Genomic DNA, 57671 nt, shown 5'->3' with positions numbered 1-57671 from the left:
TACCTTCACATCATTATCTTGTGTTAAGACGGAATGATTATTACGTAAATGTAAATAAATCATATCGTCATATTCTTCCGTATCGGTCTTTAGAAACTCAAACGTCTCATTTTCTATAGCCTCGAGTTGATAATTAATCAGCTTTTCAATACCGATCTTACTCCTACCTTCCCAACGGAATAAGTGCTTTTCACGCAATTGGCGGCCGAGTAATAAATAGACAATGAAACCTAAAATCGGAACAAAGAACAGCACGAGGAGCCATGCCCAAGTACTTGTAGGATCCCGACGCTCTAAAAATATTAAAGCAATGGCGAGAAATATATTAACAATTAACGTGCTTGTGATAATCAAACTAATAACTTGCGTCATATGCTTCCTCCCATAGGGTATATACTATTCATTTAGTATAACGGAGTTGCGAATAAATAACCTATTTATAATGTAAGATGAAGCTTCTCACGCTTTATATTAAACAATTGGATCTGTTGTGTTTCGCAAAGAGCGTGTAGATTTCCGGAAAATAAATACGAGTCCTATGGATAGTAGAGCTATGATGGCAGAAACAAAGTACATATTTCCTGCCTGCATTGTGAATACCCACGTAAATAGCAAAGGTCCAATAATACGTCCCATATTATCCATCGAGTATGAGAGACCTGCCGCAGTACCGTACATACCACCTGATTCTTTCGTTGTAAGAGATACAAGTACTGTCCGAACTAATGCGTTACCAGCAGTGAATACGCTCATCGCAAAACCGGCCCAAAGCAGATTTGTGGAAAATGGAATAAGTATAAGTCCAATTGCCGTAACGACTTGCGCAACGATAATCCATGAAGTTTCCATTCCATTTTTGACACGTCGTACCACACCGCCTTGAATGGCTGCATCTACTAAGCCACTAGCCATAAACAAATACCCAAGTTGCAATGGCGTGATTTGAATTTTATCTATTTGAAAGAGTTGGAATGTAGCTTCCACACCAGCAAGTAAAAAAGTAATAATGAATGAAGTGATAAATAGATAACGAATACGATACGTCCACAGAGTAGAGGCTCCTTTAGGAATAATCGTCCGTTTATTTCCTTCACTATGACGTTTTGGCTCTTTCAGAACAATCATAGCGTACACTCCTAATAATAACGTTAAAGCACCAGAAGCGATGAATGGTAATTGCAAATGAACGTCACCAAGAATACCACCAATTGCTGGGCCGAAAATAAAGCCCAGACCGATTGACATACCGAGCAAACCCATATATTTATTACGATTCTCCTCAGTCGTGATATCAGCGACAAAACCCGTTACGGCCGTATACAGCGCGCCTGAGAAAATACCCCCTACTACACGTGAAACGTAGAGCAATACAATATGGTGCATGAATGCCGCGAATAAAAAGAAACTGGCGCTAAAGCCAAGTAATCCAATCATAATCAGTTTCTTTCTACCCATGCGGTCAGACAGCGCGCCCCATAACGGTGCAGTGAAAAATGAAGACAAGGCATAAATCGTTAGCAAGCCACCAACATGCACTTTCGAAAAGCCTTCAGCGAGTATAACCTCGGGTAGAATAGGGATAATGATGCCGAAGCCAAGATAAACGAAGAACTGGACGGACATTAATAATAAGATCGTTTTCTTCATGTGTAACCTGCTTTCTGAATGAATAGTTTCTTTCTCATCGTACGATGAATAAGGTGAGCATTCAAGTCACAGCTGGGTAGAAGAGAGTGAAGAGTGTCTTTGTATCTGCGAGAGGGTGTATGGCTTCAGCTGTCTTCTGCATCACTTCCAATTTTAAAGTGGAAGGATGCAAACTATTTACTGGTGAGAGTGTGTAATGATGGTTTTGTTTGTTTTAGTTCAAGTAGAATGCAGTTTAATTTCATAATCAAATCCAAAATTGATAGCTATCCTACCTTACAACAGTATGGCGTACTCATTTGCATGGCTAGGAATCGAAATTCCTCCTCAAATTGTGGCTTTCCTATGTATTTTATTGGGTACTAACTAAACAATAGAAAAAGACTGCCTTTGGAAGTCATTTACGATTCCTCAGACAGCTCTATACTTTTCTTAATGCAATTTCACGCGCTGCAAACGTAAAGCGTTCAATACAACAGATACTGAACTAAACGCCATTGCAGCCCCTGCTAACCAAGGAGCTAACAAACCGGCCGCAGCAATCGGTATACCGATTGAATTATACGCCAGCGCCCAGAACAAGTTCTGCTTAATATTCTTGACCGTCAACTCACTCATTTTCAGTGTATCCACTACACGCAATAAATCACCATGCATAAGTGTTATGTCAGCCGCCTCCATCGCGACCGCTGTGCCGGTACCCATTGCCATACCAATATCGGCTACCGCAAGAGCGGGGGCATCGTTTATACCGTCACCAACCATAGCTACGCGCTTACCTTCAGCTTGTAAGGCGCGGATGACCTCTGCTTTACGGTCTGGCAATACGCCTGCAATGACATGGTCAATGCCTGCAGTGTTTGCAATCGCTTCAGCTGTCATACGTTGATCACCAGTCAACATGATGACATCGAGATTCATCGCGCGAAGCTCAGTGATTGCTTGCTTCGATGTATCTTTAATTGTATCTGCGACGGCAATAATTGCTTCATGTATACCATCTACCGCCATGAACATGACGGTCTTGCCATCGCCTTCCATTTGTTCTACGGAAGCAATTGTAGAATCAAATTCTACGTGATGAAGAGAAAGTAGGTTTCTCGTTCCTAGTAAAATGTTTTGTCCGTCAATTATTGTTTGAATTCCGTAACCGGGAATTGCTTCAAATGACTCAACGGTAGGTAGCGAAGAAAGGTGCTGCAGCCCATGAGACGTAATGGCTTTTGCCACTGGATGCTCGGAGTCACTTTCAGCTGCAGCAGCAAGTGACAGTAATAACATACGCTGTTTTTCATTGCGAACGTGGAAATCTGTTAGTTCTGGAAGACCTTTTGTAATGGTTCCTGTTTTATCAAAAACAATTGTATCGAGTGACTGAGTTTGTTCCATTGCTATGGCAGTTTTAAACAACACGCCTTTTTCGGCCGCCCGCCCTGACCCTGCCATGATGGAAGTAGGGGTGGCAAGACCAAGCGCGCATGGACAGGCAATGACTAAAACAGCAATCATGCTTGTTAAGGAAGCTTCGAAATCACCAGGTGCAACTATGAAATACCATATGAGGAGCGTGATGAACGCAATCCCTACAACGATAGGTACAAACACGCTAGAGATTTGGTCAGCTAGTCTCTGGATCGGTGCTTTTGAACCTTGTGCTTCCTCTACTACGCGAATAATAGTGGAAATCATCGTGTCTTTACCGACATTCGATGCTTTTATCCGTAATGAACCATTGGCGTTCACGGTAGCAGCAAACACTTCATCGCCTTGTTGTTTATCGACAGGTAAACTTTCGCCCGTTAGCATTGATTCATCCACTGCAGAGGCTCCGGATACTACCAGTCCGTCAACGGGAATAGAAGCTCCTGGTCGAATGACGAGAATATCTCCGTGAGTTACTTCATGAATGGATATTTCCACGGCTTCTCCGTTGCGCTCCAGAATAGCTACTTGCGGTTGCAATTTCATAAGGTTTTTAATTGCATCTGAAGACCGGCCTTTTGCGCGTGCCTCGAATAATTTACCTAATAAAATCAATGTAATCAAAACTGCACTTGTTTCGAAATACAAGCCATGATCTAGTGCATAACCAGTTAACGTAAGGTAGACCGAATAGAAATATGCAGCGGATGTACCAAGAACAACCAATACGTCCATATTGGCGCTACCGTTACGTAATGCTGCGTATGCCCCTTTATAAAATATGGCCCCAATCCAAAACTGAACAGGTGTTGCTAGTATCCATTGGAAATATGGATCCATGAAAATTTCGGGCACATACATCCAAGAAGTAAAGGAAAAATGTGCAAACATGGTCCACAAAAGTGGTAATGATAGGATGGATGAAAAAATTACCTTGCGCATCTTTTCATCAATGTCTTTTCGTCGATAATCTGTTTGGTCATCCGATTCTTCTATACGGAGTGATGCTTCATAACCAATATTTTTGATCTTCTGCATGATATCTGCTAATTCTAAAGCGGCTGGATCATAGTTTATATGAGCGGTTTCAAGTGCTAAGTTGACGGTGGCGGATTGAATGCCTGGCATTCGCGACAATACTTTTTCAATTCGCGCTGAACAAGCGGCGCACGTCATACCGCGAATGTTAAGGTTTACTTCTTCTATCAGTACGTCATAACCTAGTTTTTGAATTCGCTCTTCCACTTCAGTTAATCTGATTTGGTTGGCATCAAATGTCACTACTGCTTTTTCCGTAGCGAAATTGACAGTAGCTGCCGATACACCTTCCATTTGCTGTAATCCTTTTTCAATGCGGTTAGCACAAGCGACACACGTCATCCCTGTAATAGCAATTTCTTTTTTTTGCTCATTCATGATGTTGGTCACCTTTCTTGTTACGCTTCGACATCATATCCTTGATCTTCAATGGCTACTGTCATTTTTTCAATGGTTACAACAGATTCGTCAAACTGCACGGCTACACTATTTGCTTTCAAATCAACCAAAGCACGTTCAACTCCTGGTAATTCCGTTAATGTACCTTCTACTGCTTGTACACAGTGATTGCATGTCATCCCTTTGACATTCAAAGTAGTTGTGGTCATCTATAATTCCTCCTATTTTCTAATTAATTTAGCTATAGTCTTAGCCAGTTCATCTAAGACCTCTTCATCGCCTTTAGCTAATCGATTTTTGACACAGCCTTTTAAGTGTCCGTCCAACAAAACATTTGCCACACTGTTTAAAGCAGATTGTGTAGCAGATAGTTGAGTAATAATATCATCACAATAAACATCGCGCTCTATCATACCTTTGATGCCTCGTATCTGACCTTCAATACGGTTTAGACGATGGCTCAAGTTCGTCTTAATTTCTTCCGGATGATGACTCTTGCGACAAGAAGTTTCTACTGTATCCAGAGAAGGATCTTCAGGTAGTAACGCCACTTGATATCCACCACCTTTCATATATATTCATTTTAATATACGTGTGGGGGGTATGTCAAAATATCCATTTTTACGTATTGGAGTTTTAAACTTACCAAAAAGGTGAAAATGTAACAAAAAAGAAAGATTTAAAAGGTGGTTAGCGTGGTATACTAAGGACCATAATACATTTTAAAAATATAGAACTTCATGAGCAATAAAACGTCTATATAACTGACTAGGAAGGTTGAGGTGGAAGAAGTGGCTAAAGAAATGGATTTCAAGAAAATTATTTCCAACTTGGCGAAGCTTGGTGTTTCCGCAAAACTCACAAAATCCAGAAGTGATATGTTGCAAGCATTGACGCCTGCCGTACAATCACCACCCGTTCAAGCTAATTAAATAAAAGACCATACGAAAAGCTCACCCCTGATTATATTCAGGAGTGAGCTTTTCGCGTCAGTGGATGTGTTAAATTTTCTTCACAAACTCCGACTTTAATTGCATGGCGCCAAATCCGTCGATCTTACAATCAATATTATGGTCACCATCGACTAAGCGAATACTTTTCACTTTCGTCCCCATTTTCAATGCATTGGAACTTCCTTTTACTTTTAAATCTTTAATGACCGTTACAGAATCTCCATCTTGTAACACGTTTCCATTTGCGTCCCTAATCTCTAGCATATCTGTTTGATCGTGTTCTTCCGTCGATCCAGGCATCCATTCATAGGCACACTCTGGACAAACAAGAAGGTTTCCATCTTCATATACGTATTCAGATTGACACTTCGGACAATTTGGTAAAGTCGACATAAAAAAACCTCCCTTTCCTATACATTCTACACAATTTGTGACTGCTCGGAAAGGGAGTCAGATTCGTTTGATGTTAGTCAGTGTCATCCGCGTCGAATAAATACGTTCGCTGATGGAACTTCATACTAAAGATCAAGCCGATTGCTAACAGATTACTGAATAAGGAACTTCCCCCATAACTGATAAATGGAAGAGGGATACCTGTGATAGGTAACAGCTGTATATTCATTCCGATATTTTCAAATACGTGGAACGCAATCATCGCAATGATACCCGTACAAACATACACACTGAACGGATCGTGCAAAGAAAGAGCAACTTTCGTTAAATGGTAAATTAAAATGAAATACAGTGTGATAACTACACAAGCACCGATAAAACCATATTCTTCTCCTATTACACTGAAGATAAAGTCCGTATGGTTCTCAGGGATGTATACAACCCGCTCCAGAAAACCTTTACCCGTCAGTTGTCCTGAGCCTATTGCGGTCATTGCCGTAATCAAGTTGTACCCTTCATCTGTTGGATAAGAGTAAGGGTCGAGCCAAGAATAGACACGTTTGAACTGATAAGGTGAAAACCCGAATTTATCGAGCAAGTCTTGTGCGAATAGTGACATCCACAGCACGCCTCCCGCGGCTGCGGCTCCTAATGCAAAGATAGGTACGAGTAATTTCCATGAGATACCGGACACGATGACGATAGCAGCGGTAATCGAAATGAAGACGAGTGAAGTTCCAAGGTCGGGCTGCTTCATGATGAGAAACAACGGAACGACAAGCATTAGCGCAATTTTACCAAGCAACAGTAGATCCGTCGTATACGTTCTATTTAACGAGCGTTCGTTATGTGTGCTGACCAACTTGGCAAGTCCGATAATAAAGAATGTCTTAATGAACTCGGCAGGCTGGATTGTCCCAATGACGGGTAAATGCAACCAACGTTTTGCGCTATAGCGCATTTCTGCAATTTGCCCTGGACCGCCGGGCGCCAACATGAGAAAAATCAACAAGAAAATACCGAAGCCATAGAAATACCAAGCGAACTTTTTATATTGATCGGGTTCAAAATACATGACCATTGCTACGATGAAAGAACCGAGTATATACCATCTCACTTGTTTTAAAACGAAGTTCTGTGTATATTGCTCAGAGGTTTGAGCGGATCCAATGACGAAAAAACTGACAATCGCGAAAAGTAAAATGATAAAGGCAAGTGTCCAGTCGAATCGTTCACCTAGCCTGTTTGATTGTTTCAATTATGAAATCACCTTTTCTTAAGCTAGTATTCTCTTATTATAATTACCTATTATATCGCAAAACTTTTTAAGAAGTACACCCATTAATAGACGAGTTGTGAAATGATTGGTTTCTACGAAAAGGAAAAAGAGTGGAGAACGTTGGTTTTTCATTCATGAATTGGCACTGTTCATGGTAAACTGTATGAATGAAAACTACGGAATGTGAGGAGATTACATGAAAAGACGGTTAGGTTTAGTATATGGCGGGAAATCCGCGGAGCATGAAGTGTCGCTTTCTACGGCGCGCGCAGTAACAGAGGCGGTTGATTTAAGTAAATATGAAGTATTACCAATCTATATTACGATGCAAGGGGAATGGCTAAAAGGGGAACCGTTGACTGGACCGGTTACGGAGATTGAGGCACTACGTCTGAAAAGTGAACAACCACAGCCCGATCATATTGAAAGTTTTTTGCATGGAGATATGCCTGATGTTGTTTTGCCGCTTCTTCACGGAACGAACGGAGAAGACGGAACAGTACAAGGATTATTTGAAGTCTTAAATATTCCATACGCAGGGAACGGAGTGCTCGCTTCTTCAGCAGGTATGGATAAAGTCATCATGAAACAATTATTCGCACAGGCTGGGTTGGCACAAGTTGCATATGTCCATTTCATTCGCAGTACGTGGAAAGAACATGCTGAGCAACTATTAGATCAAGCGGAACACGAACTTACATATCCAATGTTCGTCAAACCGGCCAACCTTGGATCGAGTGTAGGTATTAGTAAAGCGGATGATCGCGAGTCGCTCCAAAAAGCGATTGAGCTAGCATTGAAGTTTGACCGAAAAATTATTGTGGAGCAAGGAATTGTGGCACGTGAGATTGAAATGGCGGTTCTGGGTAACGACCATCCTGAAGTATCGGTAGCAGGAGAAATCCGTCCGGTTGCTGACTTTTACGACTATGAAGCGAAATATAAAGACCAAAGCACAGAGTTATCTATTCCAGCTGAAGTGCCAAATGCAGTTGCTGAACATATGAAAGATATGGCAATCCGTGCATTTAAAGTTCTCGACTGTTCAGGACTCGTACGAGCAGACTTTTTCGTCACGGCAGACAACGAAGTATTGATCAATGAAGTAAATACATTACCTGGCTTCACACCGACAAGTATGTTCCCATTACTGTGGCAAAAGTCTGGATTGACTTATCCAGAATTAATTGATCAGTTAATTGAGCTGGCAGTAGAACGTCATACAGAAAAACAACAATTACAATATACAATGGACTGAGTGGAGGAAGAAACGTGAAACGAAATCTATCAACGATCCAGCAATGGCTTCAGGCAGAAGGGCAGCATATCGCAGAGCAACAAGTGACAGGCGTCTGCATCGATTCACGGAATGTGAAAGCGGGGGACTTGTTCATCCCTTTTAGAGGTGAACAAGTAAATGGTCATCAATACGTCAAAGGGGCGATTGAGCAAGGTGCAATCGCGTCGCTTTGGCTAAAAGATGAACCTAATCCACCGGCAGGTCTACCTCTTCTATTCGTCGAGGATTCAGAGCTCGCATTACAGCAAATGGCCCGTAGCTACCGAAGTGAATTAAGGTGTACTGTCATCGGAGTCACAGGGTCGAATGGTAAAACGTCGACTAAGGATCTGATTGCAGGGGTATTGTCACCTTATCGCAAGGTCAAGAAAACGGAAGGCAACTTCAATAATGAGCTTGGCCTACCATTGACGTTATTATCTGTTGAAGATGACACAGAAGTCGCTATTCTTGAAATGGGGATGAGCGGCTTTGGAGAAATTTCATTTCTTTCAACGCTTGCTAAACCACAGTTTACAGTCATAACTAATATTGGTGAGGCACACATGCAAGACCTAGGTTCACGCGAAGGGATTGCAAAGGCAAAGTTTGAAATCATCGACGGTCTGGTGAGTGGTGGTATGTTGCTTTACGATGGTGATGAACCGTTACTAAAAGAGTTAGTACAACAACAGTCAAGTTTGCGAAGTGTGTCATTCGGTTATGAACAGGCTGATTTGACTGCGCAACAAATTATATCTACCGATAAAGGTAGTGCATTCACTGTAACAGGTAAGCTTGATGGGCAGTTTACCATTCCGGTTTACGGTTCTCATCAAGTGAAGAATGCACTAGCCGCGATTATAATCGCAAAAGAATTAGGTCTAACAGAAAAACAAATTGAAGAGTCATTGAGTGAAACTACATTAACGGATATGCGCATGCAACCTATAGCGGGGAAAAACGGTTCATTACTCATTAATGATGCATACAATGCTGCGCCCACTTCCATGCGTGCGGCGTTCCGTTTTATTGATGAAACGTCAGTCAAACAAAACAAGTGGCTTGTCCTTGGGGATATGCTAGAGCTTGGTACTGACGAACAGCGCTACCACGAAGAGCTCGCGGAGGAATTGAATACTATGAATGTAAGTGGGATTGCGCTATTTGGACCCCGTATGAAGTGGTTGTCAAACCAGTTGAAGGATTACCCTGGTGAAATTATGTGGACTGCGAATGACACGGTATTGCTTGCGGATGCGTTGCGCCCAAAACTAACGGATCAGACAGTGGTGTTGTTTAAAGGGTCTAGAGGAATGAAACTGGAACGGATTATAGAGATACTCGCAGAGGAAAAGTTGTGACAACAGGCGTTCTCATCATTCACGGATTCACGGGCGGTCCTTTTGAAATCGCACCGTTCAAAAGATTTCTAGAGAATCACACCAATTGGAAAATAGTAGTGCCTGTTTTACCGGGGCATGAAATGGATCTAGGCGTACAGAAAGGCTCCGCCAAGTCCTGGATGATGGGGGCAGAATTAGCATTACGAAAACTACAGAAAGAAGTAGATGACGTCATAGTCGTCGGCTTCTCGATGGGGGGCTTGATTGCTATGTATTTGGCACTGCGCTATCCGATAAAAAAGCTAATTCTACTAAGTGCTGCGGCGAAATATATTAGTCCGCGTATTTTATTGGGAGATGCGGGAATCATGATCAGGTCCTTTATACGTAGGAGTTATCCATCAGACTCGTTTTATCATCTGTATAATTATAAGCTCACAAATACACCTATTCGTGTAGCAATAGAGTTTTTACGCGTCGTTCGCTTAGTGCAGCGGTATTATCACCAAGTCAAAACGCCTGTTTTTATCGTGCAAGGGGAGCAAGATGGAATTGTTCCCGCATTTACAGCGAAGTTATTATACGAACAACTTGGATCAAAAGAAAAACACTTGATTTATTCGAAGAATGGCAAACATCATATTTGTTATAGCGAAGATCGCCATGTATGGTTCCCGAAAGTGCTGCAATTCATGCACGAAGACTGATTAATGGAACTTAAGCGGATTCGTTGCAGTCTTGTGTAAGCCATGGTAGAATGATCAAAGGAATTGGATACATTTACACAGCACTCTTCCGTTATATTATACGGAGAGTACTTTTTTTTGAATAAAACGGTGAATAATAGGCAGACTAGCAATGATTTGCTGTTTTCACCGCTCGGCAAGGACCGAGCTTTCCTTGTATGTCACGGGTTTTACATTGTGCTGTATAAAAATCTGGACGCAATTACGATAAGTGTAATTGATATGACCCCTCTCAACCACAAGAATCCTTCTAGAAGATTCTTTTAACAAACCAGAGATGGATATATCGGAAACGCTCCCAACTTTCAAAGTACATGGCTCGAATTTGCCGCGCTTTCATTTGCAGATGTAACCAATTGTCAAATGGAGAAATAAAGGAGAATGAATATTTTGACGAAGTTTTCAGAATTAAATATTAGCGAAACAACACAAAAAGCTTTGCTACGCATGGGGTTTGAAGAGGCAACACCAATCCAAGAAGGTACAATCACTTTTGGTATGGAAGGCCGCGATGTAATCGGGCAAGCACAAACAGGTACTGGTAAAACAGCAGCATTTGGTATTCCGATCATTGAAAAGTTGGATCCAAAGAGTACTGCGGTTCAAGCGCTGGTCATCGCACCAACTCGTGAATTGGCAATCCAAGTATCAGAAGAAATTTATAAAGTCGGCTACGGTAGCCGTGCGAAGGTTCTCTCTGTTTATGGCGGACAAGAAATCGGACGTCAAATCCGTGCGCTTCGTAATAATCCAAACATCGTAGTCGGTACACCGGGACGTATTTTGGATCATATCAACCGTAAAACATTGAAGCTTGATCACGTTCAAACACTCGTTTTGGACGAAGCAGATGAAATGTTGAACATGGGATTCATCGAAGATATCAATACAATTCTCGCAAGCGTACCGGCCGAGCGTCAAACGTTGCTATTCTCAGCGACTATGCCTGCTCCAATCCGAAAAATTGCAGAAACTTTCATGAAAAACCCAGAAGTGGTGAAAATCAAATCAAAAGAAATGACTGTTGAGAACATTGAACAGTTCTTCGTAAAGTCTCATGAACGTGAGAAATTTGATGTGCTATCAAGATTGTTGAACGTTCAACAGCCTGAACTAGCTATCGTATTCGGACGTACAAAACGCCGTGTAGACGAGTTGGCTCACGCATTAAGTATCCGTGGTTATATCGCTGAAGGTATTCACGGTGACTTGACACAAGCAAAACGTATGTCAGTTTTACGTCAGTTCAAAGACAATAAAATCGATGTACTTGTCGCGACAGATGTAGCGGCACGTGGATTGGATATCTCAGGCGTAACACACGTTTACAACTTTGACATTCCACAAGATCCAGAGAGCTATGTTCACCGTATCGGTCGTACAGGCCGTGCTGGTAAAAACGGAGTGGCTGTTACATTCGTAACACCACGTGAAATGGGTTACCTTCGTATCGTTGAGGAAACGACTAAGAAGCGTATGACTCCATTACGCCCACCAACTTCTGACGAGGCATTGCTTGAACAGAAGAAAAATGCAGTGGATTCCTTGGTGGAAGTAATTGAACAGAACAATTCAGAGGATTATGCTGGATTAGCAGCACAATTGCTTGAGAAACATGACGCGAAAGAAGTTGTGGCGGCAGCACTTAAGTCATTGACTAAGAGTGTTGACGAGACTCCTGTAACTATTTCAGAAGAGCGACCACTACCTTCACGCAGACCATCTTCATCACGTTCTGGTGGCGGCTATAAAGGCGGTAATCGTAGTGGTGGCGGACGTTCTCAAGGAGGACGCGGCAGAAGTTCATCAGCTGGCGGATCAACTAGACGTAGTAGCGGACCTCGCGATGGCGCAAGAAGAGATGGCGGATCAAGACGCAGCAGTAGCAATCGTTCAGAACGCTAAGAATAAAATGTATAAAATCCGGGCTTGCATTATAGCAGCCCGGATTTTTTTTGTCGTGAATATGATATGATCGATGAGAGTGAAACGTTTTTACAGTTGTTACGTATATAAAAGTAGAAATTCAAAAAGGGGTGGTCTTGTGAGACGACAACCTTCAAATCAACTGTCCAAAAAAGGATTAACAGTTTGGAGACTATATGGAACGATTCAAAGTATGATCATACTAGCGATCGCAGTTGGATTAGGTTTTTTATCATATTTTTTCGATTGGTCAAATTGGATTATGATCGCCGTTGCAGTGGTTGTATTAGTGCATGCGTATTTATCAATTTATTTATTCCCGAAAATTCGTTGGCAACGTTGGCGCTATGAAGTACGTGAAGCGGAAATCGAGCTTCAACATGGATTGTTTATCGTCAATCGTACACTCATTCCAATGGTGCGCGTTCAGCATGTGGATACGGCGGAAGGACCCATTTTACGAAAGTATGGCTTGGCCTCCATCACAATTTCTACCGCAGCGACCAATCATTCCATTCCAGCGCTTGTGACGGAAGAAGCAGATGAACTACGCAACCGTATTTCCACGTTTGCAAGGGTGGCGAAAGATGATGTCTGAACCACGTTATAAACTTCATTGGATATCAGCCGTTGTTGAGACGGCGAAAGCATTAAAAGAGTTGATTGGTCCGTTCGTCATCTTGGTTTTTGTGAATGGTTTCAAGGGAGAAAGTACAGCGCCATGGTATATCCAGTATTGGTCGTTGATTTTATTTGGCGTGCTTCTCGTATTTACATTAGTTTCGGGTATTGTTAAATGGCGCCGTTTTGATTACTGGTTTGAAGACCAGGAGTTGCGCATCGTATCGGGTTTGTTTGTACGCAAAAAACGTTACATTCCATTCGAACGTATTCAAAGTCTAGATTACACAGAAGGTATTTTTCATCGGCCATTTCAGTTGGTCAAGGTCAAAATTGAAACAGCAGGTTCGTCATCCGGTAAAGATGCAGAAGCTGAATTAACTGCAATCACGAAGGAAGCGGCGCAACAAATTGAAAAAGAAATTAAGCAGTCGAAAAAAATGAAAGTTCTAGGTCCGCAACCGGCATTATTTGATCAAATAGAGTGGCAGTTAATACGAGAGCCGGAAGAGGTGCAGATAGCGCAGCAACCAGCGCCCGTAATTTTCTCTATGACGACCCGTGACTTGCTTATGCTTGCGACAACTTCCGGTGGGATTGGAGTTATTTTATCCGGTGCGATCGTATTCCTGTCGCAAATTGAGGAACTCATTCCGTATGACTGGTTGTTTGGAGAACTGAAATCTTTCATCCGCATCGGTGTTTTCGTCGTAGCGATTTTAGTAGTACTTGGTTTCCTGATCGTTTGGTTGTTATCTGTTGCGATGACATTCTTAGCGAATTATGGTTTCAAAGTCATACGTGAGAAAGATAATTTAGTCATCACGCGGGGGTTGCTAGAGAAGAAGCGAGTAACAGTGCCATTGAAACGTGTACAAAACATCACTATCACGGAAAATCCTATCCGTCAGCTATTCGGCTATGGAGCGGTCATCATCAATAGTGCGGGGGGAGTCGGTGAAGGTTCGCGAATCAAACTTTTCCCGCTAGCGAAACGAAATAGCGTGATTGAACCATTACAGGAGCTATTTCCAAATATGGATTTCAGTGAACCAATAAATAAAATCGGCGGAAGAGGAAAACGTTTCTATTATCGTTTTAAGTTACTTGTAACACTTCTACCGATAGCGTTTGTTTCGTACAACTTTTTCCCATATGGATTGCTTATGTTGCTACTATTACCATTGGTAGGGTTACACGGTATATGGCAATACAAAACAGCGGCCTATACCATCTTGCCGAAACAATTGACGATGCGTTTTCGCACAATCAGCAGACAGACGGTGTTTACGGAGAAAAGTCGGATTCAGTCAATGGAACTAGATCAGAATTATTTCCATCGAAGAAAAAAGGTCGCGACCCTTACGGTAAACGTCAAATCTGGCATGACACTCGATGCCCCAGCCATTCGTCACATGCCGCAGGAGGACGCAGAAAAGTTCTTGTCTTGGTATGAGTTTCACCGAGAAAGCACAGAATCAGGAATAGAACCAGACAACTAAACTTGTCTGGTTTTTGGTTCTTCATGAAAGTAGAGAGGCTGGAAGGGGGGAGTGGAGGGATTTGCGCTTCTGAGGGGACACTTTCCTGAGGGTGCGCGGTGAGCCGCCTGCTAATGCAAAGATGTGCTCCTAACGCTTCGCTTTTAGTCGCAAAAGCCGTCCTTCGTTACGGCTCTCGCTCCAATCCCTGCAGTATAAGTGGGAGATACTTCACGTTGCGCATTAAAGTTATGTTTGTAATTGGTTTTGTCCTTAATCTTAACTACGTTCATAGACAACAACATTTTGCACGCTATTGCTAGTGAGTGAACTACGTCATTCCACTTTATGATTAGGATTGCAACGGAAGATGGGAGCGACTCCGGTAGGATCAGCGTGAGTTCGAGACCCTGGACTGAGCGTTAGCGAGGTCTCGGGCCACGCCCTCTGGAAGGCGTCCCCCAGCTGGAGTGGAAATCCCTTCGTGCTCACTAATTGACTCTCTATGCGATTCTTCATTCGAAAAGCCAGACAAAGACACGCCTTGTCTGGCCTTGCATTACACTATTTTTTTCGCCAACTGACAATGTTCTTCGGATTGAAGTAGCTTAGCCCGATCAGAAAGCCTGTGAGCAGGCCTGCAATGTGGGCTGTCACGTTGATATTCGTTCCAACAAACGTCATCACAACACTAATGACGATAATCGGTAAAATAACTTGTCTCAACTGTGGAAACGCATGCTTCGTGTAATAGACAAGCGCACCAAACGCGCCGAACACGCCGAAGATCGCACCGCTTGCACCGACGTGCGTATAGGCAGCGGGTTGCACGAAGTATGTTGCGATATCGCCGAACAAGCCCGCTAACATATATACTGTAATAAACCGTGCTTTCCCTGCAATTTTCTCAAGTTCTGGTCCGAAAACAAATAGCGAGAACATGTTAAATAGTAAATGCGTGAAACCGCCATGCAAAAACATAGGGGTTATTAAGCGCCAATACTCTCCGTTCGCAATGAGCAAGTTGTCTCCCAAGCCGAATAAAAAGAGCCGATCGCCAATGCCGGGAATCAATGTATAGATAAATATCCCGATATTTAAGGCGAGCAAAAATGTCACGACAGGATAGGCGCGAACATATTGTGAAAAGTTTTCCGTTCTTATAAACATGGTTTCACCTCAATCTTCTGTACTGATTATACATATTTTTTAACTTGAAGGGAAAGGAGTTGTTCATTTTGATTCAAGGAATTGGATTAGACATCGTGGAATTAGATCGAATAGCTCGTTTGGATAGCCGTGGCGCAAAATTCCGAGAGCGTATATTGTCTAAAAGAGAACTGCAAGTATATGAAACATTGAGTGGCCACCGTAAAAATGAATACTTGGCGGGGCGGTTCGCAGCTAAAGAGGCATTCTCAAAAGCGCGAGGGACTGGAATCGGAACAGGTTGCAGTTTTCTTGACATTGAAATCATTTCAGAAGCAAGTGGCCGTCCAGTATTATACTTCCATAGTCAACTGGTTCAAGGGTTCATTAGCATTACACATACCCAAAGTGTGGCGGCTGCACAAGTGGTTCTAATGGAATCCTGAAGGCGTCTAAATAGATTTTAAACAAGCTCGCATAATCGATTCATCCCTCTCATAAGATAAGCTACCCGAATTGATTGGAGAAAGGATGAAAAGAATGCGGAAAAAAATTATCTTGTTAACAGTCGTCGCCGTTATGTTAGTACTAGGAGGATGTGGTAAACCTTCTAAAGAAGATGTCATGAAGAAACTTAGCAATAAGTGGAATGAAACAAAAGGGTATGAGTTAAATGCTTCAATGGAAATCAAAACAGGTTCAGAGCCTCGGATGTACAATGTGGAAGTATGGCATACTAAGCCAGAGTTTTACAAAGTGAATGTGACACAATCGGGGAATGAAGAGTCGCAAATGATCGTTCGTAATGAAGAAGGCGTGTTCGTTATTACGCCGTCACTCGGTAAAACATATAAATTCCAAAGTGACTGGCCGGCTCAAAACAGTCAAGGGTATCTGATCGGAACGCTTGCTGAAGATATTAAGGCGGACAAAGCAGCAGTCATGGAAGAAAAGGAAAAAGAGTATATCTTTGAAACGGCGACACGCAATAATCATAAGTCACTTTTACCAACTCAGAAAATTCATATCGATAAAAAGACTTTGTTACCAAGCAAGGTGACGATCCATGATGAAGCGGGTGAAGAAAAGATTTCCATTAAATTCGATAAAATTTCCTTGGGCGTAGAGCATAAAGTTGCAGAGTACAAGGTAGAAATGGATAAACCGAAGGCAGACGGTGACCAAGCTGATTCTGATGGAGAAGCAAAAGAAGGCGATGGGGAAGATCAGGCTAAGGTAGATCAACAAACTTACTATCCGGTTGCTAATTTACAAGGTACGACACTGTCAGAGGAGAAGAGCGTGGAAATTGAGAACGGTCAGCGTGTGATCATGACATTCAGTGGAGATAAAGAATATGTTGTCATTCAGGAACCAGCTGAAAAGCCTTTGAATCAAATGCCTGTATCCATCGAGGGCGATCCAGTTGATCTAGGTTTCGCAGTAGCGGCATTAACGGATAAATCTATTCACTGGGAAGCGAATGGCATGGCGTTCTTTGTTGCATCCGACATGTTAAGTAAAGAAGAATTGATCACAGTAGCAAATTCGATGACAGCGACAGAATCCAAATAACAATGCCTGAATCAATTGACTAGACTATGCCTTAGGATAGATAATTATTTCATGCGACAGTCTATCCTGTAAAGAGGTGGAAGGAAATGTTCAACGAAACACAGTATCGCCCAACGCGAGCGGTTATTAATACATTAGCTATTGAGCGAAATGCAAAACACCTTATTTCTTATTTACCAAAAGAAACCAAGTTGATTGCGGTCGTCAAATCGGATGGATACGGTCATGGAGTAGCACAGGCTGCTTCCGCTGCATTGCGAGCGGGAGCAGACATGCTTGCTGTTGCCACTCCTGATGAAGCGATGACGATCAGGAAAACACAACCTACCACCGATATTCTTGTGCTGGGATTTTCACCGGTATCATTTGCCGCTGTAGCAGCAAAACATCGCATTATTTTGACGGTCACAAGTGAAGATTGGGTAAAACAAGTACATGCACAACAACCATTTGATAATAAATGCAGGATTCATGTAAAAATCGACAGTGGAATGGGTAGAATTGGAGTGCGGACTGAAGAGGAGTTAACGCGATTGGTGAAGTCTATTCAACAGTCCGATTTATCCATTGATGGTGTATTCACGCATTTTGCACGTGCGGATGAGGAAAATCGAGAACCAACACAGCGACAGTTTGAGCGATTCATGCGCTTAGTGAGTTGTTTGCCTGAAAAACCGCGTCTCATTCATGCGTCAAATAGCGCGGGGATTTTGTTGTTTCCTGAATATGCACTTGACGCTGTCCGTTTTGGCATAGGCTTGTACGGTATTCCGCCGTCTCATATCGTCGCAAAGCAGTTGCCGTTTAAGCTTGAACGAGCATTGACGATTGAAACCGAATTAACTTACGTGAAACAGATGGCGGCTGGCGAGGAGATTAGCTATGGTGGTACGTATAAAGCGGCTGAAGGTGAATGGATCGGTACATTACCAGTGGGCTATGCGGATGGACTAAGGCGTTCGCTTAAAGGTCAGGAAGTACTGATCGATGGCAAGAGGGTACCAATTGTTGGCACCATTTGTATGGACCAATGCATGATCCGATTACCACGTGCATATCCCGAAGGTGAAAAGGTAATATTGATAGGCAAACAGGGAGACGAAGAAATAATGATAGAAGAATGGTCTGAACGCCTAAATACGATACCCTATGAAGTGGCTGTAACAATTTCTACACGAATACCTAGAGTCTATACGTAAAAAACGTCGAAACTATCTGGCGAAATATATGGCGCGACGGCCCTTCAATTCGACATACTATTGACGAAACTAGTTTTTCTTGTCAAAACACTTCAAACCTTGTCTTTTCATATTCCAATATAAATGGTAAGATAGAAATGATATAGAAATAGAGGGATGGGTTTGTCGGAGGTGCTCGATTTGCGTACGGATAAAAACGATAAAAGAATACTTAGTATAGCCTCAACCAGATTGCAACAGCAAAATGAAGACGCGATCTTTCAATGGGAGCAAGTGCAAGAAGATTTCGTTTATACGACAGATGTGAAACATATCAAACATGGCGAAGCTTCCTTATTACGTGAAGCCATGATTAGAGGTTATGTGGAAATGTCGCAAATCAACCTCAATATAGCGGCAGAATGTTTATATGCGGAATTTGAAGCTCAGCATACCGTAGAACGTTGCGTCAGCGGAGGATGAAAAGTTGGCAATTAAACGCGGAGACGTCTTTTTTGCAGATTTGTCACCTGTAGTCGGTTCTGAACAGGGTGGGACCAGACCGGTACTGATCATCCAAAATGATATCGGTAACCGATTCAGTCCCACAGTGATTGTGGCAGCCATTACTGCACAAATACAAAAAGCAAAATTGCCGACACATGTCGAAATTACAGCGGCCCGGCATGGATTCGAGCGGGATTCAGTCATCCTGCTCGAGCAAGTCCGCACAATCGACAAGTCAAGGCTTACAGACAAAATAACACACTTAGACGATGCGTTAATGAAGCAAGTCGACGAAGCTTTACAAGTAAGCTTCGGACTTATTAAATTTTAGCATACATATACTACTACCTTTTATTGCAGATGGCGCCAGTAATTAATGGCCCCTAAAAACACTATAGCCAAACGGTTATAGTGTTTTTTTATAGTAATTTCAAATAAAATGAGTAAAAACATGTAGTTTGCAGTGGAATTCGATACAATAGAGATAACTGAAGATGTAGGGAGGAACAAATAACAATGAACGAAGTCATGAAAAAAGGTATAGCCGAGAATATAGATGTAATCACTACGCGCTGGGTAGAAGAAATGAAAGAGCATGCTGATGAGCGTTTTCTAGAATTAATGCCAGCAGCAGTAGTAGCTACAACCAGTAGAGAATTTGCAGAATTGATGACATCAAATCTTTCGTACCGCGAAGCAGTGGACAAGGCACGATTGGATGAGTTTACGGAGAAAATCATTCATTTTGGATGGTCAATTAAGTTTATCAATCGGGCAATTGATACATTTTCTACTGTCGTATATAATCTATTCTTTGAGACGGGGATTTTACAAGACTCGAACTTGCGCGAAGGGGTTAAAATCTTCTCGAAATGGATCAATCCGCTAAGAGAGAGCATCATTGAAGAATATGCTACGAAGTGGGAACGTACGGACAGCTTGCAGAAGATTGCATTGCAAGAACTATCGGCTTCTTTAATTCCGGTATTCGACAAGATATCTGTCATGCCGTTAGTTGGGACAATCGACACAGAACGTGCGAAATTGATCATGGAAAATCTATTGGAAGGCGTTGTCAAGCAACGCGCTGAAGTTGTGTTACTTGATATTACAGGTGTTCCGGTAGTAGATACAATGGTTGCGCACCATATCATCCAAGCGGCAGACGCGGTTCGTTTAGTAGGCGCGAAATGTATGCTAGTTGGAATTCGTCCGGAAATAGCACAGACTATTGTGACCCTTGGCATTAATCTTACAGACTTCTCAACGACAAGCACGTTACGTAGAGGGATGCAGAAAGCGCTTGAAATGACAGGACGGACAATTGTGGAGGAGGAAAAGTAGTATGAAGATGCGAATCCCAATTCTAAAGCTAAAAGACACGTTGATTGTATCTATTCAAGTAGAGCTTGATGATCAGACTGCTTTACAGTTCCAAGAGGATTTGTTGAATCAATTGCATAAAACGTCTGCACGAGGCGTTGTAATTGATTTGACACCCATTGACTTCATTGATTCATTCATTGCAAAAGTGCTAGGTGATGTTATTCATATGACAAGTTTGATGGGTGCGAAAGTAGTTATCACAGGTATTCAACCATCTGTAGCCATCACGTTAATTGAATTAGGTATCCGTTTAGAGAACGTAACAACTGCATTAGATCTAGAGAATGGGCTAGAGAAATTGACTAGAGAATTGGAGGCCTGACCATGGAACACAGGTCTTCTATAGAGATCAAGACAGAGTGGGATATTGTTGCTGCTAGACAATTAGGTCGTAATGAGGCGAAAAGTACGGGCTTTGGGACAGTCGACCAAGCGAGAATAACGACTGCCATTAGTGAATTAGCAAGGAATATATATCTTTACGCAGGAAAAGGCCGAATCGAAATTGTGCCTATCACAGTAGGCAAACGGGTCGGTTTACTTATTACTGCTTCCGGAGGATTGGGTGCAGGAATGCCAGGAGTTAAACGATTGATGGATGATTTCCGTATAGAAACAGAAGTAGGCGTAGGAACCACCATTACAGCGACAAAATGGTTGCACTAGGAGTTGAAGGGTATTGCCACAAGAGGCGGGTAAGCAGTATAAGCAAATGCTGGAGAATTATCTGCGCTCCAAAGGAGAGGAAGATCTCTATTTGGGTCAGCAATTCAGCCGCAGCTTCATAGAGAAAAGTATTGCGCCGGAAGACGTCATTAGTATTCATAAAAATTCTATTGAAGAACTAATTAAAGATTTGCCGGCCGATGTCAGCGTGTCGTTCGATTTTTTAATCGAAATGATGATTCATTATGGACTGGCGCTTAAAGAGCATCAGAGCTTAATCCGCAAACAAGAAGCCATTCAAACAGAGATGGATATTGCTGTTAGAGTACAAAACACTTTGTTGCAAACGGCAACTCCTGTGTTGGAGGGTCTCGATATAGGTTGGATTTCCAGACCATCGAAGCAAATGAATGGAGATTATGTGTATTTTCTAAAGGAAGCAGAACAAGAAGTTTGCTTGGCTGTAGCTGACATAATCGGAAAAGGCATGTCAGCAGCTATGCATATGTCTATGGTGAAGTTTGGTATGGATAGTCTGCGATATGAGAAAAGAAATCCTTTTGAAGTGTTGAGCTTTATCAATAAAATGGTGGAACAAAGCATTGCTGATTCTATGTTTATTTCCATGTTTTACGGAAAATACGATACCGAAAACTCGGTATTCCGCTATTCTTCGGCTGGACATGAGCCGGCCCTATTTTATCGTGCGGCAGAAGATTCATACAGTTTGCTTGAAAGTAAAGGCCTGTTACTTGGCGTTCACGAAGAAGCGGTATATGAAGAACGAACAGTGCGTCTCGAAGATAATGATTTCATTGCGATTATGACGGATGGTGTAACGGAAACCAGAACAGATATAGGTTTCATTGAAATGAATATAATAGAAAATTTATTGCGGGAAGTACGTTCGGAAAGTGCACAAGCGATGGTTGACTATTTATTTAACGAGCTTTCTAAGATGCAGGATTATGAATTGCATGATGATTTTACACTCGTAATTTTGAAGAAAACGAAATAAAGGTTTAAGAAATTAAAGAATGGGTATAAAACAATGAGTGTGAAGCAGGTATGATTAAGTTGTACCTTCATAGAAAATAGAGAATATGATCGGGGTGTCGAAATGAATTTACAAGTTGAGCAAGTTGATAAAGATCTCGTACATAACTTTAAAGTTATCGGAGAGATCGATATATATACAGCGCCAAAATTGAAAGAGCATTTGGCAACTTTAGAGTTAGTCGAAGGAATTGAAGTGGAATTAGACTTGTCCGAAGTGAATTATATGGACAGTACAGGCTTAGGCATATTTGTCGGATTCTATAAAGAAGTAAAAGCGTATAATGGAAAATTAGTGATTAAAGGACTAAACCAACGCCTTTACCGATTGTTTGAAATCACGGGCCTCAGTGAGATTATGGAGATAGAACAATCTAAAGGTGGCGAAGACAATGCAAGCGTTTGATTACATCGAAATAAAAGTCCCGGCAAAAGCCCAGTACGTAGGTGTAGCCCGTTTAGCTATTTCAGGTCTTGCGAGTCGCATAGGGTTTACATATGATGAAATTGAAGATTTGAAGATCGCTGCAAGTGAAGCGGTGACGAATGCTGTGCAACACGCGTACAATGATGAAAAAACGGGTGAAGTAATCTTAGGGTGTGCCCTTTATAAAGATCGCCTAGAAATTGTTGTGACAGATCATGGTCAAAGCTTTGATTTTGAAGAAACAAAGAAAAAAGTTGGTCCTTATCAAGACTGGAATGAAGAATCGCCTCTCAGAGAAGGTGGGTTGGGATTGTACTTGATGGAAACTTTAATGGATGAAGTCAAAGTCGACCATGGGGAGGGTGTCATTGTTTTCATGACCAAATATTTGGGCAGAGAGCGGGGAGAGGACCATGTCAAATCAACAGTCTTCTCGTGACAATGAGACAAAAGAGCAAGTCATTAAATGGATACATGAATACCAGGAGAATAATGACGACTATGCGCAAACACAACTAGTCCTACATTATGAGCGACTGGTACACTCAATTGCGCGCAAATATTCACGTGGACAATCACATCATGAAGACATCGTTCAGGCGGGAATGCTTGGACTATTAGGAGCAATACGAAGATATGATCCCGAACAGGGACGGAATTTTGAGGCGTTTGCTGTACCGACAATTATCGGGGAAATCAAACGTTTCCTTCGTGATAAAACGTGGGCTGTTCATGTGCCGCGACGGATCAAGGAGTTAGGGCCGAAAATCAAAGCGGCGGTTGAAACGTTAACGACTGAATTTCAGCGATCGCCAATGGTCTATGAAATAGCGGAATACCTAGGTACTGATGAGGAATTAGTGCTTGAGGCGATGGAGATGGGCAGGAGCTATCAAGCGCTATCAATTGACCATACATTAGACGCGGATTCGGAAGGTGGAACCATTACACTGCTTGATATTATTGGTGAGACGGATGACGGTTTTGAAAAAACAGATCAGCGAATGCTAGTTTTGAATGCACTGAACGTTTTAACTGAGCGTGAACGTCAGATTATCCAGTATACATATATCGATCAGATGAGCCAGAAAGAAGCCGGAGAATTACTTGATATTTCCCAAATGCACGTTTCGAGACTGCAACGGAAAGCAATCAAGAAGTTGCAAGAAGTAATCCTAACGAGTGGTGGTGCAAACTAGTGGAAACTTTTGAGAATGACTATGTAGAGGCATATATATTCCAACAGTCCAAAAAAGGTAATAAAGATTCTGGGGATGCATACTACATTCATTCAGAAGAAGATTATTTCATTTGTGCTATTGCAGACGGCTTGGGCAGTGGAACAGAAGCGAAAGAATCTGCTGAAATAATTCCACAAGTCTTAAAGTTGTATCATCATGAATCACCTGACGATTTGTTACTGCGTTGCAATAAACAAATGTTGCATAAACGCGGTGCGGCAGTAGGGATTGTAAAAGTGTATTTTGAACAACAAACCTTAGAATATAGTTGTGTCGGTAACATCAGAATCTATATCCTGCAATCGAATGGTCAAATGATTTATCCTTTACCAGTAATGGGTTATCTGTCCGGACGACCACAATCGCCCCGTACGCAAAGGTATCCTTATAACAAGAATGACCGGTTCTTCCTTCATTCTGATGGCGTGAACTTGCGAAGTCCTAAAAAGTATTTACAAGAGAACTCTACTTCGTATCAATTGTATAAAAAGGTTGAACGTACGATTGAAGATAATGATGATGCGACATTCATCGCAGCAAGCCTGCTTCATTAAATTGAAGCGGCTTTTTTGTGTCTGAAAATAAAATAGTTGCAGAAGGAAACTGCATTGGAAACATGCTATTATATGGAAAGAAGAAAGGGTGGTTGAATTGTCAAAAGATCTTATGGAAGCAACAGCAAGCCGCGCAGGAATCAGTAAACGCCAAACGGCAAGTGTCATCGCTCTGTTGGAAGAAGGCAACACTGTACCTTTTATTGCGCGTTATCGAAAAGAAGCAACAGGTTCACTCGATGAAGTGCAGATCAAGGAAATTGAAGACGCTTATCATTATATCAAGTCGCTTGAACAGCGAAAAGAAGAAGTTCTGCGTTTAATAGATGAACAAGGAAAGTTGGATGATACGTTAAAGGCAGATATTGAGCGTGCAACGGTATTGCAACGAATCGAAGACTTGTACCGCCCTTATAAACAAAAGCGACGTACGAAAGCGATGATTGCGATTGAAAACGGCTTGGAACCTCTTGCTGAGCAATTAATGCAGCAGTTATCTGTGAATATTGAGACTACAGCACAAGCCTATATCAATCTTGAAAAAGAAATTCTTACAATAGAAGATGCGTTAGAAGGCGCTAAGTTCATCATTGCAGAAAGAGTATCGGAAGACGCGACAATGCGTGAAAAGATACGTAAAATCACATGGGCATCTGGGAAACTGACTGCTACCTTGAAAAAGGATGCGGAAGATGAACGGAAAATTTTTGAAAACTACTATGAATATGAAGAACCACTCAGTAAAATCGTCCCTCACCGCGTTTTAGCTATTAATCGGGGAGAAAAAGAGAATGTGCTACGCGTGGGGGTTGGTTTCCCGGCTGATCGCATCATTGGGGATCTCGAGCGTACGTATCTAAAGCGACACCCTTCTTCATCTGCCGTATATATAAAAGAAGCGTTAGAGGACTCTTTCAAACGATTAATTGCCCCTTCAATAGAGAGAGAAGTACGAACGACGTTAACTGAAAAAGCGGAAACGCAGGCAATTCACGTGTTTTCGGAAAATCTTCGGAGCCTTCTATTACAGCCGCCGTTAAAAGGTAGAACGGTACTAGGCGTAGATCCGGCGTTCAGAACAGGATGTAAACTTGCGGTAGTAGACGACACGGGAAAGCTTCAGGATATCTCTGTCATATATCCTCACCCACCGAAGCCGCAAAAAGAAGCGTCAAAAAAAGCAATACTCGATTTATTGAAGACATATCCGATTTCTATTATTGCGATTGGTAACGGAACTGCATCACGCGAAACGGAAAAGTTCATCGCCGATCTAATTAAAGAAGTGGATGAGCCGGTTTCTTACGTAATTGTGAATGAAGCGGGAGCGAGTGTATATTCAGCATCTGCAAAAGCACGGGAAGAGTTTCCGGACCTGCAGGTAGAGCAAAGAAGTGCGGTATCCATTGCGCGGAGACTGCAAGACCCGTTGTCTGAACTAGTGAAAATCGATCCTGAATCTATTGGTGTAGGGCAATACCAGCATGATGTAGCGAAAAAGAATTTGACGGAATCACTTTCATTTGTTGTGGAAACAGCGGTGAATCGAGTTGGGGTGAATGTCAATACCGCTTCATCTTCGCTATTACAGTACGTTTCGGGTCTGTCAAAAGCTGTGGCGGAGAACATTGTCAAAGCTAGGGAAGATGCAGGTAAGTTCACCAAGCGTACAGAATTGAAAAAAGTACCGAGACTCGGTGCGAAAACGTATGAACAGGCAATTGGCTTCTTACGCATACCGGAATCAAAAGAGCGCTTTGACTCGACAGGAATTCATCCAGAGAGTTATAAAGTGGCAGAAGCAGTTTTGAAAGAGTTGCAACTCGACAAATCCCAGCTTGGTACAGAAGAAGCGACGACCGCTCTTGAACACGTAGATATCTCGACACTTGCTGCGCAGTTAGATGTGGGAGAGATCACATTGCAAGATATTATCCAAACATTGCAGCGGCCAAATCGTGACCCGCGTGACGATTATCCACAACCTTTATTGAAAGCGGATGTACTTGATATTAAAGATGTACATGAAGGAATGGAAATGCAGGGAACAGTGCGTAACGTAGTGGATTTCGGTGCATTTGTAGACATAGGCGTTTCGGAAGATGGATTAGTTCACATATCCAAAATGAAAAATGGCTATGTCAAGCATCCGTTAGATGTAGTGGCATCCGGTGATATTGTTACAGTATGGATTGATTCTGTTGATCGTCAGAAAGGGCGTATCGCATTATCCATGCTTCCCCTTAAGAAATAAAGGAGAGAATCAGCATGTCAGAAGAATATTTACAGCAGCTGGTTGAGCAGATCTCATTGGAAATCTTCCATAAGCCGTTTGTCCATCAAGCGATTTTTAATAGTAGACTGCGGACGACGGGTGGTCGCTACAAGTTAAGCAATCATTATATAGAGATTAACCCGTTAGTGATTAAGCTTCATGATGAGGAAGAATTAATCGGGATCATTAAACATGAACTTTGCCATTATCACCTTCATTTAGAAGGAAAGGGATATAAACACGGAGATCCGGATTTTAAAAAGCTGCTAAAAGAGACGAATTCACCTCGTCATTGCAAGCCGCTTACGGAACGCCGAGCGAAAAGTACAATAATCCATTTATATCGTTGTACAGCTTGTGGATTGGATTATCCTAGACGCAGAAGAATGAATTGTGCGAAGTATCGCTGTGGAAAATGTGCAGGAGAGATTTCAAAAGTGGAGTGAAGTGATGAAAGGCATTCGATCTTAGCGATTGGATGCCTTTTATATAATGGGGCAAACAGAAGTGAAAGAAGGCTTTGTGGCTTAAGATTTTTTAATTGAAAAGGTTGTCATATCAACGTTTCAATGCTTATTGAAAAGTTATTTAAAAAAGATTGCTTAAAAAGGTTGACGAACGGCAAGACCCTGTCTATAATAGTAAAAGTCGACTAAGACAAGCGCAACAAACGGTTTGCTTGCTGAAGCGTCAATATAGCTAAGGCCCCTTGGTCAAGCGGTTAAGACACCGCCCTTTCACGGCGGTATCACGGGTTCGAATCCCGTAGGGGTCACTTTTAATAAAACGAACAAATCCCTGAAGATTTGATAGTAGATTATCATTGATGGGGTATAGCCAAGCGGTAAGGCAACGGACTTTGACTCCGTCATTCGTTGGTTCGAATCCAGCTACCCCAGCCATTTTTACTGCGTATTACACGCGTTAAAGAGATCAAAGGTATTTGGAATGATTTGTTCCTTTCATTTTAATGTGAGCCGTTAGCTCAGTCGGTAGAGCATCTGACTTTTAATCAGAGGGTCACAGGTTCGAATCCTGTACGGCTCACCATTCAATTTTAAAAAGTTTTTAAGAAAGCTCTTGACTTATTAAACTGAAGGTGTATACTAGTAATTGTCGCTAAAACAAAGCGGTAGTGGCGGAACGGCAGACGCGCTAGGTTGAGGGCCTAGTGGGGGTTAACCCCGTGGAGGTTCAAATCCTCTTTACCGCACCAAACATTTACACCATTACAATTCAATTACAACTTATATGCGGGTATAGTTTAGTGGTAAAACCTCAGCCTTCCAAGCTGATGATGGGAGTTCGATTCTCCCTACCCGCTCCAATTAGGGGCCTATAGCTCAGCTGGTTAGAGCGCACGCCTGATAAGCGTGAGGTCGGTGGTTCGAGTCCACTTAGGCCCACCATTCCGCAGTAGCTCAGTGGTAGAGCAATCGGCTGTTAACCGATCGGTCGTAAGTTCGAGTCTTACCTGCGGAGCCATTTTTATGGGGAAGTACTCAAGTGGCTCAAGAGGCGCCCCTGCTAAGGGTGTAGATCGCGAAAGCGGTGCGAGGGTTCGAATCCCTCCTTCTCCGCCATAATTTTGGCCCCTTGGTCAAGCGGTTAAGACACCGCCCTTTCACGGCGGTATCACGGGTTCGAATCCCGTAGGGGTCATACATGAAAAAGGTATTGCACAACTGTGCAATACCTTTTTTTGTTTCACCACGTAAGTTATATAGAAAGCTGCTAAGAGTAATAGAGAGGGCAAACATATAGAGTTATTGCGTCAACCTATGCGTTGCTATTTATCTCGAACTGGTAGTTAATACTTTGTGAATTCTAGTGACTCCTGGAATCAAATCACGTGCAAAATGAGTAAGTCCTACAGGAAATGCTTGAGGGACTTACTCATTTTTACATTACTTATCTATCTCTGCATCAATGTAGCTGTCACGTTCTTTATAAGGAATGTCACCTAAAGGTGATTCAATCCCTTCTTCATCCAATTCCTCTTCATATTCTATTACTTCTTCATTGCGTACAAAGCCAGCAGGGTCGCCAGTAATATCGGATACTGCAAACTCTTCATATGCTTCTACGCTGTCTTCATTTTCTTCATCGTACAGATCCCCGTAGTCACGATTTTTATTACCTGCGAAGTCTGAAGGTGTTTCAGATGTTCCGGATTGCGCAATTTCTTGAAAGCTATCTTCGTAATCAATTGCGTCTCCTTCTCTTCGTGCCGCAAATGAATTAGGATCTGCCATGATTAATAGATCTTCCTCAACCGGACGATCGGTCGGAACATCTTTTCTCGCGTCGTCAATACATACAGTAGTATAAGGGATTGCTTCTAAGCGCTCCAATTGTATTTCCTTGCCACAGTCCTCACAAATGCCATACGTGCCCTCCTTGATAGCTTGTAGCGCGTTCTGAACTTTCTCTAGTTCGCCTTCTGCGTGTGTGTGGAGTGCCATGTCCTTTTCGCGCTCATATAATTCCGTTCCCATGTCAGCGGGGTGATTATCGTACATGGATAATTCGCCTACATCTTCTTGTGCATTTTGTACAATTTCTGTCTCATTTTCCGTTTCAGTCAAACGTTCTTCCATAGCTCGTAATTCTTTTTCAAGTTGTTGAATTTGTTTAGTTGTTAACAAGATAGTCACGACCCTTTCTATATAGCTTTCTGAGTTAAACAATAAAATCTGAGAAAGCTGTCTTATTTCAGTCTTTCCCTTTTTACAAGCTGAAGTAAACCTTTACAACAAAAAAACGTCCACCTTTTTCAGTGTGGACGTCTTGGATACGGTTTATTCAGATGAAGTGAGCGATGAGAATGCCAATACCGAGAAGTAAGCCGAACAGCGTATTGGTAACGCCTGTATCCTTCATAGCTGGCATGACTTGAATGGGTTGTTCATACTTGCGAAAGGTTTTCATAGCATGTAATGGCTTGGGAATACTCAGTAAGACGAGTAAGGCCCATGCAGACACATGGCCTGTCACGACGAGTGCAATAATCCAACCATATGACACGATGAAAAACATTGCCAATACCGTTATCGCATTATTTCGGCCTATAAGAATCGCCATGGTTTTTCTGCCGCCCTTAGTATCCTGTACAATATCTCGAATGTTATTGGCTAACATGATGGCACCGACTAAAAGCATGCTTGGTACAGATAGCAATATTGCATTGCCAGTGACAGTTCCAGTTTGAATATAGAATGCTATCAAAATTAATAACATGCCCATAATGAAACCAGAAACGAGCTCGCCGAATGGAGTATACGCAATAGGGTAAGGTCCGCCCGTATACAAATAGCCAATCAGCATAGCGACGGAACCGACGGCAGCTAGCCACCAGGAAGTTTCCATACAAATGTATATACCAAGAACAACCGATAAGCCATACAAAATAAGTGCTAAATTTAACACGACTTTAGGTTTTACGCCGTTCCGGACGATTGTCCCGCCAATACCGATCGAGTGTTCATCGTCGAGTCCTCTTTTAAAATCATAGTATTCATTAAACATATTGGTAGCCATCTGTAAAAATAAACTGGCTACAAGCATTGCTAAAAATAGTGGGAAATGAAGTGGACCGTATTGCAGCGCAATCATGGTCCCTAAAAAAACAGGTGCAAAAGCAGCAGTCAACGTGTGAGGGCGCGTCAGTTGCCACCAAACTCGCCAGCCAGTATCGGTTTCTATTGTGTGTTGCACGGGTAATCTCTCCTTATGTATGTAATCATCATCTGATAGTATACAACAAAAACAAGCAGTTAGGTAAGAAGTGACGACTACAAAAGATAATTGTCGAATGCTCTTCTATATGGCGACAGCGAGACATTATGTATTAAGTACAGCGTCCAATGTGCTAGAATAGAGGTACTTATCGTTCAGTGAAATGATATCTGAGCGTAAATTGTCGAAAAACATATTGCATGATAAGAAGGAGAGAGTGGGATGATTCGGAAATTGACCGATCGAGAGAAGACGGTTCCGGCAACAGGCGCTGATTCTCGTTTTTTTACGGAAACATTGGAAGTGGAAACGCTTAGTCCGCTTGCTTTTTTTGAGGCAGGTCTTTCACATTATGGTGAGCATCGTTTCTTCTGGCAAAATGCAGACAAGACAGTAAAACTTGTCGGTTTGGGTCAGGCTACAGTTCTAACAGCGGAGAAAGATCGTTTTCAGTCGATATCTGCACAATGGGCGACATTATGTGAAGGTTTGATTAAGGAAGAAAAAGATGTGGATCCGGTGTTGTTTGGTGGGTTTTCTTTTGATCCTCACACACGACAGGATGACGAGTGGAGCGCTTTTCCAGCCGCTTATTTTACTGTGCCTTTATTCCAGCTGAAAATTGAAAAAGGTAAAACATATGTATCGATTAATTACATTACAGATGAGCCACAAACAGCAGCAGACTTTGAAGCATTGCGTCAAGAACGTGATCGCTTGATCCATATTGCACAGGTTGACGAATTCACGTTCCAAGGACATCCGAGTGTGATCAAACAGACAGAATTGGCTACGGATCGCTATATAGATGCTGTTGAGCACGTGACATCGCATATTAAAGCGCAAGAGGCAGAGAAAGTAGTTATTGCACGTAAAATTAAATTAACGTTCGAAGAAGAATTCCAAAAGGCTGCTGCGCTGCATACGATTTCGAATGAACAGTCTGCTAGTTATCACTTTGGACTTCAAATTGGGAATGAGATGTTCTTCGGTGCAACGCCAGAGAGGTTGGTTGAAATATATAAGGGACATGTGTACTCAGCATGTGTAGCAGGTTCTATTGAGCGTGGAAAAACGTCTCAAGAAGATCAGCGACTTGGCGAGGTGCTATTACGTGACAAGAAGAATCGTGAAGAGCATCAGTACGTAGTCGATATGATTACACAAGTCTTTTCGGAATTTTGCACATCCTTGCAAGTAAATAAAACACCGAAGCTTTTGAAAGTGCGAGATATTCAGCATCTATTTACACCGGTTGAAGGAGAGCTTGCAGAGGACATGGATATTTTCCATCTAGTAGAAGCGCTTCATCCAACGCCCGCTTTAGGTGGAGTTCCACGTCAGAAAGCGCTCGAAATCATTCGTGAAGAAGAGCAAATGGACCGTGGTTACTATGCGGGTCCGATTGGCTGGGTGGATTCTGCGGGTAATGGAGAGTTTGCGGTGGCGATCCGTTCTGGACTGCTAACTGGCAATGATGCATATTTGTATGCTGGCGGGGGGATTGTAGCCGATTCTACGGCAACGGAAGAATACGCGGAAACATGGGTTAAATTCCGTCCTGTGCTACGCGCGCTCGGAGGCCGTTTACATGAATGATCACGAAATAGGATTAACGAGTTATGTGCTCCGCTTAACGGATGCTCTTATACGCCAAGGCGCGAAAAAGTCAGTAATTAGTCCAGGCTCCAGATCGACCCCACTTGCGTATGCGCTAACGAACTCTGAGGATATGCAGACCTATGTGCATACCGATGAGCGTTCGGCAGCTTTTTATGCGCTTGGATTAGTGAAGGCTACTGGGCAACCGGTTGTTTTACTATGTACATCAGGAACAGCCGCATCAAACTACCATCCTGCAGTTACAGAAGCTTTTTATGCAAGATTGCCGTTGATCGTCATCACAGCGGACCGTCCGCATGAATTACGTGAAGTCGGTGCTCCACAGGCAATTGATCAAATTCGGATGTTTGGAGAGCACGTCAAAGATAGCGTCGATTTCCCTGTACCAGAAAATCGAGAAGACATTTTACGATACATGGAACAACGTGTTGTTAGACTTCTTTCTGTTGCGAAAACTGCACCACAAGGACCTGTACACTTAAATGTACCGTTTCGGGAGCCATTACTGATTGATTTACAAGCAACTGCGCAAGTCAGTCGATTCCAGCAACAGTTGGTAGGGGAATTGACTGTAACGGGTGAAATGAAAACTGTACTTGAAGCGGCCATTACGCAATCGAAAAAAGGCATACTCGTTATAGGTGAGCAAACGACTACTCTAGATAAAGAACGTTTCTGGCAGTTTGCTAAAGCACTTCAGTGGCCCGTACTTTGCGATCCACTGTCTAATCTGCGCTCGCAAGTGCCTGCAGATTGTGACGATCTTTGTATTGATCAGTACGATGCCTTGCTGAAAAGTGAAGTGTTTACTGACAAGATGCGACCTGATTGCGTCATACGCTTTGGTCCGCAACCCATCTCTAAACCATTACTGTTATTTTTGAAGAAGACGTGTCCAGAAACCTATATAGTGATCGATGATTCACCGAATTATCGTGATCCGATTGGTTTAACTACGCATCATTTACAAGTGAGTGCAGAGAGTATTTGGCAGCAAGTACATGTACGAAACGAGCGAATAGAGTATACGAAACAATGGTCTGAAGCCAATCGAATTTCCTCAGATGTACTGAATGAAGATCAACATTTCAAGCAAGATGAAGGTCATTTCGTTCGTCAGTTCATTGCCAATTTACCAGATGGCTCAGATGTAGTCTGCAGTAGCAGTATGCCGATTCGTGACTTGGATACTCATTTCCAAAAGACGAAACGCGATATTTCGTTGTTTTGCAATAGAGGGACAAATGGGATCGACGGCGTAGTCTCGACTGCCCTTGGTATTCAGGAAGGTCGTCAACGAAAGACGTATTTATTGATTGGGGATTTAGCGTTTTTACATGATATCAACGGATTGATTATTTCCCGTTTACAGCAAACCGATTTGACAATTGTTGTAATTAATAACAACGGTGGCGGGATATTTTCCTATTTACCGCAAGCGTCTATTGAACACCATTATGAGCAATTATTCGGAACCCCAACAAATTTAACGTTCCATCACATAGCGGCGATGTACGAAGCGCAATATGATGCGGTAGATACGATACAAGCATTTGAACAGGCAATGCAAACAGATAAAATGACTAATCTTCGAATTATTGAAGTGGCAACAGTACGTGAAGACAATGTGGAAGCTCATCGCTCTGTGTGGCGGGAAATCGCGAAGAGGGTAGAACGGATTGAAGACTGAACTATTGACAATCAGAGGTATAGTTACGCATGTTGTACGATACGGTAATAAACAGTTGCCGACAATCGTCATGTTGCATGGTTTCACAGGCTCGACAGCCACTTGGCAGCAAACCATAGAAGTACTTGCAGCGAACTATCACGTCGTGGCAATCGATTTAATCGGTCACGGCAAAACAGAAGCGCCTGAAACGAGTACTCGCTACAAGATGGAAGAGCAGATAAAAGATTTATATGAAATCTTGCAGAAGCTTGAAATTAAGCAGCCCGTCTTGCTTGGCTATTCGATGGGTGGGCGTGTTGCGCTAGGCTATACTGCAACGTATCCAGAAAAAGTAGCGGGTCTTATACTTGAAAGCAGTTCGCCAGGTCTATATACAACAGAACAACAAATCGCCCGACGTACTGCTGATGCCAAGCTTGCAGATCAGATAGAACAACAAGGAATGGTAGAATTCGTCGACTTCTGGCAAGAGATTCCGTTGTTTCATTCGCAAAAGAAACTGTCTGAATCACAACAACAAGCAGTGCGTAGTGAACGCCTTAATCAACGGCCAACCGGTCTAGCAAACAGTTTACGTGGGATGGGCACGGGGAGTCAGCCATCATACTGGCAGACGCTTGAGCAACTTTCATTACCTGTATTATTGATTACCGGTAGTGAAGACGAGAAATTCGAAACGATTGCGCAAGAAATGTTGAAAAGGCTGCCAAATGCCCGGCATGAAACGATAAAAGATGCAGGGCATGCAATTCACGTGGAAAAACCCCAACAATTTGCTACAATGATAAAGAGCTTTCTGAAAACAATGTAAAACTCGAGGAGGAATTTATTATGACCCGTCAATGGGAAACGCTTCGTACATATGATGATATCAAGTACGAATTGTACAATGGTATCGCAAAAATCACGATCAATCGTCCGGAAGTGCGCAATGCATTCCGTCCAAAAACAGTAATGGAACTGATCGATGCATTTTCACGTGCAAGAGATGATCAACGAATTGGAGTGATCGTGTTAACTGGTGAGGGAGAGAAAGCTTTCTGTTCAGGAGGCGATCAATCGGTTCGTGGTCACGGTGGATATGTTGGAGACGACGAAATTCCACGTTTGAACGTTTTAGATCTTCAACGCTTGATTCGCGTTATTCCAAAGCCAGTTGTCGCAATGGTGGCGGGATATGCTATCGGTGGCGGTCATGTGTTACATGTAGTATGTGACTTGACGATTGCTGCAGACAATGCGCGTTTTGGACAAACAGGACCTACTGTCGGCTCGTTCGACGCAGGATACGGTTCAGGATATCTTGCACGCATTGTGGGCCATAAAAAAGCACGTGAAATCTGGTACCTATGCCGTCAATATGACGCGCAAGAAGCACTCGATATGGGCTTAGTCAACACAGTGGTTCCTTATGAACAACTAGAAGACGAAACCGTTCAATGGTGTGAAGAAATGCTAGGCAAGAGTCCAACTGCACTTCGCTTCTTGAAAGCGGCAATGAATGCAGATACAGACGGCTTGGCTGGACTTCAGCAATTGGCTGGAGACGCAACATTGCTTTATTACACAACGGATGAAGCGAAAGAAGGACGCGATGCGTTTAAAGAAAAACGCAAACCGGACTTCGATCAATTCCCACGTTTCCCTTAAATAAATGAAAGCTGCCTATAATGGGCAGCTTTTTCATTCTGTTTACTTTAATTGGAGGAGATAGCTATGATGATCCCAAATTGGCTTGCGCAACGGGCCAAATTGACACCTGAAGCGTCCGCTTTAGTTACCGAACGAGGACATTGGTCCTATCAGGAACTATATGAGCAATCCCTTGAAATCGCACAACAACTTCACCATCTCGGTGTTCAGTCAGAGAGTAGGGTGGCGCTGCTAAGCCACTCCAATGAACAAACGGTACTCTTCATCCATGCTTGCTGGTTATTAAGTGTGGAAGTGGTCTGTCTGAACAATCGGCTGACAAAACAAGAGTTACACTGGCAAGTCCGCGATTCCGAGGCAAAACTAGTGCTGATTGATGATCACATACAGATCCATCTGAATGTAGATGATATCGAGAGCTTATCTTATTCAGCAGTTCGAAGGTCCGAACGAAAAGAGTTTATCATGCTAGAACAGTGGACTGAAGATCAAACGCTATCAATTATGTATACTTCAGGCACTACAGGCGTACCTAAAGGAGTTCGACAGACAGCAGGCAATCATACGTCGAGCGCACTTGCTTCTGCGCTGAATCTTGGGTTGACCGACAACGATTCCTGGCTGTGCATGATGCCTTTATTCCACATCAGTGGACTTTCGATTGTTATTCGCGCAGTCATCTATGGAATGGAAATGCGCTTGTACGAAAAATTTGATGCAAAAGAAGCTGCTTCACAAATTGTTGCGGGAAATGTAACAGCTATTTCGGTCGTTGCCCTGACGTTGGATCAAATTGTCCGTGTGATGGAAGCGGATCATAACAAAGCGCATCCTCAATTCCGAACAATGCTCGTTGGTGGCGGACCGGTGCCACTCGATTATTTGGAGCGCGCGACGGCATGTGGACTACCGATCCTTCAGACGTATGGTATGACTGAAACCTGTTCGCAAACGACGACACTTGGAAAAGCAGATGCGGTACGAAAGGTAGGTTCAGCGGGTAAACCGTTATTTTTTAATCAAATTTCAATTAAAGATACCGTTCAACCAGGTGAAGTAGGAGAAGTGCTCATAAAAGGTCCTCACGTGACGCCAGGTTACATCGGAAGTCAAAGTACACGCAGTGTGTTGACTGAAGACGGTTGGCTTGCTACAGGGGATGCTGGCTATCTTGATGAAGAAGGCTATTTATTCATTGTAGATCGACGTGCTGATTTAATTATTTCAGGTGGGGAGAATGTGTATCCTGCCGAGATTGAAAATGTATTGCTAGCGCATCCCGCTATTAGGGAAGCTGGCGTATGTGGTAAAGAGGATCCGCAGTGGGGGCAAGTACCCGTCGCATTTCTCGTTGGCACAGCTAACACGGAAGAACTGGTAGATTTCTGTTCCCAACGCCTAGCACGTTATAAACTACCGAAAGAATTTCGCTTTGTGGAGAGACTGCCGCGTAATGCATCGAATAAACTCATGCGGTTCGAATTGAAAAAATGGTTATAAAAAAACAGTGGAGTATGCATCCACTGTTAGTTACCTAATGCTTTTTTTAGTACGTTCAGATTCTGTTCCATGAGAGTAAAGTACGTTTCTTCCTTCTGGATATCTTCTTCAGTAAGGACACTCAAATTATGCAAAGTAAGGGCTTCGGCATCCAGTTCTTTTTTGATGACTTCAGCTAATTTCGAGCTGACGTTTTGTTCAAATAAAATATACTGGATGTCTTGTTCTTTTGCCTCTTTTACAAGAGAGGCTAGTTCTTTTTGTGAAGGTTCATTCTGAGAATCAAGACCAGATACAGCAAGTTGCTGTAACCCATAAGCGTCTGCCAAGTAGCCGAATGCTGCATGAGATACGAAGAATGTTTTGTTTGGCGCTGCATCTGCCATCGTTTTAAATTCGCGATCCAATTCTTCTAGTTCATCATATAAAACGTCAAAATTTTTCTTGAATGATTCTGCATGTTCAGGCAATTCATCAGATAACTCTTGCGTAATTTTTTCCGCGAGCTTCGTGCTGAGATAAGGAGATATCCAAACGTGTGGATCCACCGTGTCTTCATGTCCATGTTCATCATGCGCTTCTCCGTGTTCATGGGAATGTCCCTCTTCCAACTCTTCGAAATCAATATAATCAGCGATTGGAACAAAGCGAACCTCTTCGTTCTGCAATGTTTTCTCTGTTTTTTGCACAAAACCCTCAAGTCCAAGCCCGACATAAAAGAATAAATCCCCTTTTGCTAAGGTCATCATATCTTTCTGCGTAGGTTCAAACACGTGCTCATCTGTTCCAGGCGGATAGATGGATCTCACGTCAACGTACTCTCCACCAATCCGTTCAGTGAAGTATTGTAATGGGTAAACAGTAGTGTAAACGAGTAATTGTTCGGATGACGTATCATCCGGTTCAGTAGTTGTACTATTGTTACAACCACTTAATACTAGCAGCAAAGCGGTTGCCAGCAGTAGTAAACGATTTTTCATTCAAAAAGCCTCCGTGATGTAATCGGAATGATTACTATTTAGATTGTTTTCTCATCATACAAGATATGATGTATGTTTGCAACCTAGTCCAGATTATTTAGTCTCTGATTTTTTTGGAGGGACCGGATCAAATCCGCCTTTATGAAATGGGTGACATTTTAAAATCCTCATTACCGCAAGCCAACTCCCTTTTAGCGCTCCGTGCGTCTCCATTGCTTCCACCGCGTAATGTGAACACGTTGGATGAAATCGGCAAGAGGGCGGTGATAAGGGGGAAATAAACTTCTGATAGAATCGGATTAGTTGTATACATGCTTTCTTCAGTATCTCCATCACCTTCTGACGTAATAAGGTTTAGTTTACCTATATATGTGGTAAATTAAAAGAGAGAAGCATAAAACGATTAGAGGAGTGTTTTTTTATGTCTAAGGAATTAATTCAAGAACTAAACAAACAAGTATCTACGTGGTCGGTGTTGTATGCAAAACTTCATAATTACCACTGGTATGTAAAAGGAAGTCATTTCTTCACATTGCATGCTAAATTTGAGGAATTATATAATGAAGCAACAGCGCATATGGACGAAATTGCGGAACGCGTACTGACGTTGGGCGGTGAACCAACTGCAACATTATCGCAGCATTTATCCGAATCTGTGATCGACGAAGCAAAAGGCACAGAAAAAGCAAATGACATGGTGCAAACGCTAGTAGATGATTTTGACAAAGTAATGAAATCATTGAAAAAGGGCATGGAACTTGCAGCGAAGGATTCAGATGATATGACGGAAGATATGTTAAATGCGGTTTATCAGAGCGTGGAGAAGCATCAGTGGATGTTAAATGCATTTCTCGGTGAAACAAACGAGTAAAACCTTCAATTATAAAAATAGTAGCCGATAGCAAGAAGTGAATACCGGGAAGGGGTTGAACGATATGGATATCAATTCGATTATGTCCGGCCAGTTGAGAAGCTTGCAATCAACCGTTCAAATGAGCATCATGAACAAGGCTCTTTCAATGGAGACTTCTGCTATGAATGATATGCTGAACGGCCTTGAAAACCAATCTGTAACGCATCCAACAAAGGGCGTTTCTATTGATATCAAGGCTTGAATGAAGAACACACATCTTGGATAAGTAGAGATGTGTGTTTTTTTATGGAAGTTGGCAGAAATGCTGTAGAATATAAATATAATAAAACATAGTAGGAGGTATAGTGAAGATGGCTCAAGGACAGTATTTACGTAATTTAATTATTGAAACCCCTTCTAAACCAGGGAATCTTGGTAAGGTAACTATGGCAATTGGTCAACTAAATGGAGACATAGGTGACATCCAAACGATTAAAGTAGGAACGCTTTCTACGATAAGAGAAATCGCGTTGCAATGTAATGATGAAGCGCATTTGGCTGAAATCGTTGTGGCGATTGAAAACTTGAAACAAGGTATTAAAGTTCAAGCGATTACAGATGATGTATTGCAAATGCATGAAGGTGGAAAAATTCATATGAAAGCCACTCATGAAATCCGTTCTCTGGCAGATTTACGGAGAGTGTATACACCAGGTGTGGCAAGTGTTTGCAAAACGATCCAAGAAGATCCGGAACAGGCAAATTATTTCACAGGTATTTCAAATACTGTGGCAATTGTGACAGATGGTACGGCTATTTTAGGGCTTGGAGATATTGGTCCTGTAGCGGGTATGCCGGTTATGGAAGGAAAAGCTGTCTTGTTTGATCAATTCGTCGGTATTAGTGGGATCCCCATTTTACTTGATACAAGCAATCCCGATGAAGTCGTAGAAACGATCAAACATATTCATCAAGGATTTGGTGCGATTTTACTGGAAGATATCGGTTCCCCGCATTGCTTTGAAATCGAAGATCGTTTAAAAAAAGAATTGCCTATTCCTGTTATGCATGATGATCAGCACGGTACAGCAGTCGTAGCATTGGCAGCAGCACTTACAGCATGCAAACATGTTGAAGTGGATCTGGCTAATGCTTCAGTTGGACAAATTGGTTTAGGCGCAGCTGGCTTAGCAATCAGTCGTATGTTTATGGCATATGGTGTAGAGGAAATGAAGGGGACAGATCCTAATCCCCATGCGAAAGAGATGTTAGCGAAACACGGTGGAACCGTCGTTGAAACAATGGAAGAAATCATGGAGACATGCGATGTAGTCATTGCGACAACCGGTGTTGCTAATCTCATCAAGCCAGAAATGGTTCGTAAAGGTCAAATCATTTTGGCTTTATCGAACCCCAACGCAGAAATCACTCCGGAAACCGCTTTAGAAGCAGGCGCAGCCTATGCAGCAGATGGTCGTCTAGTCAATAACGTCCTAGGCTTTCCGGGCATCTTTCGTGGCGCATTAAATGCAAATGCGAAAGCTATTACGTACCCCATGCTGATCGCTGCAGCTTTGGCCATTGTCGATAGCACAAAGCGCGACGATTTAGTACCACACCCATTAGATCCCAATGTACACATTAACGTAGCGTTGGCAGTTGAAAAAGTAGTGTATGAAGAACAGGATCAAGAGATTTAATTTGAAGGTGGCTGGGACAAAGCCTCAAAAGGTATGAAGGAGAAGACACCTTCATACCTTTTCTAATTCACTGACACTTATTTAGTAAGTTTAATTCGTTAGTAATCAAGAGTGTACGAAGCGGAAAAAGGCCAACTCAAGCGTGCCTTTTGTAGCGTAGGGGAACGGACTGTTTTTTTAGTTATATCTTAGCCTCAATTTTGCTGTAGAATAATTTTTTCTTTACGAGGCATCCTACGTAAAAAAGAAAGTAGGATGATTATGATAGAAGAAAAATATCCGATGTATATATCACTTAATAACAAATTAGTACTCACAGATCCTCATTCTTCGACATGGGAATACAAAGTAGAAGTAACAAGAGAAGTATATCCAATATTCGAAAAATTATTTTCCCAAATGGAACAACTGGAATTCCAAAACTTTCTCCGCTCACATGTACCGTATGCGCAATATCACTATGATCAAGACAATGACAAATTGGATGTACGATTGAAAAAGATCTTTGCTTTGATTCATGAATTTACTGACGATGAGTCTAAACGTTTTATCGAGAAACTGCCGCTATTTCGTTGATTCTCCGCTCACCTTTCCGCTACACTAAGGGAAAGGACGTGATCCATATTGCTGAAATTTGAAGATTTACAGGGAGCCCATGTTGAGCTGACTTTTGGACCTAACCCACATCATATTGAATCCCGCCATGTGCTCGTTATGATTAAGCACGGCGCTCGTTGGTTATTGACCAAACATAAAATACGTGGAATCGAGTTTCCCGGTGGAAAAGCAGAACCAGGAGAGACAATTGAACAAGCGGCTATTCGTGAAACGATGGAAGAAACAGGAGTCACTATAGAAAATATTCATTCATTTGCTGAATATGTCGTCTTTACTGAACCACCTTTTTGTAAGGCCGTTTTCACAGGAGATATAACACATGTAGAAAAAGACTTTACATTAATGGAAACAGAAGGTGCCTTATGGATGACAGACGCTGAACTAGATGCTTGTACAGAGCTCAGCTTTCACATGAAAGACCGCGGAATGGGTGAACTTAGGAAGTGGGTGGAAGCGAATGATAGAACAAACTGATGGCAAAATCATACGAAGGAAAGACTATCCCTCTCCAAACCCCCATGTGAGATTGGAAGAAATCACGTACAGTTCTGACGGCTTGCTTGTAAAAGGACTTCTGGCAACACCAAAAGCAAAAGGACGGTATGATGGATTGCTTTATTTACGTGGCGGCATCCAACATGTAGGGATGGTTAGACCAGCGCGTATTGCACAATTTGCATCGCATGGACTGGTAGTATTCGCTCCTTATTATCGTGGCAATCGTGGCGGTGAAGGAAAGGATGAATTTGCTGGAGAGGATCGCAATGACGCAGTGACGGGAGTGGAAGTACTTAAACAGCAAAGTGCAGTCAATTCAGATCGCATTCATCTATTCTCTTTTTCCAGAGGCGGTATCATGGCATTATGGACAGCTATAATGCGCGATGATTTAACTTCTATGGTGACTTGGGCGGGAGTTTCCGACGTGGTCTTCACATACAAAGAGCGACAAGATATGCGGCGTATGATGAAACGTGTCATCGGTGGCACACCGAATAATCAACCGGATGCGTATCGTGAAAGAACGGCACTATTCCAGATAGAAAATATCGATATTCCGACACTGATTATCCACGGGACTCTTGACACGAATGTGTCTTTCCAACAGGCATTATTGTTGGAGAACGCACTACGTGATGCGGATAAAGAGTTTGAAACTTGGTACTTGGAAGGCTATACGCATTATATTCCTCCTGAAATGAATCGACAGCTTGTGAAAGAAGCAGTGAATTGGATGAAGCGGCAAGAATGAACATTGGCTTGCTGTTAAGTGATAACCATATTGACGCAAAAAGAGGCTGACCAGATTGGTCAGCCTCTTTCGTATGACATTATTTAATGACAGGTGGTCCGCCTTTGACCGCGATGTCTTCAGAAACATGAGAAAACTTCTTGAAGTTCTCACGGAAAGCATCAGCCAAACGGTTTGCTTCTTTATCGTATTCTTGTGGATCTTCCCAAGCATCACGAGGGTGGAGAACATCGCTTGGCACACCTTCGATTTCAAGAGGCATATTTAATCCAAAGATTTCGTTCTTCTTTGTTTCGATATTATCCAACTTACCAGCGATTGCTGCGCGTACCATCGTACGTGTATAGCCTAAGTTCATACGTGAACCTACACCATAGATTCCGCCAGTCCATCCTGTATTCACGAGGAATACTTTTGAACCATGCTCATCTATTTTCTTTCCAAGCATCTCTGCATACGTTGCGGCAGGGAGTGGAAGGAACGGTGAACCGAAGCAAGTAGAGAATGTTGGTTCAGGAGCAGTGATTCCACGCTCAGTTCCAGCAAGTTTGGAAGTGAAACCGCTCAAGAAGTGGTACATTGCCTGTTCTTTTGTAAGAATAGAAATCGGAGGCAATACGCCAGAAGCATCAGCTGTAAGGAAGATGATGTTCTTCGGATGACCAGCAACAGATGGTGTCACGATATTATCAATGTTTTCGATTGGATATGCAGCACGTGTGTTTTCTGTTAATGATTTATCATCATAATCAGGAATGCGTGTTTCTTCATCTAGTACTACGTTTTCTAAAACAGCACCGAAACGAATTGCTCCGAAAATTTCAGGTTCTTTTTCAGCAGAAAGGTTAATACATTTTGCGTAACATCCACCTTCAATGTTAAACACGCCATTATCAGACCAGCCGTGCTCATCGTCACCAATAAGTTTACGGTCAGCATCTGCCGAAAGCGTAGTTTTACCTGTTCCAGAAAGACCAAAGAATAAAGCAACATCGCCTTCTTCTCCAACGTTTGCTGAACAGTGCATGGATAGGATATCTTGCTCAGGAAGTAAGTAGTTCATAACAGAGAAAATAGATTTCTTCATTTCCCCAGCATATTCTGTTCCACCAATTAAAACAATTCGCTTTTCAAGCGATAAAATGATGAACGTTTCAGAGTTTGTGCCATCCACTTTTGGATCTGCTTTAAATGAAGGGGCTGCCAAAATGGTGAATTGCGATTCATGTGCTTTCAATTCTTCTTCAGTTGGACGGATGAAAAGTTGGTGAACGAACTGATTTTGCCAAGCTAATTCATTAATAACCTGGATAGACAATTGAGAGTCTTTATCTGCTCCTGCAAATCCTTTAAAAACAAACAGTTCGTCTTTTTTCTTCAAATGTTCGATGACTTTCGTGTATAATGAATCAAAGATCTCTTCTGAAATCGGACTGTTCGTGCTACCCCAATCTACTTTATCCTTAGACACTGCATCTTCAACGATGAATTTGTCCTTAGGTGAGCGTCCTGTATATTTACCTGTACGTGCAGTGATCGCACCGTCAGCAGAAAGTTTAGCTTCGCCTCTTGCAACTGCTTTTTCCGTTAGTTCTGCCACAGACGCTTGGATCGTCACGTTGCTTCCACTAAGAAGACTTTTTAAACTATCATCAATTTTTGCAGATATCATGTTTACATACCGTCCTTTGCGTAGTCGATTTATTTTTATCTTACCTGGAATATCCTAATTCGTAAATAGTATAACACATTAAGAATATTAATCTATACTAATTAAAAACTCAAGTGATTTGAAAGAAATAATTTGACAAAATCCAAACTTTTTAATACGATGTGACATGAACGGATACTCTTATCCCGAGTTGGTGGAGGGTACAGGCCCTGTGAAACCCGGCAACCTGCAATAGATGTGAGTCTAACGCGAAGGTGCCAAACCTGAAGCAAGGTTTAATTCCTTGGACGATAAGAGTGAAAGGTGCTGCGCGTGAAATTTTGCCTTTTACTCATTTATTAAATATGAGTGGAGGGCTTTTTATATTGTCTAGCCCTGAATCCTTATGGTATATGCTTGACGTCTAGGCGTGGAACTTTACCAGGGACTTATGAGAGTACCGTATCATGATGCTTAATATAGGGGGAAACAACATGACAAACCGTCGACTGTTTACATCAGAATCAGTTACAGAAGGCCATCCTGACAAGATGTGCGACCAAATTTCAGACGCAATTTTAGATGCGATCTTAGTGGAAGATCCAAATGCGCGTGTGGCATGTGAAACGAGTATAACGACTGGACTCGTATTGGTAATGGGAGAAATCACTACGACAACGTATGTGGATATTCCAAAAGTCGTTCGCGACACTGTTAAGGAAATTGGGTATGTTCGTGCGAAATACGGCTTCGATTACGAAACGTCCGCTGTACTTACGTCCATTGATGAGCAATCTCCTGAAATCGCTGCAAGTGTCAATGTGGCACTCGAAGCACGCGAAGGCTCTATGTCTGATGAAGAATTAGACGCAATCGGTGCAGGTGACCAAGGCCTGATGTTTGGATATGCATGTAATGAAACGCCAGAATTAATGCCTTTGCCAATCAGCCTATCTCATAGATTGGCACAACGCCTGGCACAAGCTCGTAAAGAAGAACTTATATCCTATTTACGTCCTGACGGTAAAACACAAGTAACGGTAGAATATGATGAAGATAATAATCCCGTGCGAATTGACACAATCGTTATTTCCACACAACATCACCCTGAAGCAACACTCGAGCAAATCGAGCAGGATATAAAGAACGTGGTGATTGATGCAGTTGTTCCAAAAAACTTATTGGACGAGCACACTAAATACTTCATAAATCCTACTGGCAGCTTTGTTGTTGGTGGTCCTCAGGGGGACTCTGGATTGACTGGACGTAAAATCATCGTCGATACGTATGGGGGATATGCCCGTCATGGTGGCGGTGCATTCTCGGGGAAAGATGCTACGAAAGTGGATCGTTCGGCTTCTTATGCGGCACGTTATGTGGCAAAGAACATCGTTGCAGCTGGACTGGCTGAGCACTGTGAAGTTCAGTTGGCATATGCTATTGGAGTAGCGAGCCCAGTTTCTATCTCGATCAATACATTTGATACCGGTACACTATCGGAGACTCAATTAGTGGAGTTCGTACGTGAATTATTTGACCTTCGACCGGCAGGGATTATTAAAATGCTCGATCTGCGTCGTCCAATCTACAAACAAACGGCAGCATACGGTCACTTTGGACGCACTGATATTGAATTGCCATGGGAGCAGACAGATAAAGTGGAAGCGTTGAAAGATCTTGCAAGTACAGTACGTGTGAAGCAATAAAGTAATGAGTGCAGAAAGAGGAGTCATTTCCTATTTCTGCACTTTTTATTTATTTGCTAGCGAAATATGAAAAGGAATCAGTTTACTTCCTCTTCTTGTCAGGAGAAGAGCTATCATTTTGAATGATTTCTTCTTTAATTTCTTCTTTTACTTTTTCAATTTTATCCATTTCTTCTTGATACATTTCTTCCGCTTCTGTCGTGCCGAGAATAAAGGGTTCTTCATTAAAGTCAATTCGTTTGCCATATCGTAGAAGCTCATAAATAATCATCCCGTTATTCGGTTTTCCATTTACGGTTTTCATCGGAATGGAGTCAAATAAAACGAAATAGAAGGCGTAGAATATAAAACGGCTCCAAAATGTTTTGGACTCCTCAAAAAAATCATTTGCAATGAGTGCATTTATTGTGAGCGCCACGACGACGTTAATTAAAATTGGCCCAGCATATATGCATATATAAGCAAAATTACTTTGTCTCTTGACTGAATCAAATGTAAACCAGCTATTTATATGATAATATTTCCGTATATCAAATACACCGAATTTAAAGAGTCTGGGTCCAGACCCAATGGTCAATCTGGCATTATTTACACCAAAAAGACCACTAATTATAAAATAGCCAGCCTCCCTTATAAATGTAACGACAGGTAAAATGATGAAACATGAAATTATCAAGCTAAGGAGATCTGCTAAACCAAACATTAAAGTCGACTCCTTCTATAAATTCTTCTTTGTGTAATAATTCGATAGCTTTAATTGTAAAGTACCCACTTCACTCAAAACAAATCGTTTTACTATTATTATTTTCTAAACATATTACAAGAAGTCATGTTTAATTTAAGTAAGAATGGGAAGTTATGAAGTATTAACGGAATACATGTAGTATTTTGAGGAGGAATGGAATATGGCGAAAATAGCTGTAGAAGTACCATTTGACGACGTGAAAAAAGCACTAGAGGAAAAAGGACATGAAGTGACGATGTTCGCAAGTGATGAACAGCTGAGCGGTTATGACATGGGCGTAATCCGTGCCTTGAGCGACGTCAACATCGACCAATTCGATTTTCCTGTGGTGAGCATTGAAGGCAATTCGGTACAAGACATCGTAGACGATGTGGAAAAAAGATTACATCGCTAATAATTGCATACGTTTTATTGAGAACTGAAGAGCAAGCCTATAAAGGAGGCTCTTCAGTTTTTCTGTTGACCAGGCAAATGAAATGAATAAATCATAGGTGCATACCTACTAATGACCATGTGATCGCTAAACGTAAATGAAAAGAAGACATGCCATATTTAGCATGTCTTCTTTCTCATTACATTTGAATGTCAGTTTGACCGAACGCTTCATATTCCTGCATTAATAATTGAAGCGGTAATTCGTACAGTTGCTTCCCATCAATTTTAAATACCCCATTTGAAACGAGCTCTTCAATCATTTTGTCTCGCTTTGATTCACTTACTTTTTTGTTTGTTTTCATCGTGCATTTCCTCCTTGATTCCCCCTCTAAATATAGCCGTTATGGTCTCGAATTAAACCGTATAAACCATAGTTGGAACTTTCGGACTGCTCTACTAAATGTATTTATTATTTTGGCAATGTAATAGGGACTTATGCTTTATAGTACACTTTTAATAACTTGATAGTGGAATGGCAAAAATGAAAAGTGAATAGTCCTATTCATAACGACTTTTTTATAACCAATGATGCTTAGGGGTACCATTATGAGGTAAGAATAGATATAATCTAGTTCGTGCATTAAATTGTTATTTACCAGAGGAGGTCGCTATGTTTTTCATTGAAGCAAAACGAGTGACGGTAGTTATTTTTGGATCGCTACTTATGGCTCTATCATTAAATTTCTTTCTCATCAATGCAAACGTCTATGCGAGTGGATTTGCGGGTGCAGCACAGTTAGTATCAAGTGTTCTAAAAGACCACTTAGGCATGACAATTAGTACAGGTGTTTTATTATTACTGTTCAACATACCGGTCTTTATTCTGGGTTGGTTTAAAGTAGGAAAAGGTTTCACTATTTATAGTATATTATCCGTTGCGTTCACTACACTATTCCTTGGATTATTGCCACTGCGTTCTATGTCAGAAGACATTATGCTAAATGCGGTATTTGGTGGGGTACTGGCAGGTGTTGGTGTAGGAATATCCTTGAAGCTAGGTGCATCTACTGGCGGAATGGACATCGTTGCGATGATTCTTTCTCGCATGCAAGATAAACCAATCGGTGTATACTTTCTAGTGTTAAACGGTATTCTTATCGTATTCGCTGGTATCCTATATGAACCGGAAAACGCACTTTACACAATGGTTGCGTTATACGTTACTACGTCAGTGATTGACATGATTCATACACGACATGAAAAAGTAACTGCGATGATTATCACGCACAAAGCAGACGATCTTCAACAAGCAATCCATCGTCAAATGGTGCGTGGAATTACTATACTGCCCGCTAAAGGTGCTTACTCTAAAGAAGATAAGAACATGCTGTATGTCGTAATCACAAGATATGAACTATATGACTTGGAACGGATTATCAATGAGACGGATCCGCAAGCATTTACCAATATCGTACAAACAGTAGGTATTTTCGGTTTCTTTAGAAAGGAAAATGAGAAACTGGCTTAGAATAGAAAATCGATCGTGTATTTTCACATGAAGACAAACTCCGTTAAAAGAGTTTGTCTTCATTTTTATATACGAAGTCTCACTGTAAACAAATTCATTGTGTAATTCCACTCGATCATCATGTAGTTTTTTGGAGAACGTCAACAGTAACGATTTGTTGAATTCTTATGAAAACATTGGAATGTACAGAGAGTTTGTATATACTTGAGTGTGACTTATACTATTTAAGTCACCATGAACGTACACCATAACCGCCATCGTGCGTAGTAAAGTTGGTATTATAGTATATGAAAACATCTATATGGCTAAGAGAGATTCGTCGTCGGGCAAATAGTTGGTTCATCATTACAATGCTTGGTGCACTCGTCATAATTATGCCGGTCGCCTACGTTGTACTGAGTTTCTTCCAGCCGACAGGCGAAAACTGGGAACATATTAAAGAATTTTTGCTTGCTGACTATGTAAAAGGGTCAGTGATTTTAGTTGGGTCTGTCGGGTTCCTTTCAACGACCATCGGATTAGTACTGGCCTGGATTGTCGCGGCCTATGAATTTCCATTACGGAAACAGTTTAAATGGCTGTTGATTATACCTTTGGCTATACCGCCTTATATAGCGGCTTATACATACAGTACAATGACAAGCTATACCGGCGTCATTCAATCGTTGTTCCGTAATTATTTTGATTATCAATTCACACCGGGCACGATCGAGATCATGTCATTGCGTGGAGCGGTTTTTGTGCTCACATTATTCCTTTATCCGTATGTGTATATGATTGCGCTCAATTATTTTGAAAAACAAAGCGCATCGTATATTGAGAGTGCTAAAACTCTTGGATTGAATGGTTTCCAAATGTTCTTCCGTTTAGGATTACCTATTGCACGACCTGCCATCATCGCAGGATCGATGCTCGTCATCTTTGAAGTGTTAAGTGATTATGGCGTAGCCAGTTTCTTTGGCGTACGTACGATTTCCACGGCGATTTTCCAAACGTGGTTCGGGATGTATGATATCAATGCGGCTATGCGTTTAGCTGCTTGGTTGCTCGTCATTATATTAGGGATTTTCATGCTCGAACGCTTTTTACGAAAAGGTAGGAAGTACGATACGAACGTGACACAAAGCAGACCACTCGCACGTAAAAAATTACGTGGATGGACTGCTTGGCTAGCATTCCTTTCTTGTTCTATTGTATTTTTCAGTGCCTTTTTAATTCCTTTTGTTCAACTGATCTATTGGTCACTAAAAACATATGAAAAAGTATGGCGCGCAGACTTCATCACCTTAATAACCAATAGTTTAGTGGCCGCTCTCATCGGTGCATTGATTATAAGCTTCTTTGCGATTTTGGCTGCCCGTACGATTAACTTGTATCCATCCGCTTCGTCAAATTTACTTGCGCGTATTATGACGTCCGGTTATGCGGTACCAGGAGCAGTCGTTGCAATTGGGGTACTTGCTTTATTTATTACGCTAGATGAGAAACTGGCATTTATTTATCCGAAACTGTTAGGTGTAGAATCGGGCTCACTCGTATTAAGTATGTCGATCGCTATGCTGATCACAGGATACGTTATTCGGTTTATGGCGCAAGGATTCAACTCGGTTGAGTCAGGTTATACAAAAGTACCACCATCTTATCGTGAAGCTTCTTTCTTACTAGGACGAAGTATGACATACACATTTTGGAAAGTAGAGTTTCCATTATTACGCGGTTCGATCTTAATTGGATTTGCGTTGGCATTCCTCGAAATTATGAAGGAACTACCGCTGACCTTACTGTTGAGACCATTTAACTTTGATACGCTCGCGACTCGGACATATCAATATGCAATTGATGAAAGAATATATGAAGCTGCACCATCCTCTCTGTTATTAATTTGTCTAAGCATCTTGTCGGTGATTATAATTTTAAGATTTGAGGAGAAGTGAGAACAATGTTCGTAGACATTCAAAACTTATCATTTCAATATTCAAAAAAACAGCAGCCTGTCATTGATCGCTTTTCTTTTACGATTAAAAAAGGGGAAATCGTAGGGATTGTAGGTGCGAGTGGTAGTGGAAAAAGTACTTTGCTACGATTGCTTGCAGGTTTGGAAGATCCTACGGCAGGCAGTATCGAACTTGACGGCAGATTGATTGTAGGAGATAACACGTATATCGAGGCAGAGAAGCGCGGTGTGGGTATGGTGTTTCAAAACTATGCACTATTTCCGCATTTGACAGTCAGCGAAAACATTTGCTTTGGCTTGCACAAGATGAAGCGTCCTGAGAAAAAGAAGCGTTTGAATGAAATGTTGGAACTTGTTCAATTGCAAGAGTTTGCCAAACGTTATCCACATGAACTTAGCGGGGGACAACAGCAACGTGTGGCATTGGCAAGGGCTTTGGCGCCTTCACCTTCCATCCTGTTGATGGATGAGCCGTTTAGTAATCTAGATACGAATTTGAAGTCATTGATTCGAATGGAAGTTCGAGATATCTTACAAAAGGCAAATAGTACATGTCTGTTTGTATCACATGATCAAGCTGATGTGGACGCGATTTGTGATCGAATCATTTATATTGATTGTGCAACGTATATTGGTTCAGACAAAGAATCAATACCTGTTTAACGTTGTCCTAGAGAGTATCGGATATATTTCCGACACTCTCTTTTTATTTATAGAAATAAAAGAAAATGAATACTAGACTTCTACTTGATATTGTATTACAATTTCTTTAGTACTGAAAATGATTCTCATTACCGTTTGGAGATATGCAACGTATATGAGAAAACAAGGAGAGAAATCAATGTGAAGAAGTTTTTATGGGTATTCGCCCTATTGATGCTGGCGGCAGTTTTAAGCGCTTGTAACTCAAGTTCCGATAAAGAGGAACAAAAGGACGAATCAGTAAAAGAAGAAACTCCCGCTGAAGATACAACTGATGCAACAGAAGATGAGAAGACTGGTGGAGAAGTAAACGTCTATACGGCTAGACACTATGACGTGGATACAGTTCTTTATGAAGACTTCACGGAGAAGACTGGCATTAAAGTAAATGTGATTGAAGCGAAAGCACCAGAATTAATAGAGCGTCTTAAACGTGAAGGACAAAATTCACCTGCTGATTTATTTATTACGGTGGATGGCGGGATCTTGAACACAGCGAAAGAAGAAGGTCTTTTGCAGTCAATTGAATCTGAAGAAATTGATAAGGCAGTGCCAGCAGAGCTTCGGGACACAGACAACGAATGGATCGGATTATCTACTCGTGCGCGTGTGATTGTCTATTCAAAAGATCGCGTGAAGCCGGAAGAATTATCAACTTATGAAGACCTTGCAACAGACAAATGGAAAGATAAATTACTTGTTCGTTCATCTGATAGCTTGTATAACCAATCATTGATGGCATCATTGATTGCAATTGACGGTGAAGACAAAGCGAAAGAATGGGCTCAAGGTATCGTGAATAACTTGGCGCGCGAACCTGAAGGTGGAGACCGCGACCAAGCCCGTGCAATCGTCGCAGGTGTTGGTGATGTTGCGATTATGAATAGTTACTATGTAGGTCACATGTCTGTTTCTGACGAAGCAGAAGATGTGAAAGTGTTCGACCAGATTGGTGTGTTTTTCCCGAACCAGGAAACTACAGGAACACATATTAATATCAGTGGTGCTGGCTTGATTAAACATAGTAAAAACAAAGAAAATGCAGTGAAATTGATTGAGTACTTAACGACTGTGGAAGCTCAAGAACAATTCACGGCAGAAAACTTTGAGTTCCCAGTTAATAAAGAAGCGAAATTACCAGATGTGATGGCTGAATGGGGTACATTCAAACCACAGGAAGTGGACTTCGCAGATTACGGTAAGTATAATCCGAAAGCTGTAGAATTAATGAATGAAGTAGGCTGGAAATAAGTTCAACAAAGAGCAGCTCTCGGGCTGCTTTTTTGTTTCTGTAAAAACCCTAACTACTAATTTTATAAATGGATGAAACATTTTGGGTCTATCATAAGTCATAGGAAGAGTGAAAACTTTTAACTGACCAGAACAGTTCAAGCACAACTCTTCTCCTTTATAAGAACGGTCCAAATGAAATGACATCCATATGTATAGTAGTGAGTATGATATATAAGCAATAATACTCGAAATATGTGCCGACATTCAGCCGGTACTAAAAGAAGCACCCGCTAGTAACGGGTGCTCCAATTAATTCTCCTCTTGCAATGCTTTATATAATTGACCTTTACGTGCATAATCATTGACAATTCTTGTCATATCTGCGCGATCTTCATCATTCAACTCACGAACGACACGAGCTGGAGAACCGATGGCTAATGTGTTAGGCGGAATTTTCTTGCCTGGAGTTACCAAGCTGCCAGCACCGATGAATGCCCCTTCACCAACCTCAGCCCCATCGAGAACAGTAGCGCCCATTCCGACAAGTGCACCGGTTTTAATTGTGCAACTATGGAGCATGACTTTGTGACCGATCGTCACGTTATCTTCAAGAATTAATGGGTACTTTGGGCTTTGATGTAGACAGCAGAAATCCTGTATATTTACTTTTCGTCCTATAATAGTAGGAGATACATCGCCGCGTATAACGGTATTGAACCATATAGACGATTCAGGACCTATAGTTACATCTCCTGAAATCGTTACATAGTCCGCAATATAGACGGAAGGGTCAATCTCAGGCAATTTACCTTCGTATGGATAAATCAATCAAATCTCCTCATTTCTAAATAATCATGTATAATTTATCGTAACAAACATTTAGTATTTGTGAAACATAAGAATGAAACGGATAGAATAAGCTAGTCAAATAAGGAGTGGTAACTTTGTGGAAGTGGGAAGCAGAAGGTAAGGCAAAAGGCGTTATCGTTCTTGTACATAACGCATATGAACATCATAGAAGATATGTATGGCTCATACAAAAATTTCGAAGCGACGGCTTTCATGTCGTAGCAGGAGATTTACCTGGTCACGGCAAAGAAAATATTGAAGTGCATGCAGAGGCATTTAGAGATTACCGGAGATTTATCAAAAAAATGATTCGTAGCGGCTTAGATGATAATTTGCCTGTGTTTTTATTTGGACATGGATTGGGTGCTACGTTCTTACTTCGTTTATTACAGATGGAACGAATTGATTGTGCAGGAGTCATTTGCACATCGCCTTGGCTACATCTGGAACATCATCCGCCAATCCGAGCGAAAATGTTTACAAAATGGTCTCAAACAATGACATTGGATCATGAAATCACGCCTGAACTGCTATCGCGCAATCCTGAATTCTTGGAGCAATATGCGGAAGATCCAATGTATGTATCCATTGTGACGGGCGGCTGGTACCGCGAGTTACAGACGCTTATGAAATCAGTTATGCAACCTGATCTAATTATCCAGGACGTACCATTATTGCTGCATACGGGGGAAGCGGATCAAATCACCAATACCGATTACACACGCAAGTGGGCATTCGCACAAAATCTATCTGAACTGCAATTGAAACGATGGAAAGATGTTGAGCACGATGTCATCCAAGCACCTGAGCAAGAAGGGATCTACTTATATACATTATCCTTCATCCATAATGTACTGCACTCGCTGGGATATATTATCGAATGAAATAAGGTCGTGAACATATGAGAGAACGTCTGTACATAGGTGTGGCTGGGGCTTTTGGAGCGAGCACAAGGTTGCTGATCGGTCACCTGTTGATCGTCAGTGCTTCTTTTCCTGTCGCTACATTCTTAGTGAATATGATGGGTACGTTTATACTTTGCTACATAGTGGAACGTGCCCGTCTATTGGGAAATCTTAGCTCTCTTGCAGTGACAGTTATCACTTCAGGATTCCTTGGTGCATTTACGACGTTTTCAGCGGTAAGTGTAGAAACAGTCGAATTGCTAAGTGATGGATTTTTTGGACTTGCTGTTGCCTACGTCTTTAGTAGTTTAGTAGGTGGACTAGCTATGGCGGCCTTTGGCTTTTCTTTGGCTAGGAGGTTAACGGTATGATCTGGCATTTCATAGCAGTTGGCTGTGGCGGATTTATAGGGGCGTTATTGCGTTTTGAGCTAACTTCCAAGCTCAATCAAAAACGTATGCCATTTGGAACGCTACTTGTTAATTCAATTGGAAGCTTCTTCATTGGCTGGATTATTGGTTCAAATCTTTCACTCAGTTGGACGTTGTTCTTTGCAACGGGTGTGGCTGGCGCTTTAACGACCTATTCTACGTTAATGAAAGAGATTTGGACGTTCTGGGCTGGAGGTCAAATGCTCAAAGCTATTTATTATACACTTGTAACGTTCATAGTGGGGATAGGCTTGGCCTATTTAGGTTTTAGCTTATAGAAAAGAGGTTCTGATGAGTAAGAAAACGACATCCAAAGAGAAACAAAATAAACGCAAGAAAATGATTACATCATTCTTGATTGCTTTAGGGGTTGCGATAGTGGCAATATATTTCCCGGAACTATTTGGGGATGAGGAAAAAGAAACGAGTCGTCAAGGTCTTATCCCTGTTGAATTAGTCAAAACAATTGACGGCGATACGATCAAGATTATGTTTGAAGGTAAAGAAGAGAATGTGCGGTATTTATTAATTGATACACCTGAAACGAACCATCCCCGTCTTGGCAAGCAACCTTACGGACAGCAAGCTAAAGTGCGTAACCAAGAGCTGCTGCAAAAAGGACATCTTGAAATCGAATTTGATGTAGGCGGAAAATACGATAAATACGGCAGATTATTAGCGTATATTTACATAGACGGCAAGAGTGTGCAAGAGCAGTTATTGAAAGAGGGCTTAGCGAGAGTCGCTTATGTGTATCCGCCTAACACACGGCATCTGGATGCATTTGAAAAAGCGGAGCAACAAGCTAAGAAATCAGGCATAGGGATTTGGACGTTGGAAGATTATACTACAGACCGAGGTTTTGATAGCGAGAAATATCCCGCTGATTCTGTGAAAATACCTGTCTATGGTGAAACACAGGATTTCAAGAATTGTACAGAACTGCGTAAAGTATATCCGAAGGGCGTTAAGAAAGGACACCCCGCGTATCAAGAACATCTAGATGGCAATAGTGACGGACAAGCTTGTTAAGAATAGGAAAACGAAGTACGTAGTATGTGCACATTAGAAAACATTTTCCATTTATGGGTAACGGGCGTAGCATTTTAGTATGTACATACTAAATAAAAAATGAAGGCAAATCCTGTCTATTTAGGAATTGCCTTCATTTTTTTTTATCAAAACACCTCATTATAATTCGTAAACTCCCGCAATGCACGTTCTTCAGCTGGGATGCGAACGGACAGCATCCAGATGTTTAGTACGAAAAACAGTCCCACCGTGAAGTATGCACTGAATAGTAAAGGTAAGATGATTAGTTCAGTTGTGACAATGACATAGTTCGGGTGGCGGATCCAGCGGTAAGGTCCTTTTTTCTGAACGTTCGCTCCAGGTAGTATGAGAATTTTAGTGTTCCAGAACTTTCCTAACGAAGACAGACACCAGACGCGCAGAACTTGCATCAATAGGAAAACTATAAACAAGACGTACCAGAATGGGGATAGGGGACGGTCGAATACAAGAACTTCAATTAGCAAGGAAATGAAAAATGCCGTATGCATCAAAACCATCCATTTATAATGGGATGCGCCGATTTCTATAGCGCCTTTACTGCGGATCCACTTCTCGTTACGACTAGCGACGACTAATTCTACTAATCGTTGCATAACGACGATGATAAAAACAAACAGGAAGAGCCTACCCATTTCACTGCCACTCCAATAACAGTAGTTCTCCACAGAAGCCTGGACCCAGTGCCGCCATTAACCCGTATTCCCCCTTAGCAGGCTGCTGCTCGATGAAATCTTTGAGTACATAGAGCACAGTAGGAGACGACATATTTCCATGGTATTGCAATATTTTTTTTGACGTAGCGGTTTGCTCTGGATCTATATTTAGTGCTTTTTGATAGGCATCCAATACTTTTTTACCGCCTGGATGGGCAACGAAATGCTGTACGTCTTCCATTGACAGTTCATGATCTTCTACGAATTGATGTACAAAGGGCCCTAACCAACTCTTGATAACGTTTGGAATACTCTTTGAAAAGACCACATGCAAGCCATCATTTTTAATATCCCAACCCATCACGTCCTCTGAATTGGGCATGAAACGTGAAGATGTTGCACGGATATGCGGCATCGGACGAGTGCTTTTAACAGTAGACTGCTCTCCAGTAACAAGTGCACAAGCAACACCATCGGAAAATAAAGAAACACCGACCAAGTTACTTTTCGACACATCATCCCGTTGAAACGTTAAGCTGCATAGCTCTATAGCGAGAACGAGAACATTTGATTCAGGATAAGCTTTACAGTAATCAAAAGCGCGACTCATACCAGAAGCCCCACCTGCGCAACCCAGACCCCAAATAGGGATACGTTTAATATCATGTCGAAATGGTAATTCATTAATAAGACGGGCATCGATACTTGGTGTGGCAATACCACTACTTGAAACAAAGAATATCGCGTCTATTTCAGCAACATTCACCGGACGTTCAAGCGAAGTCGAATTGGTGAGACATTGTTCGACTGCTTGCTTGCCAAGTGTCACGGCGTGCTGAATATATAAGTTATTTTTTGTTTCAAAATCATGTGGCTCTGCGTACCATTCCAACGGCATACATACTTGTCGTGAATCAATTTCACCGTTTTGAAACACTTGTAATAAGCGGTCGATATCTTTAAATGAATCCGAAAATAAAGAACGAGCAAATATCATAGCCTCTTCCTGTGGCAAATTAACAGGGGGGCTAACTGTACTAACAGATTGGATGATTGGCATAGGGTAACCTCCGTTTAAATTAATGACGAGCTTGAGCAGTGAATTATGCCGTGGTTTCTTGTAAACTATATGCAATAGAAGAGGAGGACTTGTCTTGAAGATACAATTAAGTATATTGGATCAATCTCCCATTACATTCGGCAGTGATGCCCATGAAGCTTTTCAGCAAACTACTTGTTTAGCGAAGAAAGCCGAAGAATTAGGCTATAGCCGCTTTTGGGTGTCTGAACATCACGATGCTCCAACTCTAGCAGGTTCATCCCCTGAAATTCTGATGGCGCATTTGGCTACAGTCACTTCGACTATCCGAATCGGGTCAGGCGGTGTCATGCTACCTCACTATTCCCCCTATAAGGTGGCAGAAAACTTTAAAGTGTTGGAAGCCTTGTTTCCTGGGAGAATTGATGCGGGTATAGGGCGAGCGCCAGCGGGAATGCCCCGAGCTACTTATGCTCTCAATAACGGTGAATATCTGAATCGCGATCAATATCCTCAACAAATTGATGACTTGCACATGTATCTTCATGACGCGTTGCCTAAGGATCATCCATATGAAGGATTGAAAGCAACCCCACTCACAAATAATGCACCACCTGTATGGATGTTAGGTACGAGCAGAGAGTCAGCGAGTTTAGCGGCTCAAAAAGGTTT

General features: G+C 41.9%; 62 protein-coding genes, 9 tRNA genes and 1 riboswitch (2 of these 72 cut by a window edge). Of the genes, 53 read left to right on the top strand and 18 right to left on the bottom strand.

The window, feature by feature from the left end; translation table 11 throughout:
- From cls to CSV63_RS04375, 5 genes are all read right to left on the bottom strand, one after another.
- Positions 1 to 372: the 5' portion of a cardiolipin synthase gene (gene cls, locus CSV63_RS04395; protein WP_099694748.1), read on the bottom strand. 1080 nt of this gene lie to the left of the window's left edge; only the first 372 of its 1452 coding nucleotides appear in the window; the start codon lies at positions 370 to 372; its stop codon lies beyond the left edge, outside the window.
- 99 nt (positions 373 to 471) lie between these two features.
- Positions 472 to 1647 carry an MFS transporter gene (locus CSV63_RS04390; protein WP_099694747.1) on the bottom strand — a complete coding sequence of 392 codons (1176 nt, stop codon included), beginning with the start codon at positions 1645 to 1647 and terminating at the stop codon, positions 472 to 474.
- Between the two features lie 432 nt (positions 1648 to 2079).
- Positions 2080 to 4485: a heavy metal translocating P-type ATPase gene (locus tag CSV63_RS04385; protein ID WP_099694746.1), complete on the bottom strand. Its 2406-nt coding sequence runs from the start codon at positions 4483 to 4485 to the stop codon at positions 2080 to 2082.
- 20 nt (positions 4486 to 4505) lie between these two features.
- Entirely contained in the window at positions 4506 to 4715 is a 210-nt protein-coding gene (gene copZ / locus CSV63_RS04380; protein WP_099694745.1) for a copper chaperone CopZ, read from the bottom strand.
- A gap of 12 nt (positions 4716 to 4727) precedes the next feature.
- Entirely contained in the window at positions 4728 to 5057 is a 330-nt protein-coding gene (locus CSV63_RS04375; protein ID WP_233191945.1) for a metal-sensitive transcriptional regulator, read from the bottom strand.
- 231 nt (positions 5058 to 5288) lie between these two features.
- Between CSV63_RS04375 and CSV63_RS16440 the strand changes: the two genes are divergently transcribed.
- On the top strand, positions 5289 to 5438 hold the full coding sequence (locus tag CSV63_RS16440; RefSeq protein WP_158233911.1) for an Lmo0850 family protein: 150 nt from the start codon (positions 5289 to 5291) through the stop codon (positions 5436 to 5438).
- 69 nt (positions 5439 to 5507) lie between these two features.
- On the opposite strand, the gene CSV63_RS04370 is transcribed toward CSV63_RS16440, so the two are convergent.
- Together CSV63_RS04370 and CSV63_RS04365 are read right to left on the bottom strand one after the other, a co-directional pair.
- Positions 5508 to 5852 (bottom strand): zinc ribbon domain-containing protein YjdM, encoded by a 345-nt coding sequence (locus CSV63_RS04370; RefSeq protein ID WP_099694743.1) that lies wholly within the window; start codon positions 5850 to 5852, stop codon positions 5508 to 5510.
- A 73-nt stretch (positions 5853 to 5925) separates the two neighbouring features.
- Entirely contained in the window at positions 5926 to 7110 is a 1185-nt protein-coding gene (locus tag CSV63_RS04365; protein WP_099694742.1) for an FtsW/RodA/SpoVE family cell cycle protein, read from the bottom strand.
- A 217-nt stretch (positions 7111 to 7327) separates the two neighbouring features.
- On the opposite strand from CSV63_RS04365, the gene CSV63_RS04360 reads away from it, so the two are divergent.
- From CSV63_RS04360 to CSV63_RS04335, 6 genes are all read left to right on the top strand, one after another.
- On the top strand, positions 7328 to 8389 hold the full coding sequence (locus tag CSV63_RS04360) for a D-alanine--D-alanine ligase (protein ID WP_099694741.1): 1062 nt from the start codon (positions 7328 to 7330) through the stop codon (positions 8387 to 8389).
- Between the two features lie 14 nt (positions 8390 to 8403).
- Positions 8404 to 9774, top strand: a complete 1371-nt coding sequence (locus CSV63_RS04355) for a UDP-N-acetylmuramoyl-tripeptide--D-alanyl-D-alanine ligase (protein ID WP_099694740.1) — start codon at positions 8404 to 8406, stop codon at positions 9772 to 9774.
- Positions 9771 to 10463: an alpha/beta hydrolase gene (locus CSV63_RS04350; protein ID WP_099694739.1), complete on the top strand. Its 693-nt coding sequence runs from the start codon at positions 9771 to 9773 to the stop codon at positions 10461 to 10463. The genes CSV63_RS04355 and CSV63_RS04350 overlap by 4 nt, the downstream gene beginning before the upstream one ends.
- A gap of 429 nt (positions 10464 to 10892) precedes the next feature.
- Positions 10893 to 12407, top strand: coding sequence for a degradosome RNA helicase CshA (gene cshA, locus CSV63_RS04345; RefSeq protein WP_099694738.1), 1515 nt, complete (start codon positions 10893 to 10895; stop codon positions 12405 to 12407).
- Between the two features lie 139 nt (positions 12408 to 12546).
- On the top strand, positions 12547 to 13026 hold the full coding sequence (locus CSV63_RS04340; protein WP_099694737.1) for a PH domain-containing protein: 480 nt from the start codon (positions 12547 to 12549) through the stop codon (positions 13024 to 13026).
- Positions 13016 to 14551, top strand: a complete 1536-nt coding sequence (locus CSV63_RS04335; protein ID WP_158233910.1) for a PH domain-containing protein — start codon at positions 13016 to 13018, stop codon at positions 14549 to 14551. Before CSV63_RS04340 ends, CSV63_RS04335 begins: the two co-directional genes overlap by 11 nt.
- A gap of 543 nt (positions 14552 to 15094) precedes the next feature.
- Here CSV63_RS04335 and CSV63_RS04330 read toward each other — a convergent pair.
- Entirely contained in the window at positions 15095 to 15700 is a 606-nt protein-coding gene (locus CSV63_RS04330; protein WP_099694735.1) for a rhomboid family intramembrane serine protease, read from the bottom strand.
- Between the two features lie 68 nt (positions 15701 to 15768).
- Here CSV63_RS04330 and acpS point away from each other — a divergent pair, with 68 nt between their 5' ends.
- The 24 genes from acpS (at position 15769) to CSV63_RS04210 (ending at position 28206) form a co-directional block, all read left to right on the top strand.
- Entirely contained in the window at positions 15769 to 16125 is a 357-nt protein-coding gene (acpS, locus tag CSV63_RS04325; protein ID WP_099694734.1) for a holo-ACP synthase, read from the top strand.
- Positions 16126 to 16219: 94 nt separating this feature from the next.
- Entirely contained in the window at positions 16220 to 17254 is a 1035-nt protein-coding gene (locus tag CSV63_RS04320) for a LolA family protein (RefSeq protein ID WP_099694733.1), read from the top strand.
- 86 nt (positions 17255 to 17340) lie between these two features.
- A complete protein-coding gene (gene alr, locus CSV63_RS04315) occupies positions 17341 to 18453 on the top strand; it encodes an alanine racemase (protein ID WP_099694732.1) in 1113 nt (370 codons plus the stop codon).
- A gap of 156 nt (positions 18454 to 18609) precedes the next feature.
- Complete coding sequence (locus CSV63_RS16970; RefSeq protein ID WP_099628036.1) at positions 18610 to 18915, top strand: transcriptional regulator; 306 nt, start codon at positions 18610 to 18612, stop codon at positions 18913 to 18915.
- Between the two features lie 4 nt (positions 18916 to 18919).
- Positions 18920 to 19270, top strand: coding sequence for a type II toxin-antitoxin system PemK/MazF family toxin (locus tag CSV63_RS04305; protein ID WP_029054722.1), 351 nt, complete (start codon positions 18920 to 18922; stop codon positions 19268 to 19270).
- 185 nt (positions 19271 to 19455) lie between these two features.
- Entirely contained in the window at positions 19456 to 20283 is an 828-nt protein-coding gene (locus tag CSV63_RS04300; RefSeq protein ID WP_099694731.1) for an RsbT co-antagonist protein RsbRA, read from the top strand.
- 1 nt (position 20284) lies between these two features.
- On the top strand, positions 20285 to 20647 hold the full coding sequence (locus CSV63_RS04295; protein ID WP_083034138.1) for an STAS domain-containing protein: 363 nt from the start codon (positions 20285 to 20287) through the stop codon (positions 20645 to 20647).
- A 2-nt stretch (positions 20648 to 20649) separates the two neighbouring features.
- Entirely contained in the window at positions 20650 to 20991 is a 342-nt protein-coding gene (locus CSV63_RS04290) for an ATP-binding protein (protein WP_099694730.1), read from the top strand.
- Between the two features lie 13 nt (positions 20992 to 21004).
- Positions 21005 to 22009 carry a PP2C family protein-serine/threonine phosphatase gene (locus CSV63_RS04285; RefSeq protein ID WP_199203601.1) on the top strand — a complete coding sequence of 335 codons (1005 nt, stop codon included), beginning with the start codon at positions 21005 to 21007 and terminating at the stop codon, positions 22007 to 22009.
- Between the two features lie 102 nt (positions 22010 to 22111).
- Positions 22112 to 22453 (top strand): STAS domain-containing protein, encoded by a 342-nt coding sequence (locus CSV63_RS04280; protein WP_099694729.1) that lies wholly within the window; start codon positions 22112 to 22114, stop codon positions 22451 to 22453.
- On the top strand, positions 22440 to 22913 hold the full coding sequence (gene rsbW / locus CSV63_RS04275; protein ID WP_099673666.1) for an anti-sigma B factor RsbW: 474 nt from the start codon (positions 22440 to 22442) through the stop codon (positions 22911 to 22913). Before CSV63_RS04280 ends, rsbW begins: the two co-directional genes overlap by 14 nt.
- Positions 22888 to 23673, top strand: coding sequence for an RNA polymerase sigma factor SigB (gene sigB, locus CSV63_RS04270; protein ID WP_099632486.1), 786 nt, complete (start codon positions 22888 to 22890; stop codon positions 23671 to 23673). Before rsbW ends, sigB begins: the two co-directional genes overlap by 26 nt.
- Positions 23673 to 24269, top strand: a complete 597-nt coding sequence (locus tag CSV63_RS04265; protein ID WP_099673667.1) for a PP2C family serine/threonine-protein phosphatase — start codon at positions 23673 to 23675, stop codon at positions 24267 to 24269. Before sigB ends, CSV63_RS04265 begins: the two co-directional genes overlap by 1 nt.
- Before the next feature lie 112 nt (positions 24270 to 24381).
- Positions 24382 to 26523 carry a Tex family protein gene (locus tag CSV63_RS04260; RefSeq protein WP_099694998.1) on the top strand — a complete coding sequence of 714 codons (2142 nt, stop codon included), beginning with the start codon at positions 24382 to 24384 and terminating at the stop codon, positions 26521 to 26523.
- Positions 26524 to 26537: 14 nt separating this feature from the next.
- Complete coding sequence (locus CSV63_RS04255) at positions 26538 to 26990, top strand: SprT family protein (RefSeq protein WP_099694728.1); 453 nt, start codon at positions 26538 to 26540, stop codon at positions 26988 to 26990.
- A gap of 257 nt (positions 26991 to 27247) precedes the next feature.
- Positions 27248 to 27319 (top strand) — tRNA-Glu (locus tag CSV63_RS04250).
- A gap of 52 nt (positions 27320 to 27371) precedes the next feature.
- Positions 27372 to 27446: transfer RNA gene (locus CSV63_RS04245), tRNA-Gln, on the top strand.
- 72 nt (positions 27447 to 27518) lie between these two features.
- Positions 27519 to 27594 (top strand) — tRNA-Lys (locus CSV63_RS04240).
- A 79-nt stretch (positions 27595 to 27673) separates the two neighbouring features.
- Positions 27674 to 27760, top strand: a tRNA-Leu gene (locus tag CSV63_RS04235).
- 37 nt (positions 27761 to 27797) lie between these two features.
- Positions 27798 to 27871, top strand: a tRNA-Gly gene (locus CSV63_RS04230).
- 5 nt (positions 27872 to 27876) lie between these two features.
- Positions 27877 to 27953: transfer RNA gene (locus tag CSV63_RS04225), tRNA-Ile, on the top strand.
- 1 nt (position 27954) lies between these two features.
- Positions 27955 to 28029, top strand: a tRNA-Asn gene (locus tag CSV63_RS04220).
- A 7-nt stretch (positions 28030 to 28036) separates the two neighbouring features.
- Positions 28037 to 28127 (top strand) — tRNA-Ser (locus CSV63_RS04215).
- 7 nt (positions 28128 to 28134) lie between these two features.
- Positions 28135 to 28206, top strand: a tRNA-Glu gene (locus CSV63_RS04210).
- A 245-nt stretch (positions 28207 to 28451) separates the two neighbouring features.
- Here the strand turns inward: CSV63_RS04210 and CSV63_RS04205 are convergent.
- Positions 28452 to 29201: a TraR/DksA C4-type zinc finger protein gene (locus CSV63_RS04205; protein WP_233191944.1), complete on the bottom strand. Its 750-nt coding sequence runs from the start codon at positions 29199 to 29201 to the stop codon at positions 28452 to 28454.
- A gap of 148 nt (positions 29202 to 29349) precedes the next feature.
- Positions 29350 to 30261 (bottom strand): 1,4-dihydroxy-2-naphthoate polyprenyltransferase, encoded by a 912-nt coding sequence (locus CSV63_RS04200; RefSeq protein ID WP_099694726.1) that lies wholly within the window; start codon positions 30259 to 30261, stop codon positions 29350 to 29352.
- Positions 30262 to 30504: 243 nt separating this feature from the next.
- Between CSV63_RS04200 and CSV63_RS04195 the strand changes: the two genes are divergently transcribed.
- The 5 genes from CSV63_RS04195 (at position 30505) to CSV63_RS04175 (ending at position 36751) form a co-directional block, all read left to right on the top strand.
- A complete protein-coding gene (locus CSV63_RS04195) occupies positions 30505 to 31881 on the top strand; it encodes an isochorismate synthase (protein WP_099694725.1) in 1377 nt (458 codons plus the stop codon).
- A complete protein-coding gene (menD, locus tag CSV63_RS04190) occupies positions 31874 to 33595 on the top strand; it encodes a 2-succinyl-5-enolpyruvyl-6-hydroxy-3-cyclohexene-1-carboxylic-acid synthase (protein ID WP_099694724.1) in 1722 nt (573 codons plus the stop codon). The genes CSV63_RS04195 and menD overlap by 8 nt, the downstream gene beginning before the upstream one ends.
- Positions 33585 to 34409: a 2-succinyl-6-hydroxy-2,4-cyclohexadiene-1-carboxylate synthase gene (gene menH, locus CSV63_RS04185; RefSeq protein ID WP_143565382.1), complete on the top strand. Its 825-nt coding sequence runs from the start codon at positions 33585 to 33587 to the stop codon at positions 34407 to 34409. The genes menD and menH overlap by 11 nt, the downstream gene beginning before the upstream one ends.
- Before the next feature lie 20 nt (positions 34410 to 34429).
- Positions 34430 to 35248 carry a 1,4-dihydroxy-2-naphthoyl-CoA synthase gene (gene menB / locus CSV63_RS04180; protein ID WP_099694723.1) on the top strand — a complete coding sequence of 273 codons (819 nt, stop codon included), beginning with the start codon at positions 34430 to 34432 and terminating at the stop codon, positions 35246 to 35248.
- 66 nt (positions 35249 to 35314) lie between these two features.
- Positions 35315 to 36751, top strand: a complete 1437-nt coding sequence (locus CSV63_RS04175; protein ID WP_099694722.1) for an o-succinylbenzoate--CoA ligase — start codon at positions 35315 to 35317, stop codon at positions 36749 to 36751.
- 26 nt (positions 36752 to 36777) lie between these two features.
- On the opposite strand, the gene CSV63_RS04170 is transcribed toward CSV63_RS04175, so the two are convergent.
- Both CSV63_RS04170 and yidD read right to left on the bottom strand, forming a co-directional pair.
- Positions 36778 to 37731, bottom strand: a complete 954-nt coding sequence (locus CSV63_RS04170; protein WP_099694721.1) for a metal ABC transporter solute-binding protein, Zn/Mn family — start codon at positions 37729 to 37731, stop codon at positions 36778 to 36780.
- A 93-nt stretch (positions 37732 to 37824) separates the two neighbouring features.
- On the bottom strand, positions 37825 to 38064 hold the full coding sequence (yidD, locus tag CSV63_RS04165; protein ID WP_099694720.1) for a membrane protein insertion efficiency factor YidD: 240 nt from the start codon (positions 38062 to 38064) through the stop codon (positions 37825 to 37827).
- 88 nt (positions 38065 to 38152) lie between these two features.
- Between yidD and CSV63_RS04160 the strand changes: the two genes are divergently transcribed.
- The 6 genes from CSV63_RS04160 to CSV63_RS04135 all read left to right on the top strand — a co-directional run bounded on the left by CSV63_RS04160 (position 38153) and on the right by CSV63_RS04135 (position 42154).
- A complete protein-coding gene (locus tag CSV63_RS04160; RefSeq protein WP_099694719.1) occupies positions 38153 to 38602 on the top strand; it encodes a Dps family protein in 450 nt (149 codons plus the stop codon).
- Between the two features lie 64 nt (positions 38603 to 38666).
- Positions 38667 to 38846, top strand: a complete 180-nt coding sequence (locus tag CSV63_RS04155; protein ID WP_099694718.1) for a putative motility protein — start codon at positions 38667 to 38669, stop codon at positions 38844 to 38846.
- A 109-nt stretch (positions 38847 to 38955) separates the two neighbouring features.
- Positions 38956 to 40284, top strand: a complete 1329-nt coding sequence (locus CSV63_RS04150) for an NAD-dependent malic enzyme (protein WP_099694717.1) — start codon at positions 38956 to 38958, stop codon at positions 40282 to 40284.
- 261 nt (positions 40285 to 40545) lie between these two features.
- A complete protein-coding gene (locus CSV63_RS04145) occupies positions 40546 to 40860 on the top strand; it encodes a transposase (protein ID WP_233191943.1) in 315 nt (104 codons plus the stop codon).
- 48 nt (positions 40861 to 40908) lie between these two features.
- Entirely contained in the window at positions 40909 to 41376 is a 468-nt protein-coding gene (locus CSV63_RS04140; RefSeq protein ID WP_099694715.1) for an NUDIX hydrolase, read from the top strand.
- A complete protein-coding gene (locus CSV63_RS04135) occupies positions 41360 to 42154 on the top strand; it encodes an alpha/beta hydrolase family protein (RefSeq protein ID WP_099694714.1) in 795 nt (264 codons plus the stop codon). Before CSV63_RS04140 ends, CSV63_RS04135 begins: the two co-directional genes overlap by 17 nt.
- 79 nt (positions 42155 to 42233) lie before the next feature.
- Here the strand turns inward: CSV63_RS04135 and pckA are convergent, their stop codons facing one another.
- Positions 42234 to 43826: a phosphoenolpyruvate carboxykinase (ATP) gene (gene pckA, locus CSV63_RS04130; RefSeq protein WP_099694713.1), complete on the bottom strand. Its 1593-nt coding sequence runs from the start codon at positions 43824 to 43826 to the stop codon at positions 42234 to 42236.
- Positions 43827 to 44003: 177 nt separating this feature from the next.
- A riboswitch (SAM riboswitch) is annotated at positions 44004 to 44123 on the top strand.
- A gap of 176 nt (positions 44124 to 44299) precedes the next feature.
- Here pckA and metK point away from each other — a divergent pair.
- A complete protein-coding gene (metK, locus tag CSV63_RS04125; RefSeq protein ID WP_099694712.1) occupies positions 44300 to 45511 on the top strand; it encodes a methionine adenosyltransferase in 1212 nt (403 codons plus the stop codon).
- 82 nt (positions 45512 to 45593) lie between these two features.
- Here the strand turns inward: metK and CSV63_RS04120 are convergent, their stop codons facing one another.
- Positions 45594 to 46214, bottom strand: coding sequence for a hypothetical protein (locus tag CSV63_RS04120; protein WP_099694711.1), 621 nt, complete (start codon positions 46212 to 46214; stop codon positions 45594 to 45596).
- A gap of 202 nt (positions 46215 to 46416) precedes the next feature.
- On the opposite strand from CSV63_RS04120, the gene CSV63_RS04115 reads away from it, so the two are divergent.
- Positions 46417 to 46650, top strand: coding sequence for a YkuS family protein (locus CSV63_RS04115; RefSeq protein ID WP_099694710.1), 234 nt, complete (start codon positions 46417 to 46419; stop codon positions 46648 to 46650).
- 178 nt (positions 46651 to 46828) lie between these two features.
- On the opposite strand, the gene CSV63_RS04110 is transcribed toward CSV63_RS04115, so the two are convergent.
- Positions 46829 to 46993: a Fur-regulated basic protein FbpA gene (locus tag CSV63_RS04110; RefSeq protein WP_099631378.1), complete on the bottom strand. Its 165-nt coding sequence runs from the start codon at positions 46991 to 46993 to the stop codon at positions 46829 to 46831.
- 308 nt (positions 46994 to 47301) lie between these two features.
- Between CSV63_RS04110 and CSV63_RS04105 the strand changes: the two genes are divergently transcribed.
- The 4 genes from CSV63_RS04105 to CSV63_RS04090 all read left to right on the top strand — a co-directional run bounded on the left by CSV63_RS04105 (position 47302) and on the right by CSV63_RS04090 (position 52066).
- Entirely contained in the window at positions 47302 to 48159 is an 858-nt protein-coding gene (locus tag CSV63_RS04105; RefSeq protein WP_099694709.1) for a YitT family protein, read from the top strand.
- 287 nt (positions 48160 to 48446) lie between these two features.
- The gene (locus tag CSV63_RS04100) at positions 48447 to 50093 is read left to right on the top strand and encodes an ABC transporter permease (RefSeq protein WP_099636766.1); all 1647 of its coding nucleotides are present in this window, start codon (positions 48447 to 48449) and stop codon (positions 50091 to 50093) included.
- A gap of 5 nt (positions 50094 to 50098) precedes the next feature.
- On the top strand, positions 50099 to 50776 hold the full coding sequence (locus CSV63_RS04095) for an ABC transporter ATP-binding protein (protein ID WP_099694708.1): 678 nt from the start codon (positions 50099 to 50101) through the stop codon (positions 50774 to 50776).
- Between the two features lie 174 nt (positions 50777 to 50950).
- Entirely contained in the window at positions 50951 to 52066 is a 1116-nt protein-coding gene (locus tag CSV63_RS04090; RefSeq protein ID WP_369823797.1) for a Fe(3+) ABC transporter substrate-binding protein, read from the top strand.
- A gap of 291 nt (positions 52067 to 52357) precedes the next feature.
- On the opposite strand, the gene CSV63_RS04085 is transcribed toward CSV63_RS04090, so the two are convergent.
- A complete protein-coding gene (locus CSV63_RS04085) occupies positions 52358 to 52876 on the bottom strand; it encodes a gamma carbonic anhydrase (RefSeq protein ID WP_099694707.1) in 519 nt (172 codons plus the stop codon).
- A 107-nt stretch (positions 52877 to 52983) separates the two neighbouring features.
- On the opposite strand from CSV63_RS04085, the gene CSV63_RS04080 reads away from it, so the two are divergent.
- Genes CSV63_RS04080 through CSV63_RS04065 form a run of 4 tightly spaced genes read left to right on the top strand, consistent with a single transcriptional unit; the run spans position 52984 to position 55265 of the window.
- Positions 52984 to 53781 (top strand): alpha/beta hydrolase, encoded by a 798-nt coding sequence (locus CSV63_RS04080; protein WP_099694706.1) that lies wholly within the window; start codon positions 52984 to 52986, stop codon positions 53779 to 53781.
- Positions 53782 to 53798: 17 nt separating this feature from the next.
- A complete protein-coding gene (locus CSV63_RS04075) occupies positions 53799 to 54173 on the top strand; it encodes a fluoride efflux transporter FluC (protein WP_099694705.1) in 375 nt (124 codons plus the stop codon).
- Entirely contained in the window at positions 54170 to 54511 is a 342-nt protein-coding gene (locus CSV63_RS04070; protein WP_099694704.1) for a fluoride efflux transporter FluC, read from the top strand. Before CSV63_RS04075 ends, CSV63_RS04070 begins: the two co-directional genes overlap by 4 nt.
- Before the next feature lie 13 nt (positions 54512 to 54524).
- On the top strand, positions 54525 to 55265 hold the full coding sequence (locus CSV63_RS04065) for a thermonuclease family protein (protein ID WP_099694703.1): 741 nt from the start codon (positions 54525 to 54527) through the stop codon (positions 55263 to 55265).
- Between the two features lie 146 nt (positions 55266 to 55411).
- Here the strand turns inward: CSV63_RS04065 and CSV63_RS04060 are convergent, their stop codons facing one another.
- Both CSV63_RS04060 and CSV63_RS04055 read right to left on the bottom strand, forming a co-directional pair.
- A complete protein-coding gene (locus CSV63_RS04060; protein WP_099694702.1) occupies positions 55412 to 55939 on the bottom strand; it encodes an isoprenylcysteine carboxyl methyltransferase family protein in 528 nt (175 codons plus the stop codon).
- A gap of 1 nt (position 55940) precedes the next feature.
- Entirely contained in the window at positions 55941 to 57020 is a 1080-nt protein-coding gene (locus tag CSV63_RS04055; protein ID WP_099694701.1) for a type III polyketide synthase, read from the bottom strand.
- Between the two features lie 94 nt (positions 57021 to 57114).
- Between CSV63_RS04055 and CSV63_RS04050 the strand changes: the two genes are divergently transcribed.
- On the top strand, positions 57115 to 57671 hold the 5' portion of the coding sequence (locus CSV63_RS04050) for an LLM class flavin-dependent oxidoreductase (protein ID WP_099694700.1). Its footprint extends 451 nt past the window's final position; the window shows 557 of its 1008 coding nt (coding positions 1-557); its start codon is at positions 57115 to 57117; its stop codon lies beyond the right edge, outside the window.

The sequence above is a fragment of the Sporosarcina sp. P34 genome (assembly GCF_002743375.1).
Lineage (GTDB): Bacteria > Bacillota > Bacilli > Bacillales_A > Planococcaceae > Sporosarcina.
Note: the sequence above shows the minus strand (reverse complement) of the source record. Positions and strands in the feature narration are given on the sequence as shown.

Excerpts from the sequence above, each read along its gene's own strand:
- CSV63_RS04390 (WP_099694747.1), bottom strand. The coding sequence starts at position 1,647 with ATGAAGAAAACGATCTTATTATTAATGTCCGTCCAGTTCTTCGTTTAT.
- CSV63_RS04385 (WP_099694746.1), bottom strand. The coding sequence starts at position 4,485 with ATGAATGAGCAAAAAAAAGAAATTGCTATTACAGGGATGACGTGTGTC.
- copZ (WP_099694745.1), bottom strand. The coding sequence starts at position 4,715 with ATGACCACAACTACTTTGAATGTCAAAGGGATGACATGCAATCACTGT.
- CSV63_RS04370 (WP_099694743.1), bottom strand. The coding sequence starts at position 5,852 with ATGTCGACTTTACCAAATTGTCCGAAGTGTCAATCTGAATACGTATAT.
- CSV63_RS04360 (WP_099694741.1), top strand. The coding sequence starts at position 7,328 with ATGAAAAGACGGTTAGGTTTAGTATATGGCGGGAAATCCGCGGAGCAT.
- CSV63_RS04335 (WP_158233910.1), top strand. The coding sequence starts at position 13,016 with ATGATGTCTGAACCACGTTATAAACTTCATTGGATATCAGCCGTTGTT.
- CSV63_RS04330 (WP_099694735.1), bottom strand. The coding sequence starts at position 15,700 with ATGTTTATAAGAACGGAAAACTTTTCACAATATGTTCGCGCCTATCCT.
- CSV63_RS04320 (WP_099694733.1), top strand. The coding sequence starts at position 16,220 with ATGCGGAAAAAAATTATCTTGTTAACAGTCGTCGCCGTTATGTTAGTA.
- alr (WP_099694732.1), top strand. The coding sequence starts at position 17,341 with ATGTTCAACGAAACACAGTATCGCCCAACGCGAGCGGTTATTAATACA.
- CSV63_RS16970 (WP_099628036.1), top strand. The coding sequence starts at position 18,610 with ATGGGTTTGTCGGAGGTGCTCGATTTGCGTACGGATAAAAACGATAAA.
- CSV63_RS04300 (WP_099694731.1), top strand. The coding sequence starts at position 19,456 with ATGAACGAAGTCATGAAAAAAGGTATAGCCGAGAATATAGATGTAATC.
- CSV63_RS04295 (WP_083034138.1), top strand. The coding sequence starts at position 20,285 with ATGAAGATGCGAATCCCAATTCTAAAGCTAAAAGACACGTTGATTGTA.
- CSV63_RS04290 (WP_099694730.1), top strand. The coding sequence starts at position 20,650 with ATGGAACACAGGTCTTCTATAGAGATCAAGACAGAGTGGGATATTGTT.
- CSV63_RS04280 (WP_099694729.1), top strand. The coding sequence starts at position 22,112 with ATGAATTTACAAGTTGAGCAAGTTGATAAAGATCTCGTACATAACTTT.
- rsbW (WP_099673666.1), top strand. The coding sequence starts at position 22,440 with ATGCAAGCGTTTGATTACATCGAAATAAAAGTCCCGGCAAAAGCCCAG.
- sigB (WP_099632486.1), top strand. The coding sequence starts at position 22,888 with ATGTCAAATCAACAGTCTTCTCGTGACAATGAGACAAAAGAGCAAGTC.
- CSV63_RS04260 (WP_099694998.1), top strand. The coding sequence starts at position 24,382 with ATGGAAGCAACAGCAAGCCGCGCAGGAATCAGTAAACGCCAAACGGCA.
- CSV63_RS04255 (WP_099694728.1), top strand. The coding sequence starts at position 26,538 with ATGTCAGAAGAATATTTACAGCAGCTGGTTGAGCAGATCTCATTGGAA.
- CSV63_RS04195 (WP_099694725.1), top strand. The coding sequence starts at position 30,505 with ATGATTCGGAAATTGACCGATCGAGAGAAGACGGTTCCGGCAACAGGC.
- menD (WP_099694724.1), top strand. The coding sequence starts at position 31,874 with ATGAATGATCACGAAATAGGATTAACGAGTTATGTGCTCCGCTTAACG.
- menB (WP_099694723.1), top strand. The coding sequence starts at position 34,430 with ATGACCCGTCAATGGGAAACGCTTCGTACATATGATGATATCAAGTAC.
- CSV63_RS04175 (WP_099694722.1), top strand. The coding sequence starts at position 35,315 with ATGATGATCCCAAATTGGCTTGCGCAACGGGCCAAATTGACACCTGAA.
- CSV63_RS04170 (WP_099694721.1), bottom strand. The coding sequence starts at position 37,731 with ATGAAAAATCGTTTACTACTGCTGGCAACCGCTTTGCTGCTAGTATTA.
- yidD (WP_099694720.1), bottom strand. The coding sequence starts at position 38,064 with ATGGAGATACTGAAGAAAGCATGTATACAACTAATCCGATTCTATCAG.
- CSV63_RS04160 (WP_099694719.1), top strand. The coding sequence starts at position 38,153 with ATGTCTAAGGAATTAATTCAAGAACTAAACAAACAAGTATCTACGTGG.
- CSV63_RS04155 (WP_099694718.1), top strand. The coding sequence starts at position 38,667 with ATGGATATCAATTCGATTATGTCCGGCCAGTTGAGAAGCTTGCAATCA.
- CSV63_RS04150 (WP_099694717.1), top strand. The coding sequence starts at position 38,956 with ATGGCTCAAGGACAGTATTTACGTAATTTAATTATTGAAACCCCTTCT.
- CSV63_RS04145 (WP_233191943.1), top strand. The coding sequence starts at position 40,546 with ATGATAGAAGAAAAATATCCGATGTATATATCACTTAATAACAAATTA.
- CSV63_RS04135 (WP_099694714.1), top strand. The coding sequence starts at position 41,360 with ATGATAGAACAAACTGATGGCAAAATCATACGAAGGAAAGACTATCCC.
- pckA (WP_099694713.1), bottom strand. The coding sequence starts at position 43,826 with ATGATATCTGCAAAAATTGATGATAGTTTAAAAAGTCTTCTTAGTGGA.
- metK (WP_099694712.1), top strand. The coding sequence starts at position 44,300 with ATGACAAACCGTCGACTGTTTACATCAGAATCAGTTACAGAAGGCCAT.
- CSV63_RS04120 (WP_099694711.1), bottom strand. The coding sequence starts at position 46,214 with ATGTTTGGTTTAGCAGATCTCCTTAGCTTGATAATTTCATGTTTCATC.
- CSV63_RS04115 (WP_099694710.1), top strand. The coding sequence starts at position 46,417 with ATGGCGAAAATAGCTGTAGAAGTACCATTTGACGACGTGAAAAAAGCA.
- CSV63_RS04110 (WP_099631378.1), bottom strand. The coding sequence starts at position 46,993 with ATGAAAACAAACAAAAAAGTAAGTGAATCAAAGCGAGACAAAATGATT.
- CSV63_RS04105 (WP_099694709.1), top strand. The coding sequence starts at position 47,302 with ATGTTTTTCATTGAAGCAAAACGAGTGACGGTAGTTATTTTTGGATCG.
- CSV63_RS04100 (WP_099636766.1), top strand. The coding sequence starts at position 48,447 with ATGAAAACATCTATATGGCTAAGAGAGATTCGTCGTCGGGCAAATAGT.
- CSV63_RS04095 (WP_099694708.1), top strand. The coding sequence starts at position 50,099 with ATGTTCGTAGACATTCAAAACTTATCATTTCAATATTCAAAAAAACAG.
- CSV63_RS04075 (WP_099694705.1), top strand. The coding sequence starts at position 53,799 with ATGAGAGAACGTCTGTACATAGGTGTGGCTGGGGCTTTTGGAGCGAGC.
- CSV63_RS04070 (WP_099694704.1), top strand. The coding sequence starts at position 54,170 with ATGATCTGGCATTTCATAGCAGTTGGCTGTGGCGGATTTATAGGGGCG.
- CSV63_RS04065 (WP_099694703.1), top strand. The coding sequence starts at position 54,525 with ATGAGTAAGAAAACGACATCCAAAGAGAAACAAAATAAACGCAAGAAA.
- CSV63_RS04060 (WP_099694702.1), bottom strand. The coding sequence starts at position 55,939 with ATGGGTAGGCTCTTCCTGTTTGTTTTTATCATCGTCGTTATGCAACGA.
- CSV63_RS04055 (WP_099694701.1), bottom strand. The coding sequence starts at position 57,020 with ATGCCAATCATCCAATCTGTTAGTACAGTTAGCCCCCCTGTTAATTTG.